Source organism: Mesorhizobium sp. ES1-6 (assembly GCF_020164775.1).
Taxonomy (GTDB): Bacteria; Pseudomonadota; Alphaproteobacteria; order Rhizobiales; family Rhizobiaceae; genus Mesorhizobium.
Window position 1 is genome coordinate 1 of sequence record NZ_JAIUGU010000018.1, and the last position, 56,361, is coordinate 56,361.

General features: G+C 63.8%; 52 protein-coding genes and 3 pseudogenes (1 of these 55 only partly in view). 23 read left to right on the forward strand and 32 right to left on the reverse strand.

Features of this window, described 5'->3' with window-relative positions; genetic code table 11:
* Window positions 1-394: 394 nt before the first annotated feature.
* Window positions 395-652 (forward strand): DUF2798 domain-containing protein, encoded by a 258-nt coding sequence (locus LB564_RS29475; protein ID WP_140709946.1) that lies wholly within the window; start codon window positions 395-397, stop codon window positions 650-652.
* A gap of 51 nt (window positions 653-703) precedes the next feature.
* On the opposite strand, the gene LB564_RS29480 is transcribed toward LB564_RS29475, so the two are convergent.
* The 3 genes from LB564_RS29480 to LB564_RS29490 all read right to left on the reverse strand — a co-directional run bounded on the left by LB564_RS29480 (window position 704) and on the right by LB564_RS29490 (window position 1,734).
* Window positions 704-1,072, reverse strand: coding sequence for a thiol-disulfide oxidoreductase DCC family protein (locus tag LB564_RS29480; protein ID WP_224542610.1), 369 nt, complete (start codon window positions 1,070-1,072; stop codon window positions 704-706).
* A 20-nt stretch (window positions 1,073-1,092) separates the two neighbouring features.
* Entirely contained in the window at window positions 1,093-1,356 is a 264-nt protein-coding gene (locus LB564_RS29485; RefSeq protein ID WP_140709942.1) for a DUF333 domain-containing protein, read from the reverse strand.
* Between the two features lie 84 nt (window positions 1,357-1,440).
* Entirely contained in the window at window positions 1,441-1,734 is a 294-nt protein-coding gene (locus tag LB564_RS29490) for a GYD domain-containing protein (protein ID WP_224542611.1), read from the reverse strand.
* Window positions 1,735-2,007: 273 nt separating this feature from the next.
* On the opposite strand from LB564_RS29490, the gene LB564_RS29495 reads away from it, so the two are divergent.
* On the forward strand, window positions 2,008-3,066 hold the full coding sequence (locus tag LB564_RS29495) for a TauD/TfdA family dioxygenase (RefSeq protein ID WP_224542612.1): 1,059 nt from the start codon (window positions 2,008-2,010) through the stop codon (window positions 3,064-3,066).
* 59 nt (window positions 3,067-3,125) lie between these two features.
* Here LB564_RS29495 and rpoD read toward each other — a convergent pair whose 3' ends face one another.
* From rpoD to LB564_RS29520, 5 genes are all read right to left on the reverse strand, one after another.
* Window positions 3,126-5,150: an RNA polymerase sigma factor RpoD gene (gene rpoD, locus LB564_RS29500; RefSeq protein ID WP_224542613.1), complete on the reverse strand. Its 2,025-nt coding sequence runs from the start codon at window positions 5,148-5,150 to the stop codon at window positions 3,126-3,128.
* A gap of 425 nt (window positions 5,151-5,575) precedes the next feature.
* Entirely contained in the window at window positions 5,576-7,510 is a 1,935-nt protein-coding gene (gene dnaG, locus LB564_RS29505; protein ID WP_140709934.1) for a DNA primase, read from the reverse strand.
* A gap of 126 nt (window positions 7,511-7,636) precedes the next feature.
* Window positions 7,637-7,924 carry a HigA family addiction module antitoxin gene (locus tag LB564_RS29510; RefSeq protein WP_224542693.1) on the reverse strand — a complete coding sequence of 96 codons (288 nt, stop codon included), beginning with the start codon at window positions 7,922-7,924 and terminating at the stop codon, window positions 7,637-7,639.
* Window positions 7,925-7,939: 15 nt separating this feature from the next.
* Window positions 7,940-8,218, reverse strand: a complete 279-nt coding sequence (locus LB564_RS29515; protein ID WP_224542694.1) for a type II toxin-antitoxin system RelE/ParE family toxin — start codon at window positions 8,216-8,218, stop codon at window positions 7,940-7,942.
* Between the two features lie 154 nt (window positions 8,219-8,372).
* Window positions 8,373-8,741 (reverse strand): RcnB family protein, encoded by a 369-nt coding sequence (locus tag LB564_RS29520; RefSeq protein WP_140709932.1) that lies wholly within the window; start codon window positions 8,739-8,741, stop codon window positions 8,373-8,375.
* A 371-nt stretch (window positions 8,742-9,112) separates the two neighbouring features.
* On the opposite strand from LB564_RS29520, the gene LB564_RS29525 reads away from it, so the two are divergent.
* Together LB564_RS29525 and LB564_RS29530 are read left to right on the forward strand one after the other, a co-directional pair.
* The gene (locus LB564_RS29525) at window positions 9,113-10,777 is read left to right on the forward strand and encodes a Na/Pi cotransporter family protein (protein ID WP_224542614.1); all 1,665 of its coding nucleotides are present in this window, start codon (window positions 9,113-9,115) and stop codon (window positions 10,775-10,777) included.
* Window positions 10,778-10,922: 145 nt separating this feature from the next.
* Window positions 10,923-12,107, forward strand: a complete 1,185-nt coding sequence (locus LB564_RS29530; protein WP_224542615.1) for an MFS transporter — start codon at window positions 10,923-10,925, stop codon at window positions 12,105-12,107.
* Between the two features lie 75 nt (window positions 12,108-12,182).
* On the opposite strand, the gene LB564_RS29535 is transcribed toward LB564_RS29530, so the two are convergent.
* Complete coding sequence (locus LB564_RS29535) at window positions 12,183-12,740, reverse strand: GNAT family N-acetyltransferase (protein ID WP_224542616.1); 558 nt, start codon at window positions 12,738-12,740, stop codon at window positions 12,183-12,185.
* Window positions 12,741-12,791: 51 nt separating this feature from the next.
* Window positions 12,792-13,501, reverse strand: a pseudogene (locus tag LB564_RS29540) (DNA helicase).
* Window positions 13,502-13,899: 398 nt separating this feature from the next.
* Between LB564_RS29540 and LB564_RS29545 the strand changes: the two are divergent.
* Window positions 13,900-14,883: a murein L,D-transpeptidase catalytic domain family protein gene (locus tag LB564_RS29545; RefSeq protein ID WP_224542617.1), complete on the forward strand. Its 984-nt coding sequence runs from the start codon at window positions 13,900-13,902 to the stop codon at window positions 14,881-14,883.
* Window positions 14,884-14,911: 28 nt separating this feature from the next.
* On the opposite strand, the gene LB564_RS29550 is transcribed toward LB564_RS29545, so the two are convergent.
* The gene (locus tag LB564_RS29550) at window positions 14,912-15,703 is read right to left on the reverse strand and encodes an alpha/beta fold hydrolase (RefSeq protein ID WP_224542618.1); all 792 of its coding nucleotides are present in this window, start codon (window positions 15,701-15,703) and stop codon (window positions 14,912-14,914) included.
* 99 nt (window positions 15,704-15,802) lie between these two features.
* On the opposite strand from LB564_RS29550, the gene LB564_RS29555 reads away from it, so the two are divergent.
* Window positions 15,803-16,729: a LysR family transcriptional regulator gene (locus tag LB564_RS29555; protein ID WP_224542619.1), complete on the forward strand. Its 927-nt coding sequence runs from the start codon at window positions 15,803-15,805 to the stop codon at window positions 16,727-16,729.
* Here the strand turns inward: LB564_RS29555 and LB564_RS29560 are convergent, their stop codons facing one another.
* Complete coding sequence (locus LB564_RS29560; protein WP_224542620.1) at window positions 16,730-17,434, reverse strand: DUF4336 domain-containing protein; 705 nt, start codon at window positions 17,432-17,434, stop codon at window positions 16,730-16,732.
* Between the two features lie 125 nt (window positions 17,435-17,559).
* On the opposite strand from LB564_RS29560, the gene LB564_RS29565 reads away from it, so the two are divergent.
* A complete protein-coding gene (locus LB564_RS29565; protein WP_224542621.1) occupies window positions 17,560-18,156 on the forward strand; it encodes a TetR/AcrR family transcriptional regulator in 597 nt (198 codons plus the stop codon).
* Between the two features lie 30 nt (window positions 18,157-18,186).
* Here LB564_RS29565 and LB564_RS29570 read toward each other — a convergent pair whose 3' ends face one another.
* A complete protein-coding gene (locus LB564_RS29570; RefSeq protein WP_224542622.1) occupies window positions 18,187-18,636 on the reverse strand; it encodes a GatB/YqeY domain-containing protein in 450 nt (149 codons plus the stop codon).
* A gap of 273 nt (window positions 18,637-18,909) precedes the next feature.
* Here LB564_RS29570 and carA point away from each other — a divergent pair, with 273 nt between their 5' ends.
* Together carA and LB564_RS29580 are read left to right on the forward strand one after the other, a co-directional pair.
* Window positions 18,910-20,115: a glutamine-hydrolyzing carbamoyl-phosphate synthase small subunit gene (gene carA / locus LB564_RS29575; RefSeq protein ID WP_224542623.1), complete on the forward strand. Its 1,206-nt coding sequence runs from the start codon at window positions 18,910-18,912 to the stop codon at window positions 20,113-20,115.
* 157 nt (window positions 20,116-20,272) lie between these two features.
* Window positions 20,273-20,611 carry a helix-turn-helix transcriptional regulator gene (locus LB564_RS29580; RefSeq protein WP_224542624.1) on the forward strand — a complete coding sequence of 113 codons (339 nt, stop codon included), beginning with the start codon at window positions 20,273-20,275 and terminating at the stop codon, window positions 20,609-20,611.
* 9 nt (window positions 20,612-20,620) lie between these two features.
* Here LB564_RS29580 and LB564_RS29585 read toward each other — a convergent pair whose 3' ends face one another.
* From LB564_RS29585 to LB564_RS29595, 3 genes are all read right to left on the reverse strand, one after another.
* Window positions 20,621-21,541, reverse strand: a complete 921-nt coding sequence (locus LB564_RS29585; RefSeq protein WP_224542625.1) for an aldo/keto reductase family oxidoreductase — start codon at window positions 21,539-21,541, stop codon at window positions 20,621-20,623.
* The gene (locus LB564_RS29590) at window positions 21,538-22,803 is read right to left on the reverse strand and encodes a TCR/Tet family MFS transporter (RefSeq protein WP_224542626.1); all 1,266 of its coding nucleotides are present in this window, start codon (window positions 22,801-22,803) and stop codon (window positions 21,538-21,540) included. The genes LB564_RS29585 and LB564_RS29590 overlap by 4 nt, the downstream gene beginning before the upstream one ends.
* A 154-nt stretch (window positions 22,804-22,957) precedes the next feature.
* The gene (locus tag LB564_RS29595) at window positions 22,958-23,884 is read right to left on the reverse strand and encodes a neutral zinc metallopeptidase (protein ID WP_140709912.1); all 927 of its coding nucleotides are present in this window, start codon (window positions 23,882-23,884) and stop codon (window positions 22,958-22,960) included.
* Between the two features lie 189 nt (window positions 23,885-24,073).
* On the opposite strand from LB564_RS29595, the gene LB564_RS29600 reads away from it, so the two are divergent.
* A complete protein-coding gene (locus tag LB564_RS29600; protein ID WP_224542627.1) occupies window positions 24,074-26,158 on the forward strand; it encodes a hypothetical protein in 2,085 nt (694 codons plus the stop codon).
* 92 nt (window positions 26,159-26,250) lie between these two features.
* A complete protein-coding gene (locus LB564_RS29605; RefSeq protein ID WP_224542628.1) occupies window positions 26,251-27,141 on the forward strand; it encodes a polysaccharide deacetylase family protein in 891 nt (296 codons plus the stop codon).
* 7 nt (window positions 27,142-27,148) lie between these two features.
* Here the strand turns inward: LB564_RS29605 and LB564_RS29610 are convergent, their stop codons facing one another.
* The gene (locus LB564_RS29610) at window positions 27,149-27,337 is read right to left on the reverse strand and encodes a hypothetical protein (protein ID WP_224542629.1); all 189 of its coding nucleotides are present in this window, start codon (window positions 27,335-27,337) and stop codon (window positions 27,149-27,151) included.
* 104 nt (window positions 27,338-27,441) lie between these two features.
* Window positions 27,442-27,891, reverse strand: coding sequence for a manganese-binding transcriptional regulator MntR (gene mntR / locus LB564_RS29615; protein WP_140709903.1), 450 nt, complete (start codon window positions 27,889-27,891; stop codon window positions 27,442-27,444).
* A 220-nt stretch (window positions 27,892-28,111) separates the two neighbouring features.
* On the opposite strand from mntR, the gene LB564_RS29620 reads away from it, so the two are divergent.
* From LB564_RS29620 to LB564_RS29630, 3 genes are all read left to right on the forward strand, one after another.
* Entirely contained in the window at window positions 28,112-29,476 is a 1,365-nt protein-coding gene (locus tag LB564_RS29620) for an Nramp family divalent metal transporter (RefSeq protein WP_224542630.1), read from the forward strand.
* A gap of 54 nt (window positions 29,477-29,530) precedes the next feature.
* Window positions 29,531-30,373 carry a protein-L-isoaspartate O-methyltransferase family protein gene (locus tag LB564_RS29625; RefSeq protein WP_224542631.1) on the forward strand — a complete coding sequence of 281 codons (843 nt, stop codon included), beginning with the start codon at window positions 29,531-29,533 and terminating at the stop codon, window positions 30,371-30,373.
* Between the two features lie 114 nt (window positions 30,374-30,487).
* Window positions 30,488-31,138 (forward strand): dihydrofolate reductase family protein, encoded by a 651-nt coding sequence (locus LB564_RS29630; RefSeq protein WP_224542632.1) that lies wholly within the window; start codon window positions 30,488-30,490, stop codon window positions 31,136-31,138.
* Between the two features lie 239 nt (window positions 31,139-31,377).
* Here LB564_RS29630 and LB564_RS29635 read toward each other — a convergent pair whose 3' ends face one another.
* On the reverse strand, window positions 31,378-32,247 hold the full coding sequence (locus LB564_RS29635) for a LysR family transcriptional regulator (RefSeq protein ID WP_224542633.1): 870 nt from the start codon (window positions 32,245-32,247) through the stop codon (window positions 31,378-31,380).
* A 91-nt stretch (window positions 32,248-32,338) separates the two neighbouring features.
* On the opposite strand from LB564_RS29635, the pseudogene LB564_RS29640 reads away from it, so the two are divergent.
* Window positions 32,339-32,939: pseudogene (locus LB564_RS29640) on the forward strand (LysE family translocator).
* 425 nt (window positions 32,940-33,364) lie between these two features.
* Here the strand turns inward: LB564_RS29640 and LB564_RS29645 are convergent.
* Window positions 33,365-34,159 carry an SDR family NAD(P)-dependent oxidoreductase gene (locus tag LB564_RS29645; protein ID WP_224542634.1) on the reverse strand — a complete coding sequence of 265 codons (795 nt, stop codon included), beginning with the start codon at window positions 34,157-34,159 and terminating at the stop codon, window positions 33,365-33,367.
* A 183-nt stretch (window positions 34,160-34,342) separates the two neighbouring features.
* On the opposite strand from LB564_RS29645, the gene LB564_RS29650 reads away from it, so the two are divergent.
* On the forward strand, window positions 34,343-34,807 hold the full coding sequence (locus tag LB564_RS29650; protein WP_224542635.1) for a MarR family winged helix-turn-helix transcriptional regulator: 465 nt from the start codon (window positions 34,343-34,345) through the stop codon (window positions 34,805-34,807).
* 47 nt (window positions 34,808-34,854) lie between these two features.
* Here LB564_RS29650 and LB564_RS29655 read toward each other — a convergent pair whose 3' ends face one another.
* On the reverse strand, window positions 34,855-36,033 hold the full coding sequence (locus LB564_RS29655) for an MFS transporter (protein WP_224542636.1): 1,179 nt from the start codon (window positions 36,031-36,033) through the stop codon (window positions 34,855-34,857).
* Window positions 36,034-36,228: 195 nt separating this feature from the next.
* Between LB564_RS29655 and LB564_RS29660 the strand changes: the two genes are divergently transcribed.
* The 5 genes from LB564_RS29660 to carB all read left to right on the forward strand — a co-directional run bounded on the left by LB564_RS29660 (window position 36,229) and on the right by carB (window position 46,453).
* Window positions 36,229-36,585, forward strand: a complete 357-nt coding sequence (locus LB564_RS29660) for an ArsR/SmtB family transcription factor (protein WP_140709885.1) — start codon at window positions 36,229-36,231, stop codon at window positions 36,583-36,585.
* Between the two features lie 116 nt (window positions 36,586-36,701).
* Window positions 36,702-40,502: a caspase domain-containing protein gene (locus tag LB564_RS29665; protein WP_224542637.1), complete on the forward strand. Its 3,801-nt coding sequence runs from the start codon at window positions 36,702-36,704 to the stop codon at window positions 40,500-40,502.
* 136 nt (window positions 40,503-40,638) lie between these two features.
* Window positions 40,639-41,397: a metallophosphoesterase family protein gene (locus tag LB564_RS29670; protein ID WP_224542638.1), complete on the forward strand. Its 759-nt coding sequence runs from the start codon at window positions 40,639-40,641 to the stop codon at window positions 41,395-41,397.
* 220 nt (window positions 41,398-41,617) lie between these two features.
* Complete coding sequence (locus LB564_RS29675) at window positions 41,618-42,754, forward strand: SH3 domain-containing protein (protein ID WP_224542639.1); 1,137 nt, start codon at window positions 41,618-41,620, stop codon at window positions 42,752-42,754.
* 207 nt (window positions 42,755-42,961) lie between these two features.
* Window positions 42,962-46,453, forward strand: coding sequence for a carbamoyl-phosphate synthase large subunit (gene carB / locus LB564_RS29680; RefSeq protein WP_224542640.1), 3,492 nt, complete (start codon window positions 42,962-42,964; stop codon window positions 46,451-46,453).
* Between the two features lie 95 nt (window positions 46,454-46,548).
* Here carB and LB564_RS29685 read toward each other — a convergent pair whose 3' ends face one another.
* The 7 genes from LB564_RS29685 to LB564_RS29715 form a co-directional block, all read right to left on the reverse strand.
* Window positions 46,549-48,249, reverse strand: coding sequence for an AAA family ATPase (locus LB564_RS29685; RefSeq protein ID WP_224542641.1), 1,701 nt, complete (start codon window positions 48,247-48,249; stop codon window positions 46,549-46,551).
* Between the two features lie 19 nt (window positions 48,250-48,268).
* Window positions 48,269-49,057 carry a type I restriction enzyme HsdR N-terminal domain-containing protein gene (locus LB564_RS29690; protein WP_224542642.1) on the reverse strand — a complete coding sequence of 263 codons (789 nt, stop codon included), beginning with the start codon at window positions 49,055-49,057 and terminating at the stop codon, window positions 48,269-48,271.
* Window positions 49,058-49,221: 164 nt separating this feature from the next.
* Window positions 49,222-49,614 (reverse strand): RidA family protein, encoded by a 393-nt coding sequence (locus LB564_RS29695; protein WP_224542643.1) that lies wholly within the window; start codon window positions 49,612-49,614, stop codon window positions 49,222-49,224.
* A gap of 273 nt (window positions 49,615-49,887) precedes the next feature.
* Window positions 49,888-50,352, reverse strand: coding sequence for a cupin domain-containing protein (locus LB564_RS29700; RefSeq protein ID WP_224542644.1), 465 nt, complete (start codon window positions 50,350-50,352; stop codon window positions 49,888-49,890).
* Between the two features lie 305 nt (window positions 50,353-50,657).
* On the reverse strand, window positions 50,658-51,203 hold the full coding sequence (locus tag LB564_RS29705; RefSeq protein WP_224542645.1) for a DUF4142 domain-containing protein: 546 nt from the start codon (window positions 51,201-51,203) through the stop codon (window positions 50,658-50,660).
* A gap of 82 nt (window positions 51,204-51,285) precedes the next feature.
* On the reverse strand, window positions 51,286-52,239 hold the full coding sequence (locus LB564_RS29710) for a YihY/virulence factor BrkB family protein (protein WP_411910221.1): 954 nt from the start codon (window positions 52,237-52,239) through the stop codon (window positions 51,286-51,288).
* 197 nt (window positions 52,240-52,436) lie between these two features.
* Window positions 52,437-52,859: a pyridoxamine 5'-phosphate oxidase family protein gene (locus LB564_RS29715; protein ID WP_224542647.1), complete on the reverse strand. Its 423-nt coding sequence runs from the start codon at window positions 52,857-52,859 to the stop codon at window positions 52,437-52,439.
* Between the two features lie 108 nt (window positions 52,860-52,967).
* On the opposite strand from LB564_RS29715, the gene LB564_RS29720 reads away from it, so the two are divergent.
* Entirely contained in the window at window positions 52,968-53,186 is a 219-nt protein-coding gene (locus LB564_RS29720; RefSeq protein ID WP_224542648.1) for a DUF2945 domain-containing protein, read from the forward strand.
* A gap of 10 nt (window positions 53,187-53,196) precedes the next feature.
* Here the strand turns inward: LB564_RS29720 and LB564_RS29725 are convergent, their stop codons facing one another.
* Entirely contained in the window at window positions 53,197-53,940 is a 744-nt protein-coding gene (locus LB564_RS29725) for a DUF899 family protein (RefSeq protein WP_224542649.1), read from the reverse strand.
* Window positions 53,941-54,095: 155 nt separating this feature from the next.
* On the opposite strand from LB564_RS29725, the gene LB564_RS29730 reads away from it, so the two are divergent.
* Window positions 54,096-54,434 carry a hypothetical protein gene (locus tag LB564_RS29730; RefSeq protein ID WP_224542650.1) on the forward strand — a complete coding sequence of 113 codons (339 nt, stop codon included), beginning with the start codon at window positions 54,096-54,098 and terminating at the stop codon, window positions 54,432-54,434.
* Window positions 54,435-54,442: 8 nt separating this feature from the next.
* Here the strand turns inward: LB564_RS29730 and LB564_RS29735 are convergent.
* The 3 genes and pseudogenes from LB564_RS29735 to LB564_RS29745 all read right to left on the reverse strand — a co-directional run.
* Window positions 54,443-55,239, reverse strand: a pseudogene (locus LB564_RS29735) (carbohydrate ABC transporter permease).
* 1 nt (window position 55,240) lies between these two features.
* Window positions 55,241-56,206, reverse strand: a complete 966-nt coding sequence (locus LB564_RS29740; protein WP_411910220.1) for a carbohydrate ABC transporter permease — start codon at window positions 56,204-56,206, stop codon at window positions 55,241-55,243.
* Window positions 56,203-56,361 carry the 3' portion of an ABC transporter substrate-binding protein gene (locus LB564_RS29745; protein ID WP_224542651.1) on the reverse strand. The gene runs 1,110 nt beyond the window's last position, so only the last 159 of its 1,269 coding nucleotides appear in the window; its start codon lies off the right edge, out of view — the gene reads right to left on this strand; the stop codon is at window positions 56,203-56,205. Before LB564_RS29745 ends, LB564_RS29740 begins: the two co-directional genes overlap by 4 nt.

Consider the following 56,361-nt stretch of genomic DNA (forward strand, 5'->3'; position numbering starts at 1 on the left):
CCCCCGAACGGACCGAAACCGCCGCCCCCCCTGCCGCCGAATTTACCGGCCATGTGCATGAACATGCGCTCGCCGAAATGATGATGGCCGGAATGATTGTGCCCAAAATTGTGCTTGTGCATTTGATTGCTCCTTGAGTTCTATCTTACGATATATCTTAATTAGGCGTACCCGATCGCCGAGTCAAGATATATCTTACGATGTATCTAAATGTCGCGCCAGAGGCTTGCTTTCGCCGGAACGCGCGGCTAGAAGGCGCTTGAGGGTCAATGACCGCTCCGTAAGCGTCTGACGTCAAGCAACGCATCCACTCCCGGTCCTCCGGGCAATTTCGCCGAAATCGGCGAACGGATGCCACATGCGAGAGACCGGATGCTTCAGGGAAACTCCACAAATGGCTGCAAGACCTCGGCGCGGGAAGCTGCCCGCGCGCTATGCCGCGATCCTCACCCCATTGGTGCTGTCGCTGCTGATGACCTTCATCGTCTCATTCATCTCGACGTTGAAAAGCCTTGGCTTCGACCCGGACCTGCCCTCCATCTGGATGACCGCCTGGGGCTTGTCCTGGCTGGTGGCGTTTCCGACGCTGATCTTGGTGCTGCCGATGGTGCGCCGCATCGTCGGGGTGCTGTGTGAGCCAGCGAGGCGATAGAACCAGCGACCAGAGGCCCGGAGATTTTCGCCGGGCCTTCCCATGTCACCGCTACCAGCGGCCCTTGCGCCGGTTCCAGCCGTAGAGAAGATCGGCGAAGCGATCATAGGCAAGGCGGGTCAGCGGCAGCATGAGCCGATTGCCGAACAGGCTAGCCAGCCAGCCCTCGCCCGGCGTGATCCGCCAGACGGCGATCGCGACATCGGCGCCCACGAGGAATTCACCCTTGGCATCGGTCGCATGCAGCCGGCGGCGGATGTTCTCGAGCGAGGCGCCGTGCAACGACAGCGCATCCGGCTCCAGGTTGATGTCGCGGAACTCGACCCGCCCGGCCTTGACCGCCGCGATCAGCCGCCGCTTCTGCCTGCCGATGCCGGCATCGCAGACCGGACAACGCGTGTTGTACCAGACGGTCAGCATTGGCCCTGCCCTGCCATCAATCACTTGCCGCGCATCGCGGCCTTTGGCCCGATGCATTTGTTGTCGCGAAACAGCGCCCACTCCTCGCACAAGCGTCCGTTGGGCAGGCGGCAAAACCCGTATTCGTTTCCGGCCTTGTCCCTCCTGACCACGAAGCGGCCGCCGATCGCACCGCAATGGACCGATGCCGGATTGGCCATGCCGAGCTGTTTTGGCGGACCGGCATCGGCCTGGGTCCAGGAGAACGCGGCGAGGCTGATGGCCAATATCGAGACATTTCTCATCGCGGTTCTCCCAGGGCAGGACGCCGATCCGTCTTGCGGCAAGATGCCATAAGCGGCAAGGTCCGGAAACGCCGCCGATTTGCATCATCCAAGTGAGGTGATGATCTCGCGGTAGGCGAATTCGGGGAAGGCCTTCATCGTCCGCGTCCTGATGTTGCCGGAAGCAGCGAGCATCAGTGAGAAACGTGCCAGCACCGCGTCGTCGGGCGCCTCGCCCACCGCCACCATGTCGTATTCACCCATGGTCAGGTAGAACGCCTTGAACGATCCGCCCATCTCGCCCAGTTGCTTCCTGGCGGCATCGAGCCGCTTGGGTGACTCGCGCACATTCTTGGCGCCCTGCTCCGTCCAGTTCATCAGCACGATGTAGCTTGTCATGGCACACCTCCCGCCGGGGCCACGGAGCACGGCGCTGAGGCCGCAGGTCTGTCGACACGGCCTCGACCGGGGCGGGGCTTCCGGGGTTGTCGCCCGAAAAATGCATCCGACATCGGATTATCCTCCCGCTGCCAACGTCCCGCAAGCACTACCGCGCCGGCACCATGAGGGAGCGGCCAGTTGAAACCGGTTTAAAACGCAGCTTGATTGCGGCAATCTCCGTCGTGGCCTCAGCCCGGCAAAACGTTCGAGGCCAGCCAGCCGGAGAACCTCATGCGCGAGACGACAGACCTGCCGCCGCAACAGATCGACATTCCCGCCGCCTGGACCGGCGAGGACATGGCCAGGCACCCTGAACGATGGCTTGTCGAACTGGAGCAGCAGGACGTGGCGGAGTTGGAAGCCGCCGCGGCCGGCTTTCTTGCCGGCTCGCGCGATATCGGCGGCCTGACCAAGGCGGATTTCCCCTTGCCCCGTCTGGCCGGCCATCTTGCCGCCCTTCGCGAAAAGCTGATCGCTGGCATCGGCTTCGAGGTTCTGCGCGGTCTGCCGGTCGAAAGATATTCCGCCGAGATGGCGGCAACCATCTTCTGCGGTGTGGGCGCCCATCTGGGAAGCGCGCGCTCGCAGAATGCCCAGGGCCACGTCCTCGGCCATGTCCGCGACATCGGCGCCAACGCCAGGGACGCCACCACCCGCATCTACCAGACGGCGGAGCGCCAGACGTTTCACACCGATTCCGCCGATGTCGTCGGCCTGCTCTGCCTGCAAGACGCCATGCAAGGCGGCGAGTCCCTGCTGGTCAGCACGGTGACGATCTACAATGAGATGCGCGAAAGCCGGCCGGATCTCGCCCGCCTGCTGTTTGATCCGATCGCCACCGACCGACGCGGCGAAATACCGGAGGGGCAAAAGCCCTATTTCGAAATCCCGGTGCTCAACTGGCATGCCGGGCTGCTGACCGGTATCTACCAGCGCCAATACATCGACAGCGCGCAACGCTTTCCCGATGCGATGCGCCTCACTCCAGCCCATGTGGAGGCACTGGACCTCTTCGACAGCCTTGCCAATGATCCCCGGCTGAACCTGTCGATGCGGCTGCGGCCGGGCGACATGCAGTTCGTCTACAATCATTCGCTGCTTCACGACCGTATGGGCTTTCGCGATTGGCCTGAAACGGCCAAGCGGCGTCATATGTTGCGCCTTTGGCTGTCGATCCCCGGCGACCGCCCGCTGCCGGACTGCTTCCGGCAGCGCTACGGCTCGATCGAGGTTGGCAACCGGGGCGGCATCATCGTCAAGGGGACGCGGCTGAACGTGCCGTTGCTTTGACGCCAGAAACGAAAAAGGGCGCCAACCGGCGCCCTTGACTCTTCGTCACAAAAACCAACTCAGCTGTCCAGGAAGCTGCGCAGCTTGCGGCTGCGGCTAGGATGCTTGAGCTTGCGCAGCGCCTTGGCTTCGATCTGGCGGATACGCTCGCGGGTGACCGAGAACTGCTGGCCGACTTCTTCCAGCGTGTGGTCGGTGTTCATGCCGATGCCGAAGCGCATGCGCAGCACACGCTCCTCGCGCGGCGTCAGCGAGGCCAGAACGCGCGTGGTCGTCTCGCGCAGATTGGCCTGGATCGCCGCGTCGATCGGCAGGATCGCCATCTTGTCTTCGATGAAATCACCGAGGTGCGAATCCTCCTCGTCGCCGACCGGCGTTTCGAGCGAGATCGGCTCCTTGGCGATCTTCAAGACCTTGCGCACTTTTTCGAGCGGCATGGCGAGCTTTTCGGCCAGTTCCTCCGGCGTCGGCTCGCGGCCGATCTCGTGCAGCATCTGGCGCGAGGTGCGCACGATCTTGTTGATCGTCTCGATCATGTGCACAGGGATGCGGATGGTGCGCGCCTGGTCGGCGATCGAACGCGTGATCGCCTGCCGGATCCACCATGTTGCGTAGGTCGAGAACTTGTAGCCGCGGCGGTATTCGAATTTGTCGACCGCCTTCATCAGGCCGATATTGCCTTCCTGGATCAGGTCGAGGAACTGCAGGCCGCGATTGGTGTATTTCTTGGCGATCGAGATGACGAGGCGCAGATTGGCCTCGACCATTTCCTTCTTGGCGATCGCGGCTTCGCGCTCGCCCTTCTGCACCTGGTTGACGATCTTGCGGAATTCCAGGATCGAGATCGCCGTTTCGGTGGCCAGGTGCTGGATCTCGGCGCGCAGATCCTTGATCGCATCCTTCTCGTTCTTGGTGAATTCCTTCCAGCCGCGCGAGGTCAGGTTGGCGATCGAGCGCGTCCAGTTCGGATCGAGCTCGGAGCCCTGATATTCCTTCAGGAACTCCTCACGACGCACGCCGTAGCTTTCGGCCAGCCGCAGGAGCTTGCCCTCGTTCTGCACCAGGCGCTTGTTGATGTCGTAGAGCTGCTCGACCAGCGCCTCGATGCGCGCGGTGTTGAGCGACAGCGACTTCACCGCCTTGATCAGCTGGTCCTTCAGCTCCTTCAGCCGGCGGTCCTGGCTGGGCGACAGCGTGCCGGCGGCGGCCAGACGGTTCTCGACCTGCTGGTCCTGCAGCTTGCGCAGCTTCTTGTAGGTGTCGGCGATGACGTCGAGCGTCTCCATCACCTGCGGGCGGAGTTCCGCTTCCATCGCCGCCAGCGACAGGCTCGCCTCGTCCTCGTCTTCCTCGTCGTCGTCGCCAATGCCGCGCGTATCGGCGCCGACATTGGTGATGTCGTCTTCATCGTCGCGTCCGCGACGCGGCTTTTCCTCGGCCTTGGGCGCTTCCTCGACGCGTTCGACCACCGGCGCCTGCTTGGCTTCGGGGCCGGCATAGGTGGCTTCGAGGTCGATGATCTCGCGCAGCAGGATCTTGGATTCGTTGAGCTCGTCGCGCCAGATGATGATGGCCTGGAAGGTCAGCGGGCTTTCGCACAGGCCCGCGATCATCGTCTCGCGGCCGGCCTCGATGCGCTTGGCGATGGCGATTTCGCCTTCGCGCGACAGAAGCTCGACCGAGCCCATTTCGCGCAGATACATGCGCACCGGATCGTCCGTGCGGTCGGTCGGCTCTTTCTTGGTGGTGGTGGCCGCGACGGCGGTGCCGGTCTGCTCGGCCAGCTCGTTGGCGTCTTCCTCGGCATCGGCGGCGGTGTCGCCGGCCTCGGTCTCTTCTCCCTGCTCGTCGTCCTCGACGACATTGATGCCCATGTCGGACAGCATCGCATTGATGTCTTCGATGCGGTCCGGATCCGTCTCTTCCGAGGGCAGCACCGCATTGAGCTCGTCGAGCGTGACATAGCCGCGCTTCTTGGCGGCCTTGATCATCTTCTTGACAGCATCATCGGAAAGGTCGAGCAGGGGCCCATCGGTGGCGCCTTCGCGTTCGGTCTCGACCTCTTCCTTTTCCTTTGTCGCCATAGTCTTTATCTTCTCCTAGCGGCCGGCCATCGGGGGCCGCTCAAGCTGTCGGACCAGTCAAATCGGATACGCCCGTTTTCTAAACGCGCTTCACCGGGCCTATGAACTGCATCCACTCTTTTGTTTGGTGCATGCCGTTGCCCCAAAACCGGTTCCACTCTTGGGCGGCATACATTAAGTCCAGATTAACCCTGATATCTGTGGCAGCCGGGCCGCCTGTCCAGTGATCAAGTCCCTTGCATCGCTTGTTTCCCGTCGACGCGGGTGCGGGTTAACGTTTCGAATCGTCCTGATTCCGCCATTCTGTCCGAAGGTCAAGCGCCACTGGCATGATTCGCATGAAAAAAGCGAATCAATTACCCGACTTAGCGCGCCTCGCCCCCAAGGGAAGCGTGGCGGCGCCTTCATTTCTGTACGCAGTTGCACTAGGCTCGCCCGGCCCTGCCCGACGATACGCCGAATCCTTCGATCAGCGCTTCCGTCGCTTGTACATCCTGAAATTGCGCCTGAATTTCGATCAGATGGCGGAAGTTTTCGTCCGAAGGATCCGCCTCGAGCGCCGCTTCCGCCTGTTTCAGCTCCTTATGTAAGGTGCGCGCGCTGCGCTGCAAGTGCAGCGCCTGGTTGAGCGCGTCGCGGGCATCCTCGAGCGCCGCGGTTTCCAGCGCCGGCCACTGCCGCGCCCGCTTGATCAGGCCGACGGCGCGCTCCCAGATTTCGGCGCAGCCGGCACGCTCGATCGTCGCCACCACCGCGTGCCGGTCATTGGCCATGTCGTGCGCCATCGCATCGAGGATGGCGGCGTGCAGCCGCGTCAGGTCGGAATTGGCGAGGTCGAGAAACTCGACATGGGCGAAATTCTCGTCGATCAGCGCCGGATGGTTGACCAATGCCACGATGATCGTCGCCTCGCGCACCGACATCCCCTCGCCGCGCCTGACCAGCGCCGATTGGCCGAGGCTTTCGGTGATCGCCATGCGGCCGCCGCCAGGCTTCGCGAATTGGCCCCCGGGTGCGGCTGCCTTGCCCTGCTGCCCCGGTTTCCAGTCCTGGCGCCCTTGCCGCGTATCGCGCTGCGAGCCGAAGAAGCTCTTTTCGCGTTCGCGCATTTCCTGCTGGTAGTGATAGCGCGTGCTTTCGTCGCGGATGCGGCTGGCGAGTTCGCGCAGCGTCTTTCCCAGTTCCGCCCGCCGTTCCGGCGTGTCGAAGACGCCGCCCGCCGTCTCGCGCATCCAGAGCAGATCGACCAGCGGCCGCGCGTCGGCCAGTACGGCGCGGAAGGCGTCCGGCCCCTCGGCCTTGACCAGGTCGTCGGGGTCCTTGCCTTCCGGCAGCAGCGCGAAGCGCGCCGAGCGTCCGGCCTGGACCGAAGGCAGTGCCAGGTCGGCTGCCCGCCATGCCGCCTTCAGCCCGGCCTTGTCGCCGTCGAAGCACAGCATCGGCTCCGGCGCCATGCGCCACAGAAGTTCGAGCTGGTTTTCGGTGAGCGCGGTGCCAAGCGGCGCCACGACGTTCTCGAAACCGGCCTGCGCCAGCGCGATCACGTCCATGTAGCCTTCGACCGCGATCACCGTGCCGCCTTTCGCCAGCGCCTTGCGGGCGCGGGCGAAATTGTAGAGCACATTGCCCTTGTGGAAGAGCTCGGTATCGGGCGAGTTCATGTATTTGGCGAGCGCATCCGGCGCCAGCGCGCGACCGCCGAAGGCGATGATCTTGCCGCGCGAATCCGGGATCGGGAACATGATGCGGTCGCGGAACCAGTCATAGGAGACCGGAATGTCGTCGCCATGGCGCACCAGGCCGCAGGCCTCGATATCGGCTTTCGGCACGCCCTTGGCCGCCAGATGCTCCTTCAGCGCATTGCGGCTGTCGGGCGCGAAGCCGAGCCGGAACGACTGCTGTGTCGCCGGCGTCAGCCCACGATCCCTGAGATAGGCGCGGGCCTTGGCGCCCTCGGGACCTTGCAGGCGTTCCTGGAAGAAGACGGTCGCCATCTCCATGACATCGGTCAGGCTGGCGCGTTCCTTCTCGCGCCGCTCCTCCTGGGCATCGCGGACCGGCATCGGCACGCCGGCCATGTCGGCGATCTTCTCGACCGCCTCGGGAAAGCTCAACCCCTCCAGTTCGGTGAGGAACTTGAAATGATCGCCCGAGACCGAGCAGCCGAAACAGTGGTAACGCCCCTTCTTGTCCTCGCAATGGAAGGACGGGCTCTTCTCGCCATGGAACGGACAGCAGGCCCAATAGTCGCCGCGCGACGCATTGGTCTTCTTGCGATCCCACGCGACGCGCTGGCCGATGACCGAGGAAATCGGCACACGGTCGCGTATCTCATCGAGGAAGGCGGGTGGAAAGCGCATATGGCAACTCGTTTCGCCACCATATAATCATGCCCGCGATTTCAGACGACCCCTAATGCGGACGATGCCCGGTTTCCACAGGGGCAACAAAAGCGGTCGCGGCCATATCTCAACAGAGGCGCGATCTTATGCGGCATCCTTGCGTAACGCGCGCACAGCCGGCTGTTCGTGTCTCATCGCCTGAGCCAGATCGTAATTGGTCTGCATCGACAGCCAGGCACGGGCGGTACTGACGCCTGCCATCTCCAATCGGACGGCGAGGTTCGGACTGATTGCCGCGCGACCATTGAGGACACGCGAAAGCGCCACGCGCGACATGCCAAGACGTTCGGCAGCGTCCTTCACCGACAGTTCCAACGGCGCAAGCACGTCTTCGCGGAGCAGTTCACCAGGGTGAGGAGGGTTCTTCATCATCATCATCTCTGTCCGTCAGTGGTAGTCCTGGTAGTCAACCAATTCGACATTGGCTCCCGCGAACCGAAAGGTTAAGCGCCAATTGCCGTTGACCCACATCGACCAATGTCCTTTCAACTCGCCTTTGAGCGGATGCAGTCTGAAGGCGGGTATGTTCAGGTCCTGAGGGCCGGCGGCCACGTCGAGCAGAGCAAGGATACGGCCGAGCTTGCCAGCATGCGCGGCCTGAATTCCTCGTGTCGAGCCCGTTTGGAAAAAGGCTTCGAGGCCCTTGTGCCGAAACCCGACAATCATGACCACCAATGTATCCCGTAACTATACAAGATACAACCCTTCGCGGCTCGATCGGTCAGGTTCCAGATTTGCGCCGACGTCACCAGCGCCAAGAAGGCGGCCTGCGAGCCGCCTCCTTATGAAAGGCCAGCGAGATGCCGGCGGTCGTCAGTGCTTACTGCGCGGCAAGCGCACCGAAGATGACGCCGGAGAGGATGCCGACCAGCACATAGTCATTGCCGACGCGAATCCATTCCTGGCCACGGCCGGGGCGGTGCAGGCCGTAGCGGCCATAGTCGCGGATCGGCTGGTGGCGCTTCCAGTTGGAATATTTCTGGCCATTGCGCCAATGGTTGCGCTTCACCACGACCTTCTTCTTGAAGACACGCTTCTTCACATCCCTGTGGTCGCCGGGCTTCTGCCAGTCGACCTTGGTGTAGTTCGACTGCGACGCGACCGGCGCATTCATCGGCGCGGCCTGGCCGGTGAGCGAGGTGGCGGCCAGCATCGAGAAAGCGAGAGCGGAAAGAACAATGCGTTTCATCGGAAGTCTCCTTGGTTGTCGATGCCCGAGGAATAGCCGCCAGCGGATGAACTGAAACTGAACATTCACATTACAATTGCGTAATTATTTCCGCTTCTTATTCCAGAGATTTGAACATCATCGCAAAGATGGCGCCGAAGCGCCGCGGACCGGGCCGATCGACCGCACAAGCCCTTGCAATCAGTTGCGGCCTGTCCATTTCCGACACTGGCCGTCGCCTTGCGGCTGCCCTTGAAATGGACAATTTTTTATTATCCGGCTAAAATATTCCGGCTATATTCCAAGGCTGCCATGACCATGATTCGTACCCTCGCTTTCGCCACCGGTCGCCACGCTGCCCGCGCGCGCCATGCCCGCATGCAGGCACCGCGATGAGTGGCTCCGTCGTCCTTCTGCATCTGGCCGGCGCGGTCGCGCTGATGCTGTTTGCCACCCGCATGGTCAAGACCGGCGTCGAGCGCGCCTATGGCGACGTGCTGCGTCATCGCCTGCGCGCCACCATGCGCAATCCCATCATGGCGGTGCTGGCCGGCACCGGTCTTGCGATCGCCCTGCAAAGCTCCACCGCCGTCACCTTGCTGGTCGGCTCCTTCGCCGGCTCCGGCATCGTCTCGGGCGCCGCCGGCCAGCTCGCCGTGCGTGGCGCCGAGATCGGCTCGGCTTTGGTGGTCAAGCTCCTGACCTTCGACCTCACGCTCCTGGTGCCGCTCTGCCTGATCACCGGCACGGTGATGTTCATGGCCACCGAGCGGCGCGACTGGCGCCAGACCGGCCGTATCCTGGTCGGCATCGGCCTTCTGATCCTGTCGCTGGAGATGATCGGCCAGGCGTCGGAGCCGCTGCGCAACAGCCAGCTCATGCCGGTCATCATCAATTATTTCTCCAGCGATTCCATCACCGCCTATCTGCTGGCGGCGCTGGTCACCTGGCTGTTCCAGTCGAGCATCGCGGCAGTCCTGCTGATGGCGACGCTGGCCGGCCGCGGCCTGATCAGCCCGGAACTCGGCGTCGTGCTCATCCTCGGCGTCAATCTCGGCTCCTCGATCATCGCGCCGATGCTGACCCGCTCGTCCGGGCCCGCCGTGCGCGTCGTGCCGATCGGCAATCTGCTGATGCGCGGGCTGGGCTCGCTGGTCATGCTGATCCTGTTCATGATCGTGCGGCCGCATGTCGGGTTCCTCGGCGCGACGGCTGCCGACCAGATCGTCAACGCCCACATCCTGTTCAACGTCATCATCCTGCTCGCCGGCCTGCCGCTGGCCGGTTTCGTCTACCGCGCCTCCGAAAGGATCGTGGCGCTCGGCACCAAGGCGGCGCCGGCCGCCACGCTCGACGTCGTCGAACTCTCCGCCCTCAACGAAAGCGCCCTCGACGTGCCAAGCCAGGCCTTGGCCAACGCCACGCGCGAAGTGGTGCGGGTCTGCGAGACGGTCGAGATCATGCTCAAGCGCATCATCGAACTCTACGAGAGCGCCGATACCGACAAGATCAAGGCACTGGCCGCCCTCGACGACCGTGTCGACCGCAGGCACGCGGCCATAAAACTCTACCTTGCCAAGGTCACCAAGAACCCGCTGACCGAAGACGAGGCGCTGCGCTGCCAGGAATTGATCGGCGCCTGCGTCAAGCTCGAGCAGGTCGGCGACATCATCGTGCGCAACATGCTGGTGCATGTGAAGAAGAAGCTCGAACACGGCCTGGAATTCACGCCCGAAGGCTGGCGTGAACTCTGTGCGTTCCACGCCTCGGTGCTGGCCAATGCCCGGCTTGCCTTCAACGTGCTGGTGTCGCGCGACCCCGAGACCGCCCGCCAGCTGGTGCTTGAAAAGGACCAGTTGCGCGACCGCGAGAAGGAAACCAGCGCCAGCCATTTCCTGCGGCTGCGCGAGGGCACCGCCAGGAGCGTCGAGACCAGCTCGATCCACCTCGACACCATCCGCGACCTGAAGCAGATCAACTCGCTGCTGGCGTCGATGGCCTACCCCGTGCTGGAAGAGCGCGGCCTGCTCTTCGGATCGCGGCTGAAGGCGAGCTGACAAGTAGCCGGTTTTTCCTTCTCCCCAGGGGGAAGGAAAAAACGCCCCGCATCCACTCAAGAAAACCTAAACCGGCGGCAAAAATTTCTGGATTGCCTGCCGCCCCCATCCATGGTTTGAGCCCATCATTCCGGGGGTCTTTTTCATGTCGTTGCCGCTCATCGCCCTGTTCATTGCCGCTTTCGCGTTCGGCACCACCGAATTCGTCATCGCCGGCGTGCTGCCGCAGGTGGCGCAAGGGCTCGGCGTTTCGGTTCCGACCTCCGGCTATCTCGTCTCCGGCTATGCCTGCGGCATCGCGATCGGCGGCCCGCTGCTGGCGCTCGCCACCAAGCGCCTGCCGCGCAAGACGTTGCTGCTCGGCCTCGCCGTCGCCTTCACCATCGGCCAGGCGGCCTGCGCGCTGGCGCCCGACTTCACCTCCATGCTGTTGCTGCGCATTGCCGTCGCGGTCGCGCATGGCGCCTATTTCGGCGTCGCCATGGTGGTCGCGGTCGGCCTGGTGCGCGAGGATCAGCGCGGCATGGCGGTCGCCGTCATCCTGTCGGGCCTCACCGTCTCCAACGTCATCGGCGTGCCGGCCGGCACCGCGATCGGCAACATCTGGGGCTGGCGCGCCACCTTCTGGGTGATGGGCGCGCTGGGCGTGGCGGCAACGCTTGCCATGGCCGCCCTGTTGCCGCGCGCCGCCGGATACCAGGCCAAATCGGCCAGCCTTGCCAGCGAGGTCCGCGTGCTGGCGCGCCAGCAGGTCTGGACCTCGCTGATCCTGATGCTGATGCTGATGCTCGGCCAGTTCTGCCTGTTCACCTACATCACCCCGACGCTGCTGGACGTCACGGGGCTCGACGAGAACCTGGTGCCCTGGGTACTGCTGCTCAACGGCGTCGGCGCCACGCTTGGCGTCTTCCTCGGCGGCAAACTGTCGGACTGGAAATTGATGCCGTCGCTGATCGCCATGCTGGCCCTGCAGGCGGTGACGCTGGCCGTCCTCTATGCCGTCAGCCCCTACCCCCTGCCGATGGTTGTCGCGATCATCGCCTGGGGCGGGCTCAACTTCGCCATCGGCACCCCGATCCAGACCCGCATCCTGGCCTGGACGGCCGACGCCTCCGGCCTCGCCGCCTCGCTCATCCCGTCCGGTTTCAATATCGGCATCGCGCTGGCCGCGTCGCTCGGCGCCGCAATGCTCAATGCGGGCTATGGTTACCGCAGTCTGCCGGTTGCTGGCGCCCTTGCCATGCTGGTCGCCGTCATCGTCGCCATTGCCTCGCATGTCTGGGAACGCCGTGCCGACGTGACACCACCCCTGCCGGCGGCCGCCGAATAGAAGGTCGCCCACGCGCCGGTGCGGCAGCCGCAATTCTCGCACTGGCTCTACGATCAGGTGCAAAGGCGATAGCGCCTACAGATCGATCCGGAACCGCAGGCTTTCCACTCCGCCATAGGCGGCATCCTCGAAGAAGCGTTCGACCAGCCTGCCGCCATTGGCCAGGATCACCTTGTGGGAGGCCGGATTGCCCGGCTTGGCAGTGATCTCGACATAGGGCAGGCCGATCGCCCTCGCCTCGTCCAGCATCAGCCGCAGCGCCTGCGTGGCATAGCCGCGTCCCCGCTTCCACGGCACCACGGCATAGCCGATATGGCCAAGCACGTGCGATGGCAGTTCGGCCGTTCCCTTCTGCCAGCGAAAGCCGATCGAGCCCGAGGCCTCGCCGTCCCAGATCCAGCGGCGGAATCCCGGCAGGCGCGGCGCCTGTGTTCCGTCCGGCAAGGCGATGGGCGATCCCTTGGCTTCGGTATCATCGAGGCTGGCCAGGAAGGCGGCCGGATCTTCCTCGATGGCCGCGAGTTGTTCGCGCGTCGCTTCCAGGAGCCGCACATTGTCCGGCGACCAGCCACGTTCGAGCGCCGCCTTGTAGGATGGCAGATGTTCAAGCGCCGGTTTGACGATCTCGACCATGGTCGATGCTTCCTGAAAACGAAGCAGGCATAGCCCTGGACGGCTGGGCACTCAAGCCGCGTGGAAGCGGATCTCGCCCTTGTTCAGGAAGCAGGCCTTGTTGAACAGCGACAGGTCGAGCGGGTTCGGCAGCCTGATGTCGCTGATATCGGGACCGGCTTGACCGCGGGATCGTAGGACCGGTCGATCTGCGAGATGAAGACCAGGACCACACCGCGGTCGCGTGCGAAAACCTTCAGCGTGCGGACCTGCTGCGCCAGGTCCGGATTCGCCCGCTTCTGGTCGAGCAGTTGCAGATAGTCGATGACCGCCAGCGTGCCGCGCGGCGCCGATGCCAACCGCGCGACGATGTAGTCGGCGCTGATGGTATCGGAATTGTCGAACTCGAACAGTCGGTCGAACCGGGCCGGCTCGACCCCGATCGCGCGGAACCTGTCGAGAATATCGGCATGCGTATATTCCAGCGTGAAGAACACGCTACGGTGGCCCGACTTCATCGCTTCCACCGCGAGTTCGAGGCTCATCAGCGTCTTGCCGTGCCCCGGACGCGCGCCGACCAGCACGAGGTCGCCGGGCGCCAGTCGGGCAAACAATCCGCCGGCGGGTCCCGCCTCGGCGGCCTTGGCCGCAAGCAGGCTCCAGCTCGCAAAACCTTCTTGCGCAGCGACGCGGTCAAGCGCCTGGTGGAGCGGTATCTTCGTCTCACGAGCCAATAGCCTGGCCTGGCGCTTCAGATGATAGACGGGGGCGGATAGCCTCATCGCGAAAACCTCCTGGTGCGAGCAGTTTTCGCAACCCCTCCTTATGCCATGCCAAACCGCACGGCGGTTTGGCAGATGTGCTCGAACAGTCGGTTCAATGATTGGATGGCCCCGCATGAACGATGCTTTCCCGGCGGAGGGAGGAGGCGCGGGCCGCGCCAGAATCAGATCATAGCGCAATCCCGGCGGATCGAAAATCGTGGATGGAGAGCCTTGCCGCAAGCCTTGAGCCAGCATGGCGGCCTATGACGGCCGCGCGTTGGCCTGGGCACTTCGCGCATACTTGCTCGTGCGCTAAACAAGATGTGTTTCGCCTGATGGCGCGCGGCATTTTATGATTGTCCCCAGGTGATTCACCGTGGGAATCACGAAACGGCTTCGACAGGAGAATGGGTCCGGTGCGGTTGAGATCTGTCCCCTTGGGTGTCGTTGCGCTCCTCGGTCTCCTCGTCGCCGTCATGGCCTTGACGGTATCGGCCCGGTCCTTTGCCGCGCCGTCGGCCGTTCCGGCCTGGCTTCAAGCCCATGTCGGCGACGGTGACGGCCAGATTTCGCAAGTGGTGCTGCAGCGGGCGCGCGCGCTTTACCTGAAGAAGGTGGCGCAGGGCGCCGTCAGGAACCCCTGCTACTTCGCCATGGACGCCACCCGTCCCGGCGATCTCGGCAATGGCGTGCTCGGGCGCCGCTACTATGTCGTGTGCGAAGCCAGCCAGTCGTTTCGCGCGATTTCGTCGGGCCATGGCGGCGGCCGAAACCTCAAGGGTACCGTCGATTTCTCGAACGGCAGGCGCTGCGCCAGGAATTTCGGCAATGCCATGGATTCGGAACTGACCGCTGGCGGCGCCTACATGACCCGTGAAGCGAAGACCTCGTTCAAGGGCTTCTATCGCACCGCCGCGAAACAGGACGTGGCTTTCCAACGCACCTTCATCCAGTTCGACGGCGAAGGCGAGGCCGCCAACGCAAGGCAGCGCGTGATCGGCGGCCACGCGGCGCAGGTGCTGCGCGGCATGTGCCTGCGCAAGAGCCCGAAAAGTTCCTACGCCGACCATGACGGCATGGTCCCGTTCGGCAAGCTGGTGGACTATGCCGGCGGCCGCAGCAATGGCTGCACCAGCTGGTCGCCGACCGATGCCGCGCAGCTCATCGCGATGGTCAAGGACAATCCGACGACGCTCTACATTTATCCGGAATCGCGCGACATCGCCGCCGTCGCGGGCGGCCATTCCTCATCGGGCACCTATTGGAACGCATCCTGCCTGAAGGAAATCGGCACGCCGAAATTCTGGCCGCGAAAGACCCTTGAGCCGGTCATTGCCCAGTACAAGAAGGATCATCCCGCACCACCCGCGCAGCCGCTGCCGATCTGCAAGGAACCGTAAGACATACCCACGGCCCCCCGGCTCCGGCTCAGCGCAGGAAATCGAGCACGGCCCGCCTGAACTCGGCGGGATATTCCACGTTCGACAGGTGGACCGCGGGCAGCACGACAAGCTTTGCGCCGGGCACCGTTGCCGCGATCAACTCGCTGTGGCTCGCCGCCGTCACCGTGTCGTGCTCGCCGGCGATCACCAGCGTCGGCCGGGAGATCAACGCCACCGTGCGGCGAAGGTCGGCATCGCGAACCGCCGCGAACAGACCGGCCAGGCCTTGCCGGTCGATCGCAAGCAGCATAGCGCGGAATTCCTCGATGACCGGTTCGTTGGCCGCCACCATCCGGGCGGGAAACCAGTTGTTGAGGAACACTTCGGCGGTTTCCGACATGTCCGGCGCCTGCCGCACGACGGCAATCCGCTCGTCGAAGTAACTTGCCGGCGCCAGATGCGACGAAGTGTTGCTCAGGATCAGCCGGTCGATCCGCTCGGGTGCGTGGATGCCGAGCCACTGGCCGACGAAGCCGCCCAGCGACAGGCCGAGGAAATGCACGCGTTCAAGGCCGAGCCCATCGATGAGTTCGATTACGTCGCGGCCAAGCCGGTCGAGCGAATAGGCGCCGACTGGCACGCTCGATCCGCCATGGCCGCGAAAATCGTAGCGCAGAACGCGGAAATGCCTGGACAACTCGCCGACCTGCCCATCCCACATGTGCAGCGTGGTGGCGATGGAGTTGGACAGCACCAACACCGGTTTTCCGGCGTCGCCGTCGAAGCGGTAGGCGATGCGCGCGCCGTCGCCTGTTGTCACGAAATTCAGCTCACTCATGATGATGTCCTCTTGGAACGTTGAATGAGGCAAAGCGTAGCTGTGGCCGGTTTTTGGTGATATTACAAAGATAGGACAATCTCTGTAACCAAAGTTGACATGGCCGAATTCACCTTGCACGACCTCCAGTGCTTCGACGCCGTCATCCGTACCGGCGGCTTTCAGCCGGCGGCTGCCATGCTGCATCGCTCGCATCCGGCGGTGTTCGCCGCCGTCGCCAAGCTCGAACGACAGCTCGACCTCGTCCTTTTGGATCGCAGCGGCTATCGGGTGCGTGCGACCGAGGCGGGGCTGTCGTTCCAGCGGCGCGCGCGGCTGCTGCTGCGCGAACTGGACGGCCTGCGCGTCCATGCCGCCCAGCTTTCGATGGGCGAGGAAAGCGAAATCCATGTCGTGGTCGGCGACCTCTGCCCGCGCCCGCAGGTGCTGGGCATGCTCGGACGCTTCTTCGCCCAATGCCCCGGCACCCGTCTGCATCTCCATTTCGAAGCCGTCGGCGGCCCATGGGAGCGTCTTTTCGACGACAAAGCCGATCTGATCCTGCACTGGATCGACAAGGGCGACGCACGGATCGAATGGATCGACCTCAGCAAGGTGCCGTTCATTCCCGTGGTGGCGCCGGGCTTTTTGCCCGCGCGCATCGAACGACCGATCACATTGGAGAAGATGCAGGCATTCACCCAATGCGTGATGCGCGACACCGCCTTGCATTCGCCACGACAGGACTACTTCGTGGTCGAGGGCGCGCCGCAATGTCTGGTCCCCGATCAAGCCATGAAGAAGGAAATCATCCTGCAAGGCCTCGGCTGGGGCCACCTGCCCCACTTCCTGATCGCGGAAGAGCTGCGCGACGGACAGCTATTATCCATTGCCGCCAGTCATTTGCCGGGCCGCACCGACGAATTGGTCGTGGCGCGCCGCCGCGACCGGCCGCATGGGCCGATCGCCAACCGTCTGTGGGATCACATCCAGCATGAGGCACCGGCTTTGCGCCGCGCGCTGGAGTTTCGGACGGCTGCCTCCTAGTTAAGAATCCACCAGCCAGCGGAAGGCGCGGCGGATGAAGGCCTGACCGCCTTCGGTGACCGGTTCGCCATGCGCCATCAGCACCTTTTCGGCCGGCCAGGCCAGGACGCGCGCGATGGCGGCGCGCGCGGCGGGCCGATCGGTGAAGGCAGCGCGGAATTTGCGCGGCACCGAGGGTTCGGCGGCCACCATCAGGTCCAGCCGGGCGACCAGCGCCCGCCAGCCCATGAACCATCCAGGGCGGAAGTGCTGGATAAGATCGGTGAACAGAACAGTCCTGCTTGCACGATGGAAAAAGACGATCTCGGTCGTGATCCGGCTGCCGTGCATGGCGACCTGGTCGAGATCGCCGGCCCATTCGGCGGCCGGCCTGTCGCCGAGATCCCCGTCGAAACGAATGTCGCGGCGTTTCTCACGCAAGCCGGGCGATGCGTAGACCCTGGCCTCGGGATAGCCGCGCTGCCAGTCGGCGAGGAAGACGTGATGGAGCGAATTGGGCGCGATCAGGAAACGCACCTCGCCCAGCGCGTCCACCTCGCTGCGAACCGCGTCGGTCAATTCGGTCGGCGACCAGACGAAGAGGCCACCGCTCGACATCCGAATAACGGCCATGCGTGTCGGATAGCGGAAGCCGGCCGCCGCCGTCACATCGGGGCCGTCCGCGATCCAGATGCCGGGGCCGAATTCGCTCAGAATGCCAACCATGTGCACAACCCTTCCAGGGGAGCCGCTTGAACTCCGGCGCGCCACATCGGACCGTTGCCGGTGAGTCCGGCCGTGTTTGCGAGCCTAAATTTTACATATGTGTAAATTTACACTAAGGTATAAAAATGACAACCTCGAAGCGAACTGAACGGTCGCGAAATCTCATCCTCGACGCCGCCGATCGGGCGTTCCGGGATCTCGGCTTCGCCAACACGTCGGTGGAGGAAATCGCGACGCGCGCGGGGCTGACCCGCAAGACGGTCTACAATCTGTTCAATTCGAAAGAGGAGATCGCGCTGCACCTGATCGCCCGCGTCGAGGCGGAGGACGCCGCCTATCGCGCCCGCATGGCTGCGAACGAGGACGTCTTCAAATTGCTGGAGATCGTCTTTCTCGACAGTGCGCGCTGGTGCCTGGCCAATCCTTCACTCGCTAGGCTGGCCCTGGCCCCGGCCGAGCGCCCGTCCCTGCAACCGCCGCCCGACCGCCCGTCCTTTCAGGGCCTCGTGCGGGACCTTCTCGTGCTGGGCCAGCGGCAAGGCGTCGTCCGTGGCGACGACGACGCCAATTTCATGGCGCTGGTCCTGCTCGGCATATACGGCCAGGCAATGCTTTCGGCACTCTCGGCAGGTTCCTTCAGCGAGGCGGAGATCAGGCACATCATCCGCATTGTCGTCGAAGGCATCGGCGAACGCGCGCCGGACCGGATCGGCGAAAGCTGAAAGATTCGAACGAACGACAGCCAGGGAGCCCTACTGCAACAACCCCTTGACGATGCCGCTGGCCTTGCCGAAATCCATCTGGCCGGCGTATTTCTGCTTCAGCGCGGCGATCACCTTGCCCATGTCCTTCTGGCTGGCCGCGCCGGTCTCGGCGATCGCCTCGCGCGCTGCGGCGATGATCGCCGCATCGTCCAGCTGCGTCGGCAGGAAGCCGCGGATGATCTCCATCTCGCCACGCTCCTGCGCCGCCAGTTCCGGGCGCTTGCCGTCTTCGAATGCCTTCGCCGATTCCTCGCGCTGCTTCACCATCTTGGCCAGGATCTGCAGGATTTCCTCGTCGCTGGCGGGCTCCTTGCCGGCACCGCGATTGGCGATGTCGCGGTCGTGGATGGCGGCCTGGATCAGCCGCAATGTCGGCAGCCGGTGCTTGTCCTGCGCCTTCATCGCGGCCTTCAGGGATTCGGCGATTTTTGCGCGCATTGGTCTCTCTCCTTCGGTCGGCGCGGACAATAGCGCCGGGGGCAGGCCAACGCAAACCCTCAAATGCCACGGCAAGCCTCTGATTTTGCTTGATGAAATAAATCAAAGCCGCATTTCGCATGATCATTGACCGGCCTGCCCCCTTCCCCTATGTACTGGGCCTTGCATGAACTGAAGCTTGAGTGCGTGGAGCCGCGAATTCGCCGCTTCGCGCCGTTTGCCGCGCGGATGGCCCACCGGGCCGGTTGCAACGTGCCCGATAGGAGTGCCGCCATGGCCGAAATGACGCCTGCCTGGACCACCGAAAAGCCGACCGCCCTTCTGGTATTGGCGGACGGCACCGTCATCGAGGGGCGCGGCCTTGGCGCCACCGGCTCGGCCGTGGCCGAAGTCTGCTTCAACACGGCACTCACCGGCTATCAGGAGATCCTCACCGACCCGTCCTATGCCGGCCAGATCGTCACCTTCACTTTCCCGCATATCGGCAATGTCGGCACCAATGGCGAGGACATCGAAGACCTCAACCCCGCCTCTCGCGCCGGCGCCGTCGGCGCCGTGTTCAAGGCCGATGTCACCAACCCGTCCAATTATCGCGCAGCCGGCGATCTCGACCAGTGGCTGAAGAAGCGCGGCATCGTCGCGCTCTCGGGCATCGACACCCGCGCGCTGACCGCGCTGATCCGCGAAAAGGGCATGCCCAACGCCGTCATCGCGCATGCGCCCGACGGCGTCTTCGACCTCGCCGACCTGAAGAGCCGCGCCGCGGCATGGTCGGGCCTGATCGGGCTCGACCTCGCCAAGGAGGTCACCTCGGGCCAGTCCTCGGTCTGGCGCGAGACGCCCTGGGTGTGGAACGAAGGCTTTGGCGAACAGGGCGACCCCTCCTTGCACGTCGTGGCGATCGACTACGGCGTCAAGCGCAACATATTGCGCCTGCTTGCCGGCCTCGGCGCCAAGGTGACGGTGGTTCCGGCCAGCACCGGTTCGGAAGAGATCCTTGCCATGCAACCCGACGGCATTTTCCTCTCCAACGGCCCCGGCGACCCGGAAGCCACCGGCGATTATGCCGTGCCGGTGATCAGGGATTTGCTCAAGACCGACATCCCCGTGTTCGGCATTTGCCTCGGCCACCAGATGCTGGCGCTGGCGCTGGGCGGCAGGACCGCCAAGATGCATCAGGGCCATCACGGCGCCAACCACCCCGTCAAGGATCACACCACGGGCAAGGTCGAGATCGTCTCCATGAACCACGGCTTTGCCGTCGATGCCGACTCGCTGCCCGAGGGCGTGGAGGAGACCCATGTCTCGCTGTTCGACGGCTCGAACTGCGGCATCGCGCTCACCGGCCGTCCGGTGTTCTCGGTCCAGCATCACCCCGAGGCCTCCCCCGGCCCGCAGGATTCGCACTACCTGTTCCGCCGCTTCGTCAACCTGATCCGGCAAAAGCGCGGCGAGGAATTGCTGGCCGAGCGGGCTTGATCCCGCAGAATCGGCGACTGCGATAATATCGCTTAACAGGAAGCGATAGATCCTTGCGATCTATATCGGCAAGCGTGAAACGACGACCTACAGCAGGCCATAGGACGTGAAGTCATGAACGCCCGCAGATCATAAAACCTCAACCGGCGAAGAACTGGTGGTAATCCCGAAGGCCGATTACGAGGCATTGCTGCATGCGGCCGAAGAAGCCTGGGAAGACGCCGCGGATGTGGCGATCTACGATGAGCGGAAGTCTGAGTTCAAAGCTGAAAAGGCCCTGCCCGCCGAGGTGACCATGGGTATTTTGCGAGGTTCCAGCCGCCTCAAGGCGCTTCGCAACTGGCGCAAGCTGACGCAAGCCGACCTGGCGCGGACCATTGGGGTCAGTCAGGGTTTCCTGTCGGACATTGAATCCAATTGCCGCAAACCCTTCGCGCAAACCAGCACGATGCTGGCAAAGGCGTTGGATGTCCCTGGCGAATGGATTGAAGCCTGATCCCCAACCTCACGCCACCGGCCGGCCTTCGCTGGCTTCCAGGATAGTGAACCATTGCTGGCGGTCGAGCACGATATTCAGCGCCTTGGCCATGGAAGCCAGACGTCCCGGCTTCATCGAACCGAGCACCGGCACCAGCCGGGCTGGATGACGCAGTAGCCAGGCAATGGCAACCGTGGCGAGATCGCCGGCGCCGGTCTCGGCCGCGACAGTCGCCAGCGCCGCGCGCACGCGCGCCTCGCGCTGCTCCTTGCCGGTGAACAGCGAACCGCCGCCGAGCGGCGACCAGATCATCGGCGCATAGGACAGGCGCTGCGCATGGTCGAGGCTGCCATCGGTCAGCGCCGATGTCCTGAGCACCGACATCTCGATCTGGTTGGTGGCCAAGGGGAACGGCAGCCGCGACGCCAGCAGATCGAACTGCGAGGGGGTGAAATTGGAAACGCCGACCGCCCTCACCTTTCCGGCCCGGACCAAGCCGGCAAGGGCCGCCGCTGTCTCATCGGCATCCATCAGCGGGTCGGGCCGATGCAGCAGCAACAGGTCGAGATAGTCGGTGCCGAGATTGGCGAGCGAACGGTCGACCGAGGCGGTTATGTGAGCGGCACTGGTGTCATAATGCTTCAGCCGGTTTCGCGGCCGGTTGGTCGAGGCCAGCATGATGTCGCATTTGGAGATCAGCTCGATCTCGTCACGCTTTCCCTTCCAGTGCGCCAGCCCGGCGCCGAAGGCCGCCTCCACCTCGTAATTCCCGTAGATGTCGGCATGGTCGAAACTGGTCAGGCCGAGATCGACGGCTGTACCGATCAGCCGTGCGATCTGATCGGCGTCCGGGCGCACGCCACCATCCAGCAGGCGCCACGCGCCAAAGACCAGGCGCGACAGCGACAGCCCGTCCTTGGTCAGTGCGATGCGGCTGTCATGGCTCATGCCTGTGCTCCATCTTCAGCGACGTCGGTGGTGACGTTTGTGACCGCCGCCGGCCTCGCCACCTTGGTGACGAAGACGATGACCGCCAGCACCAGGAAGCAAGCGCCGACCAGATAGGGGGCGCCGCCGAAGGTGACGGGCGCGCTGGGTCCGGTGAACCAGGAAAAGATCGCGGTATAGAGCAGCGGCGTGATGATCGAGGTGATCGAGAAGATCGAGGTCATCGCCCCCTGCAGCTCACCCTGGGCCGAGGGCGGCACCTTGGCGGCGGCGAGGCTTCTGAGCGGCGGATCGGCCAGCGCCTCCAGGCAGCCGACAACGATCACCGCATAGACCATCCAGCCTTGCGAGGCGAAGGCGTAGCCGAAGGCGCTGGCCGCCGTGAAGGTCAGACCGATGACCGCCGTTCTCCACTCGCCGAGCCTGGGAATGACGCGCGGCAGCACCGCGCCCATGATGATCGCGCCGCACAGGCCGAAAGCGCCGAGCGAGAAGCCGATCTGCTGCTCGCTCCAGCCATAGCGGTAGTTGGAGACGAACGACCACACCGCTGGATACATCATGTGGCCGAGCGTCATCAGGAAGAAGACGAGCCCGATCCAGCCAATGCCCTGATACTGGCGCATCTGCAGGAGCGTGCCGACCGGATTGGCGCGTTTCCACTCGAAGCGGCGGCGGTGCTTTTCTTCGAGCGTTTCGGGCAGGAAGAACATCGCGATCAGGAAATTCACGAAGGCGAGCCCGGCGGCGAAGAAGAACGGCACGCGCGGCCCGAACGTGCCGAGCAGGCCGCCCAGCACCGGCCCGATGACGAAGCCGACGCCGAAGGCGATGCCGAGCAGGCCGAAATTCTTCGCCCGGTTCTCGTCGTTCGAAATGTCGGCGATGAAGGCCGACGTCGTCGAATAGCTGGCGCCCGAAATGCCGGCCAGCACGCGCCCGATGAACAGCATCGGATAGGACCAGGCGATGGCGCAGATGAGGTTGTCGATGGAGAAGGTCAGCACCGAGGCGAGCAGGATCGGCCGCCGCCCGAACCGGTCGCTCAAGCCGCCCATGATGGGCGCGAAAAAGAACTGCATGGCCGCATAGACGAAGAACAGCCAGCCGCCCTCGATCGCCGCTTCGGAGATGCCGACGCCGGTCAATTCCCTGAGAAAGGCCGGCAGCACCGGCATGATCATGCCGAAGCCGATAATGTCGAGCAGCAGCGTGGTGAAAACCAGCGCAAGGCCCCGCTTGGCGGTTTTGGGGTCGATCATGACGGGTCAAATTCCTCCAGCCGCCCAAAGGCGCGGGCGGACGCACCTTATAGGCGAGCCCGCAAAAAGGAACAATGCGGGAACGGTCAGGAACCCTCGATCCTGACACCCCCTGACGACGACTTTCCGTCAGGATGTCGCCGAAAACGACTGCTTAGATCGGCCCGCTCATCGTGTTGCAGTCCGACAGCTTGCCGCTCTTATAGCCGCGCGTCAGCCAGGTCTGCCGCTGCTGCGAGGTTCCGTGGTTGAAGCTTTCCGGCACGACATAGCCCTGCATCTTCTTCTGCAGCGTGTCGTCGCCGATCTGCTTGGCCGCGTTCAGGGCGCTTTCAAAGTCGCCCTGCTCCAATATGCCCTTCTGCGCGGTGTAGTGCGCCCACACGCCGGCGAAGCAGTCGGCCTGAAGCTCGATGCGCACCGACAGCTGGTTGGCATCGGCCTCGCTCATGCCTTGCCGCATCTGGTTGAACTTGCCCATGATGCCGGTGAGGTTCTGCACGTGGTGGCCGACCTCATGCGCGACGACATAGGCACGGGCGAACTCGCCGGAAGCGCCGAACTGCTGGTCGAGCTGCTGGAAGAAGGTCATGTCGAGATAGACCTTGTGATCGCCCGGACAATAGAACGGTCCGGCCGCGGCGGAAGCAAAGCCGCAGGCGGAGCGGACCTGGCCGGAAAACAGCACCAGCTTGGGGTCCTCGTAAGTCAGGCCCTGCGACTTGAAGATGCCGGTCCAGGTGTCTTCGGTCTCGGCCAGAACGGTGGCCACGAACTGCTTCATCTCGTCATTGGCGGGTGTACCCGCGCCGCTATCCTGGCCGCCGCCGCTGTTGTCGGTAATCTGGCCACCGCCGCCCGGCAGCAGGCCGCCGTCGCCACCACCCAGGATCGCCGAGGGATCGAAGCCGAAATACCAGCCGGCCAGCACCACCAGGATGACGAGGAAGATGCTGCCGCCGCCACCGGTACGGCCGCCGATGGGGAGCCGGAACTGGCCGCCACCGCCGCCTATCCCGCCGCCGCCGTCGCTGCGGTCGTCCTCGATATTGTCACTCTGACGACGACCTCTCCAGAGCATGGCAACTCCTCGCGCTCCAAACTTCCCCATTGCTCCGGCCAGGCCGGCTCAATCCAACAAACAATTATCGTAATGGTTGCGCCAAGTCACAGCATTTTTCGACGGGGGCGGCAGTGCTGGCAGGGCGTTCACCGCACTGGCCGGCAACGCGCAAGGCCTGTAGCATCGCGGCAATGGAGGGGGCGAGGCTTGAGGACGATTGCGGGTTTCCTGTCGCTGCTGGTCGCATTGCCGTGGCTTGGGTTGGCAAACGCCGGTGCGGTGACGCTCGATTCAAGCGTCGCCGTCACCGACCCCGCCACCTTGCAGGCGCTGGAGCGCGGTGGCCTGTCGATCAGCCGCCTGCTCGGCCCCGCCCTTGGCCTGACCCGCGACGTCGACAATCGCGGCCTGTTTTCGGTACCGGCGCTGGCCAGCGTGCGCGACACCGTCAAGCGCGAAATATCGGACGAGCCGAAGACCAGCCCCGACCCCTATGTCGCGGCCATGGCCAGATCCAACGACACCAGCCAGAAATTCAATCCGAAATACATCGACGACGACGGCTCGACGCTGGACCTGACAGGCGTCGTCAACCGCATGGATCGCGGCTATCTCGGCCATACTCAATGCGGCGAGATCCGGCTGATCTACCGCTTCCACTATTCGGTCGAGGAGATGCCGGCCAAGGGCAAGCCAGTCGGGGGGAAGACTGCGCAGCGCATTTCCTCGCGCCTGCCGCTGACCATGAGCCTGGTGTTCAACGCCAGGCCCGGCAAGGCCGAGGCGCGCGGCTCGAAAGACCTGCCCAGCGCCACCGACGCCTCCTGCGCCGAAATCGCCCGGCGCTGGCTCGCCGCCGGCAGAAAAGACCTGCCGCCCGAGCAATTGGCCGCCTGGCTGCGTTCCGATGAAGGCCCGCTGTCGGGTGCCATGCTCAATGCCTCGCAGATCATGCGGCTCGAACTCAACATGCAGGTGCTCAGGCTGTCGGCCTCGACACGGCGCGACTTCGGCGGCCATGCCGAATATCTGTTGAAGATCTTCAAATGGGACCCGGCCACTTCGAGCTTTTACGAAGCGAGGATGGAAAACCAGATCGATCGGCCAACGGTGCTGGCCGACGTCAAGGCCTTCGCCAAATGGCTGCTCACCGACCGAAACATCTACGATCTCGACCACGGCCGGCTGGTGATCGACGAAAAATTCCTGGCCAAGAGCGCCGTCTCCGTCGCGCCCGGTGGCCTCAGCCGCTCGCAAAACAACATCGCCTACGGGCTGATCGACGACACCGACATCGACAAGGCACTGAAGGACTATGTCGCCAGGGGCAACACGCTCGCCACCATCAAGTCCGTCGCCGGCTTCAATCTGCGCCTCAATGAGATGAGCTGCACCGGCTGCCATCAGACGCATGGCGTTGCCGGCTTCCACTACACCGGCGCCGATCCGGCGAGCGAGCCGCGCCGCAACGCCGTCTTCGTGCCGGGCTCGGCGGTGTTCTTCGCCGACCTGCCACGCCGCCGCGCCATCGTCGAGGAGTTCGCGGCCGACGGCCATCCCGATTTCACCAGGGGCTTCGCCGCCCGTCCGGACCAGAAATACGCCGAGGCACTGAAAGGCACCGACCTCTACAATGGCTGGGGCTCGATCTGCTATCGCGGAACGGATGAGAGCTTCAAGGACTGGACTTGCGGCGCCGGCCTGCGCTGCGCCGGCGTGCATGAAAGCGCCATCCATCCCGGCTTCGGCACCTGCGTCAGCGAAAAAGGCACAGCCGTGGGCGACCCCGTCGAGTTCGGCGAGATCAGGATGTCGGCCTGGGGCAACGACAAATATTGCCGACTGTCACCCGCCACCGCCAAGGATTGCGCCATCGATCCGGCGCGCGACAAGAAACCGGTGGTCAAGCTCGCCGGCTATGGCGCGGCACGCCAGCGCTACGACAATCCCGAGCAGAAGACCGGCGGCTTTCCCGGCGGCATGCTGCGCAAGGCGAGCTGCGACAAGCTTCCCGACGAAGCGAGCTGCGGCCGTCTCGCCAAGACCGGCTTCAACGACTGCATCGCGTCGGGCAAGGACCACAAATTCTGCACCCGGGAATTCACCAAGACCGCCGGCCTGCGCGCCTGCGACAAGGCGCATCCCTGCCGCGAGGACTATATCTGCACCGCCGGCTATGACGACCTGCCTCAGGCCAAGCCAGGCGAAGGCACCTGCATCCCGCCCTATTTCATCTTCCAGTTCCGCGTCGACGGCCACCCCAGAAGCTGGGTGCAGGATGTCCGTGAGTGAGCCATCCAGGGTTTGCAGAACGGCCCTCGAAGTAAGCCTTCATTAACCATACCAGGACTAAAAGCGTAGGCGATTCAAGGGGATCTTCCGCCATGGCTTTTGTGTCCGGGCGCCGTCTGGCGCAGCTGCTGGGTATTGTCGCCCTGGGCGCTTTGGCTGCCGGCTGCTCGACGACGAAACCCGCGACCGACGCCAAGGGTGGCAAACTTGCCTATGCGGCCGAGCCGAAGGAGGCCGACACCAGTGGCTTCTTCTCCTCGCATTCCTTCGGCGGGCTCGCCGGCCGCAGCGTTACCATCAACAGCATCGCCGATCTCAGACTGCGCAACCACGAAGTGGTGCTGACCTTCGATGACGGCCCGATGCCCGGCCGCACCCAAAACATCCTGAAAGTGCTCGACAATGCCGGCGTCAAGGCGACCTTCATGATGGTCGGCCAGATGGCTCGCTCCTACCCTGCCCTGGTGCGCGAGGTCGCCGCGCACGGCCACACGATCGGCACCCATACGCAGAGCCATGCCAATCTCACGCATATGAGCGCCGCGGGCGCACAGGCGCAGATCGACGGCGGCATCAAAAGCGTCTCGGCCGCGCTGGTGCCGTCCATGCACGGCGTCGCGCCGTTCTTCCGCTTCCCCTATCTCGCCTCGACGGCGACGTTGCGCCGACAACTCGCCGCGCGCGGCATCGTCGTCATCGACGCCGACATCGATTCCAAGGATTACTTCCCGTCGAGCCCGGACCAGGTGCGCAAGCGCACCATGGCCCGCATCGAGCAGCGCGGCTCCGGCATCATCCTGATGCACGACATCCACCCGCGCACCGCCCAGATGCTGCCGCAACTCTTAGCCGACCTCAAAGCCAAGGGCTACAAGGTGGTGCGGCTGGTGCCAGGCCATCGCAGCCGCGAATTGCTGGTGTCATCCCTGACGACAGGCACGGCGACGACTGTCCAGCAGACGGCCCTGGCCTATAGCCGCTAGGCGACGCCTACTCTTTCTGCTTGGCGCCGGCGCTCTTGCCGTCGGAACTTTTCGAGCGTTCCTCGAAACGGTCGGCGCCCTTCTTCAGGGGATGGCCCATTTCGGCCTCGGTCTTGCGTTCATCCGTGGCGGCCGCCTGCTTCAGTCCTGTGGCTGCCTGCTTGCCTTTCGCGGTCGGTGCCTGGTCGACGCCCATTGCTTCTCTCCTTGGCGCGCAACAAGCGCGCGATGAGAAGCAACGCGCATAAGCGGTGGCGGTTCCAGCGGCTAATACGGTTCGCGACCCCGACAAGCCGCCGCTCAACGCGCCGTCATCGCCTTGCGGAACGCGTCCAGCGTCTCGGCGCTGACATGGTGCTCGATGCCTTCGGCGTCGATGCGCGCCGTCTCGGCGCTGACGCCGAGCGAGCGCAGGAAGGCTTCCACCGTCTGGTGGCGAATGCGGCTTTCCTCGGCGACCTTGCGCCCGGCTTCGGTCAGGAACACGCCGCGATAGGGTTTTCGCGACACCAGCCCGTCGGCGCACAGACGCGTCAGCATCTTGGCCACGGTCGGCTGTGCGACGCCGAGCCGCGCGGCGATGTCGACCTGGCGCGCCTCGTTGCCGTCCTCGATCAGATCGGCGATCAACTCGACATAATCCTCGACCAGCGCGCTGCGGCGCGCCTGGCGCTGCTGCCGGAACCCTTCCGAATGGACATCGGCATCGAGCAACGGTTCCCGCGGGACCGGTCTGTTCTTCAGCGCCAATGCGCGCTCCTCCTCGGGAGTTTGGCCGTCGCTGCTTTTATAGCACGGGCTCTGATTCTTCAGGCCGTTTATTTGCATTCCGCGAGAGGCGCAACCGGCGTCTCCGGTTGCAAGCTTCCGGTGCCGGTGAAAAGCACCGACAATGAAATATAGCCTATTGCATAATGTTGAGCCATGGCATAGCTTATGGATATCTCGCGAAGTCCCGGAAAGCCTTTCCATGTCAGAAGCCGAAGCCACAGCCCCTCGATCCTCATGGCGGTTCGCCAGGAAGGAAGAGGACGACCAGCCCAGCCTGCGCGAGGTCAATTCCACCATCGCGGTGCCGAGTTCGGGCGTCTGGTTCCGGCGCCTGTTCGCCTTCATGGGCCCCGGCTACATGGTCTCGGTCGGCTATATGGACCCGGGCAATTGGGCCACCGACCTCGCTGGCGGCGCCCAGTTCGGCTACACGCTTTTATTCATCATCATGCTGTCCAACCTGATGGCGATCCTGCTGCAGGCGCTGGCCGCCCGCCTTGGCATCGCCACCGGCCGCGATCTCGCCCAGGCCTGCCGCGCCTATTATCCGCGTCCGGTCAATTTCGTGCTGTGGATCGCCTGCGAACTCGCCATCATCGCCTGCGACCTCGCCGAGGTGATCGGCACCGCGATCGCGCTGCAGCTCCTGTTCGGCATTCCGCTCATCGGCGGCGCCATGCTGACCGCGCTCGACGCTTTCCTCGTGCTGCTGTTGATGAACAAGGGGTTCCGCTACCTCGAAGCCTTCGTCATCGCGCTTTTGATCATCATCTTCAGCTGCTTTGCCATCCAGATCTTCGTTGCCGCCCCGCCGGCCGGCACGATCCTGCATGCGATGTTCGTGCCGTCCTCCGAAATCGTCACCAATCCGGCGATGCTCTACATCGCCATCGGCATCATCGGCGCCACGGTCATGCCGCACAATCTCTACCTGCATTCCTCGATCGTGCAGACCCGCGCCTATGAGCGCACGGAGGCCGGAAAACGCGATGCCATCAAATGGGCGACGACGGACTCGACCATCGCCCTGATGCTGGCGCTGTTCGTCAACGCCGCCATCCTGATCGTCGCGGCCGTCGCTTTCCACGAAACCGGCCACCAGGATGTCGCCGAGATCGACCAGGCCTTCAAGCTCCTGTCGCCGCTGCTGGGTCTCGGCATCGCCTCGATCCTGTTCGCCGTGGCACTGCTGGCGTCAGGCCTGAATTCGACGGTGACGGCAACGCTCGCCGGCCAGATTATCATGGAAGGTTTTCTGCGCCTGCGCATCCCCAACTGGGCTCGGCGCCTTTTGACGCGTGGTCTCGCCATCATCCCGGTGGTGGTCGTCACTGCCCTCTATGGCGAGAAGGGCACCGGCCAACTGCTGGTCTTCAGCCAGGTGGTGCTGTCCATGCAGCTGCCTTTCGCCGTAATCCCGCTGGTGCAGTTCGTCTCCGACAAGAAGAAGATGGGCAATCTCGCCATCCCGCGCGGCGTCGCGGCATTGGCCTGGGTGGTCGCGGCCATCATCCTGGTGCTCAATTTCAAGCTGCTCTACGACACCATGTTCGGGGTTGGTTGAAGTTCCGGTTAATCCCGGGACAAATCGCCGGATCGTGCTACCTTTGCCGATGCCATGAGCAACATCGAAGACATCAGGACATTCTACGCGCGGCTGATGGCGGCCAACGCCGACTCGTTGGACCCGCGCCTGGAAGAGGTGTTCGCCAGCGTGCCGCGCGAAGCCTTCCTCGGTCCCGGGCCATGGACGGTCATCGCCGGCAACGTCAGGCTTATGACACCAAGCGCCGATCCGGCCCATATCTGCCAGAATGTGCTGGTGGCGCTCGATGCCGACAAGGGCATCAACAATGGCGAGCCCTTCCTGCATGCCATGTGGATCGGCAAGCTGGCACCCAGGCCGGGTGAAACCGTTACTCATATCGGCGCCGGCACCGGCTACTACACCGCTTTGCTCTCTAAACTCGTCTCGCCGGGCGGCAGCGTCACCGCTTTCGAGCTGGACAAGAACCTCGCCGATCTGGCGCGCGAAAATCTCGAAGCCTACCGCAATACGACCGTCGTCCATGGCGATGCCGTGACCACGTCCCTGCCGCCATCCGACATCGTCTATGTCAACGCCGGCGTCGTGGCGCCTCCTGCGGGCTGGCTGAAAGCATTGCGGCCGGGCAGCCGCATGATCTTCCCTTGGCGCCCGGCCGAGCGCGTCCCGCTGGCGATGCTGGTGACCCGCACCGAAAAGGGCTTTGCCTGCGATCCGTTCATGCGTGCCTGGTTCATCCCATGCTTCGGCGCCTCGCTTGCAGATCTTGCAGCGAAGATCCCGACACGCGAGCAGGCCACGCGCAGCCGCTCGATCTGGCTGACGAGCGACAAGGCGCCGGACCGCACCGCCACCGCGATCTTCGGCGACGTCTGGTTCTCCTCGGAAGCTCTTGACGCCAAAACCGGCAGCTGACGCGCGATAGCCGGGCTCGCTCAAATTTGCGACCCTGTCGGAATCGTCGCGGGACGGCCGTCCTTGGACCATGTTCCAGCCGCGATGGCATGGACGGTGCAAAGGGAGAGTAGAATGAGAAAGATCATCGCCGCGACCTTCGTCAGCCTCGATGGCGTCATGCAGGCGCCGGGCGGGCCGGAAGAAGACCCGGTCGGCGGCTTCGAATTCGGCGGCTGGACCTTCCACTACTTTGACGAGGTCGGAGGCGCGGCAATGGAAGAACTATTCTCCAAACCATTCGCCTTGCTGCTCGGACGCAGAACCTACGACATCTTCGCCGCGTACTGGCCTTATCAGAAAGATCCGATCGCCGATGCGTTCAACCCCGCGACCAAATATGTGGCGACGCATCGGCCTGACACGCTCACCTGGCAGAACACGCACTCGCTTGGGCCTGATATCGTCGCGGCCTTGCATCGCCTCAAGCAGGAGGACGGACCCGACCTGCTCATCCAGGGATCTGGCAATCTGATCCAGACCTTGCTCGCCAACGGGCTGATCGACGAGATCCGGCTGATGATCTTCCCGCTGTTGCTGGGCAAGGGCAAGCGGCTGTTCGACGATGCCGCGATGCCGGCTGCCTTCAAGCTTGTCAAGTCGCAGACATCCAGCACCGGCGTCATCATGGCGACCTATGAGCGCGCGGGCGAAATCGAGGTCGGCTCCTTTGTCACGGGCGAGCCATCCGAGGCCGAACTCGAGCGGCGTAGGAACTGGAAATAGCAGACCCGGTCTTGGCACCTTTCCTCTCCCTCCGGAGGGGGGAGAGGTGGCGCTGCGAAGCAGCGACGGAGTGGGGGAAGCCATTCGCCAAACGCACCGCCGTAAGACAGGCAGAAAAGGCGGCAAGAAGACTGAGACCAGCGATAATCTGGCGGGAAAAAGATCGACCCCCACTCCGTCGAGCTTCGCTCGACACCTCTCCCCCGATCGACGGGGGAGAGGAACCAAGTTCTGCTTGCTCAGGCCGCCTGCGCCCGCCTTGCCAGCCCCTCACGGATATGCCGCGCGAACTCCTGCGCCGCCGTACTCACGCCATGCCTCGGCAGATGCAGGTTGATGGCGAAATTCGGCAGCGGCGGCAGGCCAAGATCGGGTGGCAAGATGTCGAGATCCGAGGGCACGGTGGAAGCGAGCCATGTGGTGACGGCGAGATCCGAGCGCACTGTCGCCGTCGTGGCATCGATGTTGCCGTTCTCGAACACGCTGCGCCATTCCAACCCATGCGCGTTGAGCGCGGCCAACACCACCGGCCGGAAGGCGCAGGTGTCGGCGACGATCGAGACCGGCAATGGCCGCTTGGCCCGGGCCGCCCCGCCCCTTGCGCCGACCCAGACCAGCCGGTCGATGGCAAGGCACTCGCCCGATGTCGGACCGACACGCTCCTCGATCACCGCGAGGTCGATGGTTCCCGCCGCCAGTGCCGCCGCCAATTCCGGCGAGGAGGCGCAGAGCAGCGATATCTCGACCCGCGGACAGGCTTCGGCATAGGCTTTCAGGACGGGCGCCAGCAAGGTGCCGACAAGGTCATAGGGCACGCCGAGCCGCACCTGTCCGGCCACCGCGTTTCCCGCCATCTCGGTCCAGATCTCGTCATTGAGGCTGAGCAGGCGCCTTGCCTTGTCGAACAGACGCTCACCGGAACGCGTCAGGCGCAGACCGCGCCGGTCGCGCTCGAACAGGCTGCAGCCGAGCGTCTCCTCCAGCCGCCTGACCTGCTGGCTGACCGCGCCCTGGGTCAGGTGCAGCGCGTTGGCGGCCGCCGTCATACTGGCCTTGTCGGCGACGGTGACGAAAGTACGAACCAGCGCCGTATCGAGATTGCGGATCATATCAGCATTATATCTGCTAATGCAGACCATCGCAAACATTGCATTTACTGATGCAAGCTGGCGTCTACCATGGAGCCTCAAAGGACGCCCCATGATCGAACCCATCCTTCCGCTGATCCTGTTTGCCTTCGTGGCCACCGCCACGCCGGGCATCGCCACCACCCTGTCCACCGCGTCGGGCGCGCGGTTCGGCTTCCGAAGGTCGCTGCCGCTGATGATTGGCAGCGCCGCCGGCCTCGCGACCGTGACAGGGGCTGCCGCCGCCGGGCTCGCGGGTCTCCTGCTTGCCATGCCGTCGCTGCAGCTTGCCATGAAGATCGCTGGCTCGCTCTACCTCCTCTGGCTGGCGATCAAGATCGGCCGCGCCCGGGCCGCCCAATCTCGATGTAACGATGGCCAGGCCGAACAGCTTCTTCGGCGGCGCCGGCATCCAGTGGATGAACCCGAAAGGCTGGGCGATGGGCCTTGGCGCGGCGGCTTCCTTCGCCGCCCTCGCCGACGGCCCTGGACAACTCGCCTTGCTTCTCGGCTCGACCTTCGGCCTCGCCGCCGCCATCTCATTGTCCATCTGGTGCGTGGCCGGCATGGTGCTGGCACGGCTGCTCAAGACCGAATGGCAATGGCGCGCGCTCAACATCGTGCTGGCGCTGGTGCTCGCCGCCTCGATCATCCCGATGTGGCGGACGCATTAGAAGCGTCGGCGTTGCAGAACCAGGGTTTCTTGCCGCCGCTACAGCGCTACGGTACGCACACATTTCTAGGCAGCTGATCTTTGGCGATAGCGTGCATGGCAGCTTGGTGCATGCATTGTCTAATGCTGCGCTGGTCGACCCCACTCCGTCTCGGCTTCGCCGAGCCACCTTGCCGGGGCGAGCCACGGGTCTCGCCCGTCCTTCGGACCCCGCGATCGACGGGGTAGAGGAAAGGCGCCAGGCTTCTTGCCATCAACGCTCGTCCAGCAACGCCCCTTCCTTTCCCTCCGGAGGGGGAAAGGTGGCGCTGCGAAGCAGCGACGGATTGGGGGAACCACTTGGCAATCAAGCCTCAGGCCGATCAGCCACGCCGGTCACGGAAGATGTGCGCGTAGCATAGCGCCAGAGCGGCGCCAGAGGTGGCCTCAGGCCGCGTAGCGCGCCGCCGGCTTGTCGGCGTGCAGGCTGCCATAGAAGGCCTGCCGGGCGCCGAGGAACGTGTCCAGCTTTCCCGTGTCGGCAAGCGCCGGCACGGTGACGGCTTCGCCTCGCGCCAGGCCGACAAGAGCGGCATCGACCATATCGTCGGCGGTCATGATGATCTCCTTCGGAAGTGTATCGATATCGCCACCGGAAAGCTCCCAGAAGTCGGTCCGGGTCGCGCCGGGCAGCACCACCTGCACCTTCACCCCGGTGCCCGCGACCTCGCGATGCAGCGCTTCGGTGAAGTTGACGACATAGGCCTTGGTGCCGCTGTAGATGCCGCCGAACGAGGTGTCGAAAGCCAGTACCGAGGCGATGTTGACGATCCCGCCATGGTTGCGCGCCAGCAATCCCGGCAGCACGGCACGCGTCAGCCGGGTCAGCGCCACGACATTGACCTTGATCATGCGCTCGGCGGCATCCGCGTCGGCCGTTGCCACCACCACCTGTCCGCCAAGGCCGGCATTGTTGACCAGCAGCGTCACGCTATCGTCGGCCGATATCGCCTTTTCGACGCGGCGCACATCGTCGTCGTCTGACAGGTCGGCCGCGATCACGCTGACCTTGCGGCTGTAGGCATGGCGCAATTTCTCGGCCAATTTCTCGAGCCGGTCGGCGCGCCGCGCCACCAGCACCAGATCATAGCCCTGCCCCGCCAGCCGGTCCGCATAGACGGCGCCGATGCCCGAGGAGGCGCCGGTGACGACTGCCGTGCCCTTGTTGTCATTTCTGCTCATTGTCACGTTCCTTGTGTTCGTTGTCTTCGCCTCCGGCGGACACGCTGGCAGCGGAAGTTGTCATTCAATTAGTGGCATATGCCACTTTTGGCCAAATAGGTATATGCCACTATCTTGTCAACGGCAGCGGCGAAAACTATTTCTGCGGCAGGCTGGCGCATTCCTCGCCGGCGAGGAGTTGACATGACCGACCTTCAGCAGCCTGGATTCAGCCAGTGCAACAATGCCACCTTGCGGCGCACCGCGCGTCGGCTCGGCCGCTTCTACGACGAAGCGCTGGCGCCTTCCGGATTGAAGGGCACGCAATTTGGCCTGCTATTCCAGATCAGTGTCGGCAGCGAGCCGGCGATGGGGGCCATTGCCGAGGCGCTGATCATGGATCTCTCGGCGCTCGGCCACACGCTGAAGCCGCTGGTCCGCGACGGCTATGTCGAAACCTTCCCCGACAAGGACGATCGCCGCGTCAAGCGCGTGCGGCTGACGCCATCAGGCCAGGCCAAGCTTGACGAGGCGATCAAGCTGTGGAGCGTCGCCCAGCGGCAATTCGAGGCCATGATCGGCGCGGAGCAGGCCGCGAAGCTGCGCGCCACGCTCGATGAAGTGGCTGCGTTGAACCTGGAACTGCCCGCGGCCGCTTCTTCCGGTTGAAGAAGCGGCCGCGTAAGCAAACAGGGGTATGAGCCTCGGAGCCGTTCTTATTCCGCCGGCATGGCGACGGGCCGGGCAAACATCCGCCCCGCCAGAACGATGCCGAGCCCGATGACCGGGAAGGCCGCTGCAATCAGGCCGAGATCGGCCGGCGCGCCGTAGCGCAGCACCGCGCCGCCGACCACCGCGCCCAGCGCCACGCCGAGATAGAGCGCCGAGGCGTTGAGCGACAGCACGATCGGGGCCGCGTCCGGCGCGAGCTTGATGATGCGGCTCGCCTGCGCCGGCGGGAAAGCCCAGCCGACGATGCCCCACGGCACCATCATGCCCATCAGCGCCGGTCCGGCGAGATCATGCGGCAGGAACGCCGGGATCAGCGAGAAGGTGACGAGCATGGCGGCGGAGAGCGCCAGCGACCATCCGACGGTGCGCGTCGCGCCGAAACGGTCGGCGGCCTGGCCGCCGGCAATGTTGCCGATGACGGCGCCGGCGCCGAAGGCGAGCAGCATGCCCGGCAGCGCGATCGGCGACAGCCCGGCGCCTTCGATGGCCAGCGGCGCGATGAAGCTGAACACGGTGAACGCGCCGATGAGGGCAACCGCCGTCGTCACCAGGATCGGCATCACGCCGGGGCGCATGGCCGCCGCAAGCCGGCGCTTCAAGGGCAGCTTCGTGCCGATGATGCCGCGCGGCAGCCGGTACCACAGGATGGCGCCGGACAGCGCGCCAAGGCCGGCAATGGCGTAGAAGGTGCCGCGCCAGCCGGCGATGGCCGCGACAAGCGCGCCAAGCGGCGCCCCGACCGCGACGGCCACCGTGGTGCCGCCGACGACGACGGCGATGGCGCGGGCCCGGTGATGGTCATCGACCAGCGCCACCGCCGTGCCTTGCGCGGTGGCGGCGAACAGGCCCGACGACAGCGCCATGATGATGCGCGCGGCGAGCAGCACCTCGAAGGAGGAACTCAGGGCCGCGACGACATTGCCGATGACGAAGAACACCAGCGTCCACAGGATGACGCGGCGCCGGTCCCATTCGCCGGTCAGCGTCGCCAGGATGGGCGTGCCGATCGCATAGGCGAGCGCGAAGGCGGTGATCAGCGAACCGGCGAGCGGCACGGAGATGCCGGCATCCCTGGCGATGTCGGGCAGAAGGCTGGAGATGACGAAGCCTTCGGTCGAGATCGCGAACGATCCGAGCGCCAGCCAGAAGATTCTCTTGTCCATGGGAATGCGTCCTTAGTTCAAAGGTTATTGAACAATTGGACATAACAGGCCATGATGTCAATGAAGCCAGGGCAAAATAGCTGAACCATGCTGACAGCCCTGTGTCAGGACGGTCACGAGAAGGAGAAACAGTGTGCATGGGCCGAGCAGGATCGACGCGTTGAAATCGGCCCGAACTGTGCTTAGGTTCCTGCCATGACGCTCCCTCACCCCAATATGGACCAGATCAGCCTGCCCATCGTGCTCGGCGTGCTCGGCGACCCGACGCGGCTCGCCATCGTGCGCTATCTCGCCAGCAAGGAAGGCGTGCCGCTGAACTGCAGCCGCTTCCTCGACCTCGGCTCCAAGACCAATCTCAGCTACCACCTGGCCAAACTGCGCGAGGCCGGCGTCACCCGCGCCGAAGTGGTCGGCACCAACCGCATGATCACGCTGCGCCGCGCCGATCTTGACGCCCGCTTCCCCGGCCTGCTCGACAGTGTCATCGCCGCCGCGGTGGACGATCCCGCATTGCCGGCCGTCGGCGGCCACGATCTGGAAGTGCCTGCCTGACGCAATTTCCGGCCTCGGCGCCTTTTGCGGCGCCGAAGGCACCTTGTTCCGTCACACAACGCCCTTATGCTGCCCAAATCCGGGAAAACAATTCGCCAGGGTTTGGGAATTGCGGAATGACGTGGCGGCTTTCCGATCGATCTTGGCTTCATCCGTGTCTCGCTGCCGTCCTGGCCTGCGGCTTCTGGCTTGCCGTGGCCTCGGCCGCCGACGCTGCCGCACAGCTGCGCGGCGTGGCGCTGGTCATCGGCAACAGCGCCTATGAGCATCTTGCGCGATTGCCCAATCCGCAAAACGATGCCCGCTCCGTCGAGACGATGCTCGACAGCCTCGGCTTCGATACAGAGATCAGCACCGACCGCGATGCGAGGCGCCTTGCCCGCGACCTCGACCGCTTCGCCGAGGACGCCAGGGATGCCGATGTCGCCATCCTCTATTATTCCGGCCATGGCATCGAAGCCGGCGGTGAGAATTACCTGGTGCCGGTCGATGCCGACTTTTCCGCACTCGACGCGGCCCGCGAACGTCTGGTGCCGGTGTCGGCGCTCATCGCCAAATTGCAGGCGAGCGTGCCGCTGACCATCGTCATGCTGGATGCCTGCCGCGACAGCCCGTTTCCGCCCGGTTCGCTCGTCCGCCCGGCGCCCGGCGTTCAGCCCGCTCCAATCGGCCCCGCCGGATTGAGCGAGGCCCGTGGCGCGACGCCTCTCAAGCCGCCGTCGGATGCCGCCGCGGCTCCGAGCGTCGGCACGGTGATTGCCTTCGCCGCCGAGCCCGGTCACGCCGCGCTCGATGGAAGCCCCGGCGGCGACAGCCCCTATGCGGCGGCCCTGACCAAGCATCTTTCGGCCATGAGCGGCGAGGAATTCGGCACCGTCATGCGCATGGTGGCCCAAGAGGTCTATCTCAAGACCAATGGCCGCCAGCGGCCATGGATCAACGAAAGCCTGCGCCGCCTGCTCTATTTCGGCAAGGCGCCGACTGAGCCGACCGGCGACGACGGCGACATCCTCAAGGAGCGCCGCCAGCTTCTGCTCACCATCGCCGCCCTGCCCGACGCCGACCGCAAGCAGGTGGAAACGACGGCCGCCGATCGTGGCGTGCCGATGGACGCGCTCTACGGCATGCTGAAGACGCTGGGCGCCGGCACGCCGAAGGATCCGGCCGAACTCGACAAGCTGCTGCGCGACCAGGCCGACCGGCTGAAGAGCATCATGGCGGAGCGCGCGGCGCTGCGGAGCGCCGATCCGGAGATCGTGCGGCTGTCTGGCCTGTCGCAGGCCGCCATCGGCGAGGGCGCGCTGTCCACGGCCATTTCGCTGAACGAACGTGCCAAATCCCGGCTGAAGATGCTGGTCTCGACCCTCGATGAAACAGAAGCCAATCTCAAGCAGCGGCGTATGGAAGCCGCCGACGTGTATGCCAGAAGCGCCCAGGCCTATGGCCTCAACTCCGACTATCTCGAGGCCGCCAGCGACTATGAACAGGCATTCGGTCAGGTCGAGCGCTGGGACGACACGCTGGCCCTGCAGTACAAGGGCGGCGAGGTGCTCTCGCTCACGGATCATGGCCGGTACAAGGGCGACAACGATGCGCTTCTCGGTGCGATTTCCGCCGGCAAGGATCTCGTCGGCATCGCAAGCCGTCTCAAGGACCAGGGCAGCCTGGCCAAGGCGCGGCTCAATCTCGGCAATGCTTACCAGACGTTGGGCAAGCGAAAAGGCGATGCGGGGCAATTGCGGCTAGCCGTCGCCGCCTACCGGACGGCGCTGGAGGGACTTCCACGCGAACAGAGTTCCCAAGACTGGGCTCTTGCCCAGAACAATCTTGGCGCGACACTGTCGAATCTGGGCGAACTCGAAACCGGCACCGCGACCTTGCAGGAGGCGGTCACGGCTTTCCGCGCCGCGCTGGAAGTGCGGACCCGCGAGACTGCCCCGCTTGACTGGGCCATGACGCAGACCAATCTTGGCAATGCGCTTGCGGAATTCGGCGAGCGCGAGGCGGGCACGGACCATCTGGAGCAGGCCGCCGCCGCTTTTCGGGCGGCCGGCGAAGAGCTGACCCGCGATCGGGCGCCGCTTTATTGGGCGCAGGTGCAAACCAATCTTGGCATCACGCTCTACGCACTCGGTGAGCGCGAGACCGGGACAGCGCACCTGGAAGAATCGGCCGCCGTCCTGCTCGCGGCGCTTGAAGAGCGCACCCGCGACCGCGTGCCGCTCGAATGGGCCAAGACGCAGATGAGTCTCGCCCTCGCCTGGACGGAACTGGGGCACCGCAAGCGCGATGCGAACCAACTGCGGGCGGCAGTCGCGGCCTATCGCGCCGCACTCGAGGAATACAGCGCCGATCGAGCGCCGATCGATTGGGCGACCACGCAGGCCGGTCTTGGAAACGCCTTCCGTTACCTTGATCAGGAACAACCGAACGCCGAGGCGGCCGGCACGGCGATGCTGGAACAGGCCCTGACGGCCTATCGTGCCGCCCTCGGCACGTTGACCCGCGAACATACGCCGCTCGATTGGGCGACGGTCGAGATCAATCTCGCCGTCGTGCTGTCGGATATCGGCAAACGCCGCGGCGACGCCGACCAGATCAAGGAAGCCATTGCCACCTTCCGCGCGGCGCTGGAGGAAGCCACCCGCGAACGCATGCCGCTGCTTTGGGCCAGCGCGCAGGGCAATCTGGGGCATGCGCTGGCATGGCTGGGAGAACGCCAGGGCGATACGGCATTGCTTGGGCAAGCCGTCGCCGCCTACAACGCGGCACTCGAGGAAACGACCCGCGCACGGGCGCCGCTAGACTGGGCAGCGATCCAGATCGACATTGGCACGGCGTCGAGAATCCTGGGGACGGCGTTGCCGCGAACCGGCCAATTCGACGAAGGCGCCCGGCAATTGGAGGCCGCCGAATCGGCCTTCCAATCCGCGCTGCTCGAATATGACAGTCAGCGTACGCCGAACGAATGGGCCGCCGCGCAAAGCAATCTGGGGGCGGTCCTGATCACCATCGGGCTTTCCCGGGGCGAACCGGGGCGGCTGCAGGATGCTGTCGCTGCTTTCAATGCGGCGCTTACGCAATACACCCGCGAAAAGGCGCCGCTCGACTGGGCCGCCACGCAAAACAATCTTGGCACCGCGCTGCGCTATCTCGGCCAGCAGCAAGGCGATTCGGCAAAGCTTGAGGCCGCCATTGCCGCCTATCGCGCGGCGCTCGAAGTCCGCACCAGATTGAACGGTCCGCTCGACTGGGCGCAGACGCAGGCCAATCTGGGCAACACGCTGGTGATCCTGGGCGACGTGCTGGCGTCCGCCGGCCAGCCGAATCTGGGGTTGGCGCGGTTGCAGGACGCCGTCACTACTCTTCGCCAGGCGCTGCAGGAATACATTCGCGAAAAGGCGCCGAAACCAGGGGCGGCGACGCAGGTCGACCTTGCGCGAGCCGAGACCAAGCTGGGATTGGCAATGGCCGGTTTCGGCGCTGTCGACAATGGCGTGGCATGGATGCAGGACGCGGTCGCCATCTACCGGCAAGCGCTGCTGCAATACACGCGCGAGACGACGCCCACCGACTGGTCCGACACCCAGAACGAACTGGGCTCCACGCTAATCAAGCTTGCGGGCACAACCATGGACCCGCAATTCGCCAGGGACGCCATCGTCGCCTACCGCGCCGCGCTCGAGATCCGTACCCGCGAACAATACCCGCAATATTGGGCGCAGACCCAAACCAATCTGGGACTGGCGCTTGTCGGCCTGGGCTCCCTCACCCGGTCGCGCGAGGCGATCCTGCTCGGCAAGGAGGCAATCCAGTCCGTATGGGACATGTACCGGGCGGCCGGCTACAGCCAGTACGACAATTATTACGCGTCCGCCCTCAGTGATGCCGACAATGAACTCGCCAGGTTGAACTGATCGCGGCGAAGCCGAAGCGGACCTTGACGCTCTCCAGTCGTTCAAGGAAGTTGCAGCGTTTTCCGACGCTTCTCGCCGAGACCTTGCGGCTTCGCGAGGCAAGGAAACGCTGCCTCACTGCTGGAGCTTCCCAAAAATGCGCATAGCCGTCCTCGCCGATATCCACGGCAACGTCCTCGCTTTCGATGCCGTGCTCGACGATCTGGCGCGGCGCGGCGGTGTCGATCTTACCGTCAATCTCGGTGACAGCGTTTCGGGGCCGCTCTGGCCGCGCGAAACCATGGAACGGCTGGAAGCGCTCAACCTGCCGACGGTGCGCGGCAACCATGACCGCCGCGTCGCCGTCGATCCCCCTGACGAGACCATGTGGGCGTCCGACGTTTATGCGCAGGAGCGGCTGACGCAGGCGCAGCGCGAGGCGCTGTTCGGGCAGCCGCTGACCCTGGAGATCGCGCCCGGCGTCATCGCCTTCCACGCCCGGCCCGATCACGACGAAAAATATCTGCTCGACGCGGTCGTCGAGGGCCGGCTGGTGCGCGCGCCGCTGGCCACGATCCGGCGCCGGCTGGGCGGGTTCGACCCGAAATGCCGCATTGCGCTCTGCGGTCACAGCCACCGGGCGGAGTTGATCCGCATTCCCGACGGTCCCGTCATCTTCAATCCGGGCAGCATCGGCTGCCCCGCCTATGACGACGACACGCCGCCGGCGCATGTTTCCGAACAGGGCTCGCCGCACGCCCGCTACGGCATCGTCACCCTGGGCGGCGCCGGGCAGCCGGACCGCTTCGAGATGATCGCGGTCGACTACGACCATGAGGCGGCGGCGCGTCAGGCCGAACAGGCGGGACGCCCGGAATGGGCGCACGGGCTAAGGACGGGGTTCATGCCAGGCTAAAGCCTAGGCTTCATGCCAGGCTGAACCCCTTGGTCATGCCGGGCTGAAGCGGTGGCTTCATGCCCGGGCTGAACGCCATCACATGGGTCGGCAGGTCCGGCCATCTCGGTTGTAGACACGGCGCCGCACCCTCGCTTATAAAACCGGCTTCGCGCGCGGCAGCATTTTTTTGGGTCTGGCGGTGCCTTTGGTAATGCAATCTATCGCCTACGGCCAAGTGATGAGGCGCCGAATTCCGTTCCGCAAAGCGCTCTACGCACTCATTGCCGCGCCGTCGCTGCTGACGGCGCTGGCGGCGCATGCCGAAGAGGCACCATTCATCTCCGTCGTCACCGGGCTTGCCCCCGACGACCTGCTCAATGTCCGCGCCAAGCCATCGCCGATCGGCAAGACCGAGGCGCGCCTGGCTGCCGGCGCGAGCGTCAGGAACCTCGGCTGCAACGACATTGACGGCCACCCCTGGTGCAAGGTCGAGTCGGACAATCCCAAGGCAACCGGCTGGGCCCCGGCGCGCTATCTCGTTCCCGTCAATCCGGCGACGATACCCGACCAGGCCGTCGATGCGCCCGCTGCCATTGCCGCAGCGCCTCCCGTCGACGGAGCGGCGCCGGCCGCCCAGCCCGCGCAACCTGTCGAGGCGCCCGCGACCCCTCAGTCACCTCCAACCGAGGCACCGCCAGCCGATGCACCCCCGCCCGACCTGACAGAGCGGCTGGGCGGCATCGTCCATCATCCGGTCACTCCCGAGGCGCCTGTCAAATCCGCCGCCGCCACGGCCATGCAGGATGCCTATGGCCTGGCGCTGGCTGCCACGGAAACGCCGACGACCGCGGAGAGCACGCCACCCACCGCCACGGTGGAACCACAAGCCCAGGACGACGCCAAGGCATCGCCAGACGCCGCCGCCCAAGGCGATGCCGGCACGGCGGCGGCCGGGGACAATGCCTCGGCGGGGTCGATCCCAGTGCCCACGCCGCGCCCTGTACCGGCAGGTGCTGGCCCAGGACCGGCAGGAGCCGCGCCGCCCGCCGTCGACACGCAGACCGTCGCGGAACTGCCGCCGCCGCCCACGGCCCTTGCCGCCGGCGACCCCGTCGAAATCCCCTGCGCCCGCTATGTCGGCCAGCCGATGACGCGCTGCGCGGCGACCATCGTGCACAAGGGCACGGACAAGGCCGACATCACCGTGACCTGGCCCGATGGCGGCACGCGCATCATCTCCTTCCAGGCCGGCATGCCCGCCGGCTCCAACGCCCGCGGCGATTTCCGCTTCACTAGGGAAGGCAGCCTCAACATGATCCGGGTTGGTGTGTCGGAGCGGTTCGAGATCACCGATACGGTGGCGTTCGGGGATTAGGGGAATAAGGCAGTAGGGCAGTAAGGCAGTAAGTGAGGCCGGGACGCGCTCCCCTACTCCCCTACTCCCTTCATTTTCGGGGTTACATCCGCCAAAACTCTTCCCTATAAGGCCCTCCTAGCCTGATACCAGAATCGCGAGCACAACCGGCCGGGTCTTCCCGTCCCGGTTTTTTGTGCAAGCCGCCCGCCGAACGGAATTGTCGCCATGCCAAGACGCACTGACATCAAGTCGATCCTGATCATCGGGGCCGGCCCCATCGTCATCGGCCAGGCCTGCGAGTTCGATTATTCCGGCACCCAGGCCTGCAAGGCGCTGAAGGAGGAAGGCTTCCGCGTCATCCTCGTCAATTCCAACCCGGCCACCATCATGACCGACCCGGAACTGGCCGACGCCACCTATATCGAGCCGATCACCCCCGAAGTCGTGGCCAAGATCATCGCCAAGGAGCGGCCCGACGCGCTGCTGCCGACCATGGGCGGCCAGACGGCGCTCAACACCGCTTTGTCGCTGCGCCGCATGGGCGTGCTCGAGCGCTACAATGTCGAGATGATCGGCGCCGACGCGCAGGCCATCGACAAGGCCGAGGACCGGGCGCTGTTTCGCGAGGCGATGAAGACGATCGGGCTCGAAACGCCGAAGTCGATGCTGGCCAACGCCACCGACGTCAAGAACGCCGACCGCAAGACGCATGAGGCCGAGCGCGCCGCGCTGAAGGCGGAGAAGCCCGACAATCTCGACGCCGCGCTCGATGCGCTGGAAACCCGCTGGAACCTCGGCGAAGGCGACCGCAAGCAGCGCTATATCAGCCATGGCATGGCGATCGCCGCCCAGGCGCTCGACCATGTCGGCCTGCCCGCCATCATCCGCCCGTCCTTCACCATGGGCGGCACCGGCGGCGGCATCGCCTACAACAGGGCCGAATTCTACGACATCGTCCAGTCCGGCCTTGACGCCTCGCCGACCACCGAAGTGCTGATCGAGGAAAGCGTGCTCGGCTGGAAGGAGTATGAGATGGAGGTCGTCCGCGACAAGGCGGACAATTGCATCATCGTCTGCTCGATCGAGAACATTGACCCGATGGGCGTGCACACGGGCGATAGCATCACCGTCGCCCCTGCCCTGACGCTGACGGACAAAGAATACCAGATGATGCGCAACGCCTCGATCGCGGTGCTGCGCGAGATCGGCGTCGAGACCGGCGGCTCCAACGTGCAGTTCGCCGTCAACCCGGCCGATGGCCGCCTCGTCGTCATCGAGATGAACCCGCGCGTCTCGCGCTCCTCGGCGCTGGCCTCCAAGGCGACCGGTTTCCCGATCGCCAAGATCGCCGCCAAGCTCGCCGTCGGCTACACGCTGGACGAGCTGGAGAACGACATCACCGGCGGCGCCACGCCCGCCTCGTTCGAGCCGTCGATCGATTATGTGGTGACCAAGATCCCGCGCTTTGCCTTCGAAAAATTCCCCGGCGCCGAGCCGGTGCTGACGACAGCCATGAAGTCGGTCGGCGAAGTCATGGCCATCGGCCGCACTTTTCAGGAATCGCTGCAGAAGGCTTTGCGCGGGCTCGAGACCGGCCTGACCGGCCTCGACGAGATCGAAATCCCCGGCCTCGGCGCCACAAACAGCGCCGACGACCGCAACGCCATCCGCGCCGCGCTCGGCACCCCGACGCCGGACCGGCTGCGCATGGTGGCGCAGGCGATCCGCATGGGCACCTCACTGGAAGACGTGCACGCCATGTGCAAGATCGACCCGTGGTTCCTCGAACAGATCGCGGGCATTCTCGCCATGGAAGCCCGCATCCGCGAGCACGGCATTCCCCAGGACGCCGTCAACCTGCGCATGCTGAAGGCCATGGGCTTCTCCGACGCCCGCCTCGCCTCGCTGACGAAGACCGACGCCGAAGTGATTCAAAGGATTCGCGAAAAGCTCGACGTTCATCCAGTTTATAAGCGCATCGACACTTGCGCCGCCGAGTTCGCCTCGCCGACAGCCTACATGTACTCGACCTACGAAGTGCCCTTCGCAGGCAGCCTCGCCAACGAGGCGCAGGTTTCGTCGCGCAAGAAGGTCGTCATCCTCGGCGGCGGCCCTAACCGCATCGGCCAGGGCATCGAGTTCGACTATTGCTGCTGCCACGCGGCGTTTGCGCTGCGCGACGCCGGCTATGAAGCGATCATGATCAACTGCAACCCGGAGACGGTTTCGACCGACTACGACACCTCGGACCGGCTCTATTTCGAGCCGCTGACGGCGGAGGACGTGCTGGAGATCCTGCGCGCCGAGCAGGGCTCGGGCGAGCTGGTTGGCGTCATCGTCCAGTTCGGCGGCCAGACGCCGCTGAAGCTCGCCGACGCGCTGGAGAAGGCCGGCATACCGATCCTCGGCACCTCGCCCGACATGATCGATCTCGCAGAAGACCGCGACCGCTTCCAGAAGCTCCTGCACAAGCTCAACCTCAGCCAGCCGAAGAACGGCATCGCCTATTCGGTCGAGCAGGCCCGCCTCGTTGCCGGCGAGCTCGGCTTCCCGCTGGTGGTGCGCCCCTCCTATGTGCTCGGCGGCCGCGCCATGCAGATCATCCATGACGAGGGCATGCTGCAGAGCTATCTGCTCGACACCGTGCCCGGCCTGGTGCCGGAGGACATCAAGCAGAAATACCCCAACGACAAGACCGGCCAGATCAACACGCTCTTGGGCAAGAACCCGCTGCTGTTCGACACCTATCTCTCAGGCGCCATCGAGGTCGATGTCGACTGCCTCTGCGACGGCAAGGCCACCTTCGTCTCCGGCATTCTCGAACACATCGAGGAAGCCGGCATCCATTCGGGCGACAGCGCCTGCTCGCTGCCGGTGCACTCGCTGCCTTCGGAACTGGTCGACGAACTGGAGCGCCAGACGGCGGCCCTTGCCCGCGCGCTCAATGTCGGCGGCCTGATGAACGTGCAGTACGCGATCAAGGACGGCACGGTCTATGTGCTGGAGGTCAACCCGCGCGCGTCCCGCACCGTGCCCTTCGTCGCCAAGACCATCGGTCGTCCCATCGCCAAAATCGCCGCCCGCATCATGGCCGGCGAGACGCTGGAAGACGCCTTCGCCCATTACGGCGCCATGCCCGACCCCAGGAACCCCGGCCACATCGCGGTCAAGGAAGCCGTCTTCCCCTTCGCCCGTTTCCCCGGCGTCGACATATTGCTCGGCCCGGAAATGCGCTCGACCGGCGAGGTCATGGGCCTCGACCGCGATTTCGCGCTCGCCTTCGCCAAGAGCCAGCTCGGCGCCGGCGTCGACCTGCCCCGCTCGGGCACCCTGTTCGTCTCGGTGCGCGACGAGGACAAGGCCGGCATCCTGCCCGCGGTCAAGCGCCTCGCCGGCCTCGGCTTCAAGGTGCTGGCCACCTCAGGCACCGCCCGCTTCCTCGCCGAAAACGGCGTCGACGCGCAGAAGATAAACAAGGTGCTGGAAGGCCGCCCCCACATCGAGGACGCCATCCGCAACCGCCAGGTCCAGATCGTGTTCAACACCACGGATGGCCAGAAGGCGGTGTCGGACTCGAAGTCGCTGCGCAGGGCCACGCTGATGCAGAAGGTGCCGTATTACACGACGCTGTCGGGGGCTGCGGCCGTGGCGGAAGCGATCGCGGCGCTGAAGGCGGGGAGCCTGGAGGTACGGCCACTGCAGGAGTATTTTGCTTAGGTGATTAGCTCTCTTCTCCCGTTCACGGGGAGAAGGTGCCGGCAGGCGGATGAGGGGGCAGCGCCCCGCAGATAGCACGCCTACGGGTGCCACCATCACTGATTATCTCTGCGACGCGGAAATACCCTATTCGCTATTGCGGATAAGCTATCATCACGTATCAACTCAGAACCAGTACCTACGGCCAGGTTTGCACCAACACGCTGGCGATAAATATCTCGAATCTTCTTAAGCAATTTCTTTCCCGACATATTGGCACGAGGGTCATCATTCACTCTTTGCCTCATGTCTCGTGCTGGGGCCCCAACATTTACCCGTCCGTTGCCCTGTTTGCGTTCCCAATCTAATCGGGAATTGAGTGCGTGCTCGTATGCATCCTCGCGTATCTCCTCGATCGCTTCATTAAGAATTTCCGTAAACTGAGCCTCGTTCTGTAAATTGTTTAAAACGGAAAGATAGCGAGGGTTTAGTAGGTGGGATTCGATATCGACGCCGGTTGTCACAAATGGATCACACTGCATTTCCCGGATCGAAGTTTTCCACGCCTCGACTTCCATCGGGTCAAGGAAGTCGCGATCTCGGTGAATCACAAGCCGCGCGCCTGATATACGTCGGGTATGATCGGCTATAGTTCTAAGATTGTGTAACTCCGTTACACCACGATATGGAAGAATAAGAGTTCGTTCCATATCAAAGCCGCTAGAATTTAGGAGCGTAACAATGTTTCTGGTTATTTCGTCCTCTGTGAGCAATATGGCATCGTAATTCTTGGTTCCAATGCGCTCCTTCAAATCGAGGGCGCCCAGGTCCATCAAAATATCAATCTGATCATCGCGAGAAGCCGGGGCAGCAGCGCCGGATTGAACCCAAATATATTGAGCTACACCAGATAGTGCATCAACTATGTGCCGAGAGTGGGTCGTGATGACGATCTGCGTTCCCAAATCCTCAGTGATTCTAGATAGCAGGTTAGAAATTATCCTCTGATTATTCGGATGAAGATGCGAGTCTGGCTCATCGAGAACAATCAAGCTCGGTCGGAATCTGTGAAGATAGCACAGTATCTGAACTGCCTGCAGGAATCCGGTTCCGCAAAGTTCAATAGGGATACTCGTTCCATCCCTCTTAACGTAGACATATATATATTCATCAATCTTCTGCTCAAAAATAACGTCTATCTCAACTCCCGGAAATATCTCGGCGAGATCAACGAGGAAGCTATTTCTGTTGTCTTCGTTTGGCCAAAGCCTAAGAAGCATATTGCGAAGAATTACGTTCGCGTCGCCTCGAGCAAGAGCCCGCAATAAAACTCCATCAGAAACAAACACCTCACTCTTAGCGACGCCCGCTAGCCCTGGCGAAAATATGCTAAATGGATCATCCAAACTCGCCAACCCCACCGCCACTTCCGGATTTACAATTCGGGCTTGAACATTGTTGTTCTTGCCTTTCGCAACCTCCAAGGAAAAAGTACGGCCATCTTCCAAAGTCAAATCAAACAAAATCGACCTATTCTCGCCTTCGACCAATTTTCCGCCTTGACCTAAAGCGTAAGGGTTGGACGCAGGAGAGTATATGATCTCATCAGGTCCTAGCGTGGCTATCAAAGGGCTTTTACGCGTCCATTTTTTTGCTAGCGCTATAGATTGCAATATCGAAATGCAAAAATGAAGAGCCTGAATAATACTGCTTTTACCAGAATTATTTGATCCAACAATTATGTTCAGATCAGATAGGCCCACACTGGCATCTTCGATGACCTTGAACCGACGTATCCTGAAATTTTGGATTTTCATTTCTTGGCTCCAAAGAATCTCATTTTGGCGTTTCTACCTCAATGAGCTTTGTAGCTTTGGCCTTCGCTCTTTCCAGCTTGTTCATAGCCTTTCTCATTCTAGCTACAGCTTCCTTTGCTTTATCTCCTTCGATCGTGTCTCGCTTGATCACTTCATTTTCGACTAACAGTGAAAGGTTCTCGTTGCCGACCTTTATGTCTGGAAAAAGCTTCCGAATTTCCCTGCGCACCACCGAGATCACTGGTTCTGATCGGATAATCGCGGAAACCGTAAACTTGTTGAACAGCTGAGCCTGCTGATGAAACGCATCCATAGCATCGGTCGTCAGCCCTTCCTTGGCGTACAGGAAAAGGCACTGCAGATGATCCTCGTTCTTCGGATTCACGTCCGCGAGTACTATACGGCAAACCTCTTCATGGCTGATCTGGTTTGCCACATAGATACGGACCAGCCGCCATTCGACGGCATTGGTCAGGATCACCCAGTGAATGCCTTGGTGCGCGCCATAATCGATAACCTGCCTTAGGTGATTATCGGCCAAGCTGCTGCCCGCTGATTTCACTTCGACAAGCAATCGCAGTTTTCCTGCGATCTTGATCGCGAGATCACAATATGTGGCCTTGATCTGATGCTCCGACGTCAGTTCGTCGTATTTATCGTAGCCGAAAACATCAGCCAGAATGTCCTTGACCAACGTAACGGTGTCAGCCTCCGCGACATCGGATTTTTGCTGAGCCACCGTAATCCGCTGATACTTCTTGAGATTCGACGCAACCCGCTCGATGAATTTTTTCGGTAACTTGTTCAATGACTCACCCTCCCTATCCCAGACGGGAGTTGAGGGCGAGTTTACTTGAAAGACAAGTAAAAACTTACACTAGAGATTGCCGGCCCTTCGCAGGCTCAGGGCGTTCGAAGCTCGACAAGCCAAGCAATTGGCTTTTCGTCCGCTGCGCGGACCGCCTCTCACCCTCACCCCACCGCCACGCACTCAATCTCGATATCAAACTCCATCGGCCACGACGCCACCGGCACGAAACTGCGCGCCGGCGGGTTGGTCGAAAAGTACCGGGCATAGACCCTGTTTATCGCGTTGTAGAAGCCGGAATTGACGGCATAGATGCGCACCATCACCACATTTTCCAGCGAGGTGCCGGCCGCTTCCAGGCAATGTTTCAGCGCCTTCAGCGACGCCTCTGTCTGCGTTTCGATGTCGCCGCGCACCATCTCGCCGGTCACCATGTCGACCGGCGGCGTCGCCGAGATGAACACGAACCCGTTGGCCCGCACCGCCGTCGAACAGGGCAAGCCGAGTGAGCGCACCTTGTCCGACATGACGGGCACTTCGATGACTTCTTTTTTCATGGTGGTGCTCCTTGGGGTTGGCAAGGTTAGCGCCAGGCCCCCTCACCCAGCCTCCGCTTCGCTCGGCTGACCGTTCGGGGCGAGCCGCGTGTCTCGCCCGTCCTTCGGACCCCCGAGGGGAGAGGAGATTACGAGCGCCAACGCCAGTCTCTTCTCCCCTCGGGGAGAAGGTGGACGCGAAGCGGCCGGATGAGGGGGCTGACGCCAACCTCTAATTGCCGGGAGCTTATCCCGACGCTGGCGAAACACCAGCGCCGAACCATGATCCAGCCCTCACCCCTGCCCCGGATACGGCGTGCCGTCCTTGTGCAGGAACCGCCCGTCCCTGCTCGGGCTCATCATGTCGATGTCGGAGCAGGTGATCACATCGTCCTGAGAGCGCGAGCCGACTTCCAGGTAGCGCGCGGTCGCCCCCGAGCGGTTGATCATGTGGTGGCCGTTGCCGCTATTCTTGGCGAAGGCAGCGCTATCGCCGGCCTTGAGCAGCGTCTCGCCGCCATCCTCGACCAGCACCAGTTCGCCTTCCAGCACATGGACGAGTTCGTCCTCATGGCTGTGCCAGTGGCGCTGGCTCGACCAGCCGCCGGGCGGCAAGGTCATCAGGTTGACGCCGAAATCGGTGAGCCCGCCGGCGTCGCCGAGACGCCGGCGCGTGCGGGTGGCGCACGGGGCGTCGAAGGGCGCGGGATAGCCGGAGCCCTGGCGGACGGGAATGGCTGCGAGGTCGATCTTGGGCATGGGTGGCTCCCGAGGGTGATGGGGGGCAGTGTAGATGATGGCGAAGGCACAGGGCCAGGTTGGGTTTTGCCAGGGAGCGAGAGATATCGGACGTAACGCCCTACGGCGCCCCCCTCTGTCCTGCCGAACATCTCCCCCTCTTGGGGGGAGATTGGCTGTCATTGCGGCCTTCGCCAATTCTCAACGCTGCAGGAAAAGAGCCGGCGCCCAGGCTGCCAATCTCCCCACTTGAGGGGGAGATGTCCGGCAGGACAGAGGGGGGCGCCGTAGGGCGCTATCCTTGATCCGTCCTGACTGTCGAATCCCTAATGCACCGCCGCCACATCCCTGAGATGCATCTCGTGCATCTTCAGCGTCTCCAGCGTCTTCTTGGCGAACTCCTTCAGCGCCGGGTCGTCGCCGGAGCGGGCGTAGGTGGAAAACATCGCCACCGCCTGCTTGTGCGCCTGCGTCTGCAAGGTGATGTATTTGGCCTGGAAGGCCTCGCCATCCAGCGCCTCGAGCTGGTCGAGCATTGCCTGGTCCTTGGGCAGCAGCGGCGGGCCTTCGGGCTTGATGGATGCCGTGGTCTGGCTCTTTTCCAGCGCCGCCTTGAAATCCTGGCCGGCCTTGGTGTGGTCCTTGACCATCAGCTCGGCGAAATCTCCAACATCGGCGGCGACGCCCTTCTTCAGCGCCAGCTTGCTGCTTTCGATCTCGAAGCGGTTGGCACTGACCAGCGTCTTGGTGAAGGTGTCGGTGTCGACCTTGTTCTCCGAGACAGCCGGCAAGGTGCTGGCCGCCTGCTGGGCAAAGGCTGAAGGCGTTCCGGCCAGAAGGGCCAGCATGGCAATGGCGAGATGCGGTTTCATCGAAACGCTCCGTGAAGGTGGTCCTCGCAGACCCAACGCGGCAGATGCGGTGAGGTTGCCAGCCGCGTCCCTTCTCCTCTCCCTACGGGCGACGAGGCCCCAGCAGAAAGGCTGTCATCACTGCGCTGACGCACGCCACCGCCAACAACGCCACGGAGCCCGAAGAGCTGGGTCTTTGGCGGATTGGAACGAGGTTTTCCGGCGCCGGAGCATTTTGAACCAACCCGTCCAGGTCGGATCGGCTCCCCCGTCTAACGGAATAGGCGCGGGTCAGCTCCGCACCGAGCAGAAAGATTTCCGATGAATAATAGACCCAGAGCAGTATGACGAGCAGCCCCCCGGCCGCGCCGTAGGATGACGCGATCGCGCTGGTGCCGATATACCAACCGATAAGCGATTTCCCCAATGTGAACAGGGCGGCGGTCACGACGGCGCCAATTCCGACATCCCGCCATTGCAAGGCACGGTCCGGCAGCACCTTGTAGATCGCGGCGAACATCACCGAGATCAGGCAAAAGGAAATCAGGGTGTTGATCGCGCTCAGAACGAATGCGCCGAACGGCAGATGAGCGCTGATCACGGTGCCCAAAGCAGAGATCGCCGCGCTCGCCACCAGGGATACCAGCAGCATAAAGCCGAGGGCGGCGACCAGGCCGAGACTGGCCGCACGCGCGCGCAAGAGACGCGACAGCGAACTTCCCTTGGCTTCAACCTTCCATATTGCATTCAGGGCCTGCTGCATCTCGCCAAACACCGCGGAGGCGGTGACGAGCAAAGTGGCGACGCCGATGAGCGCCGCCAGGGTCCCCGATGATCTGCTGGACGCCCCTTGGAGCGCCGTCTGAAGGAGCGCAGCGCTTTCCGAACCCATCAACCCCGATATCTGGGCGGACAAAGCCAACTGCGCCGCGTCGTGACCAAAGGCGATGCCGGCGATCGCCACGACGATGATCAGAACCGGGGCCAGCGACGTGGCGGCATAGAACGCCATTGCCGCGCCATGACTAAGGGCATTGTCGTTGACAAAGCCAACCACGCTTTCTCGCACCAGGTCCCATAGGTCTTTAAGTGTGGGTCGCACTTCGAATCCGTGAAAGGGGTCGCAACCGTCTCCTATCAATGCGGCCGATCATCCGATGTTCCGGCCGACTTGAGCGGCTTCAGCAGCCACTTGAAGCGCGGATCAAGGACACTGAAGCCAGCGGGGATGCGGCGAGGTTGCCTGCCGGCGTGTCAAGACGACAGGGTCACCTCGCCCTCGTCCTCACCATCCCAGTAATGGGCGCGAACCGCTTCGATCTTGATCATGGCCAGCCCGGGCGTATCGGTGCCCTGTTCGAACCACTCGTCGATATCGTCGGTCCAGTGTTCCTCGAAGGCAGCCTTGTCGCGGATGATCTCGGCCTTGCCCTCAACCGCAACCCAGAAACCATCGTCGCCCTTGAAGGCCAGCGACACATTAGCGTCGCGTTCGATATCCTCCACCACCTGCGACTTGTCCCAGGTGAAGTAGAAGGAGGAGCCGTCATATTCGACGTCCTGGTTGTTACTCATCGGCCGGCCGGCAATGGCACCGCCTTGCGTGTGGGTGGACAGCATGGCGACATCGATATCGCGCATCTTCTCGGCAATTTCGGCGAGGCTTTTGTCGGTCATGGGGCGCTCCTGTGATGGGGGTGAATGGACAAGGCCAACGTCCGGTCCGGCCTTTGGTTCTCAGGAACCGTTAGCGGCGCGAAACATTCCCCCGCCGGAGGTGCCGACATGCAGAAGCTGCGCAAGGGAGCACGCGTGACCTGGAAGTGGGGCGCGCATACCGCCGACGGCAAGGTAAGCAGGAGCTTCACCAGGGAGGTAAAGCGCACGACCAAGGGCGTGGAAGTGGTGCGCGAGGCCAGCCCGGGAGAACCCGCCTACCTGATCGAACAGGCCGACGGCGACCATGTACTGAAAAGCCATTCCGAACTAAAGCAGAAGGGCTGAACGCCTTGCGTCAGCGACAGCAGGCCTCGCTATATTGCAGCTGCTCGCGCCAGTCCGGCCGGCCCTGCGGCGTGAAATCCATCAGGTTCCACAGGATCTCGCAGGTGCCGATGGCGCGCGGGTCCTGGCCGGCATCGGTCGGCGCGAAGCCGAGCTCCGACGACCAGAAATGCCTGATGCCGTCGCTATCCCTGTGAAACACCGACAGCAGCGGGATCTGCGCGCCGTCGGCCGACTCGGCATTGTAGTCGCGCTTGAAGCTGTTGTTGGCCGAAGACACCAGCCGCATGTTGCGCCAGCCCTTGTCGCGGCCGAGCGTGACCAGGTTTTCCAGCGCCGTCTTGGCCACGACGGCGAAGTTGAAGCCGGCGGCCTCGAGATGGCCGACCGCGCCGTCGAACTGGTCGAGTAGCGCCGTGCAGGACGGGCATGGCTGGTCGGACCGCGCGAGCTTCGCCGTGCCGCCGCTGGTCGCCACGTCGCGCGTCTCCTGCGGGTGGCGCGGAAACATCATGTTGTAGAGGATCAGCGTGTCCTTGCCGGGCGCGAACAGCTCCGACAGTTTTATCCTCGCGGCCTTGCCGGCGATATCCAGCCTCTCGAACTCATAATCCTTCGGCACCAGCCCGCCCGGCGGCAGCGCCCGGCGCGCCTCGGCCACGGCTTCCATGGCGCGGCGCAGCTCGGCTTCCTTATTCAAGAGCTTTTCGCGCTGGGTGCGGTATTTGGCGGATTCGTTGGGAAAGGTGATCATGATCGGCTCCTTCAAGTCGTCGCCGGCGTCCCGGCAGGGTGCTCTACTCCCCAAGGACGCGACGCGCCGGCCGGTTCCTACATTCGCGCATCGGAACCGGCCCGGCTTTGCGGCATTCCCTTCATCGGCTACAGCTTCCGGCACAGGGGGACGACATGAAAGAGATCGACGAGATCGACCTGCGCTGTCCGCGAGTGGTGGCCGACAATGCCGCCAAGGGTTTGCGGCTGCGCAAACAATTCGGCCGTGGCGGCACCGAGATCGGCGTCGCGCGGGCCACCGAACTGAAGAACCGCGAGAAGCTGGCGCCGTCCACCATCCGCCGCATGGTCAGCTACTTTGCCCGCCACGAGGTCGACAAGCGCGGCAAGAACTACGGCAATGAGGACAATCCCTCGGCCGGATACATCGCCTGGTTGCTGTGGGGCGGCGACGAGGGCCGCGCCTGGGCGCTGGAACTCAAGCAGAAGATCGGCAACGCGCCCGATATCTGAGCGCCCCCTCAACCCTTCACCCCGCCGGCGGTGAGGCCGGAAACGATCTTGCGCTGGAAGATCAGCACCAGCGCTACCAGCGGCACCGTGACGATCACCGAGGCGGCCATGATGTTGCCCCAGGGCGCGATCGCAACCGGCACGGTCCGCCGCGCATCGTTGGAGGTGAAAGTCAGCGCGAACAGGAACTCGTTCCAGGCGCGCCGATGAAGGCCAGCAGTCCGGTGGTCGCCAGCGCCGGCCACATCAGCGGCAGGAAGATGCGCGTGATGATGATCAACGGCGTCGCGCCGTCGAGGATCGCCGCCTCCTCGACCTCGACCGGCAGGTCGCGGACAAAGGCGGTGAGCACCCAGACGGTGAACGGCAAGGTGAAGATCATGTAGGAGAAGATCAGTGCGACGAGCGAATTGTAGAGGCCGAACAGCCGCACCAGTTCGAACAACCCGGCCAGCACCGCCACCTGCGGGAACATCGAGACCGACAGGATGGCGAACAGCAATGCCGAGCGGCCGCGAAAACGGATACGCGCCAGTGCGTAGGCGGCAGTGACGCCGAGGAACAGCGAGAGCGCCACCACCGCGCCCGAGACGATCAGCGAGTTCAGGAGGTTGCGCAGGAAGGCGCCCTCGGCCAGCACATTGCGATAATTGTCGAGGCTTGGCGCTTTCGGCCATGGACCGGCCTGGAACAGCTCGGTCCCCGATTTCAGGCTGGTGACGATGGCGTAGTAGAACGGGAACACCGCGATGAGCACGATCGCCCCGACCAAAAGATAGAACGCCGTGCGCTTCAGGAGCCACATCTCAGCGGCCTCCTTCCAGGCTTATCCGACCGATGCGGATGGTTAGGATGGTGAGCAGAGCAAGGATGAGGAAGAGCAGCGTCGAGGCGGCCGAGCCATAGGCGAACTTGTCGAACTCGAACAGGTTCTCGCGGGCGAACACCGACATCGACTTGGTGTGCGCATTGTTGGGCGTCAGCACATAGATCAGGTCGAAGATACGCAGCGCGTCGAGCGCCCGGAAGATCAACGCCACCATCACCGCCGGGCGGATCAGCGGCAAGGTCACCCGCCAGAAGATCTGCCAGGGATTGGCGCCGTCCAGCCTGGCGACCTCGATGATTTCGCGCGGCAGCATCTGCAGCGCGGCCAGGATGAGCAGCGCCATGAAGGGCGTCGTCTTCCAGATGTCGACGATCAGCACCGCCATCATCGCCGTGTCGGCGCTGGCGGTCCAGGCGATCTTGGTGTCGATCAGCCCGAGATTGATCAGCACGACATTGATGATGCCGAACTGGTCGTTGAGCATCCACTGCCACATCTTCGCCGAGACGATGGTCGGGATCGCCCAGGGGACGAGGATCGCCGCCCTGACGATGCCGCGGCCGGGGAATTCGGCGTTGAGCACCAGCGCGACGACCATGCCGAGGATCGTCTCGCAGGTCACCGAAACCACCGTGAAGCGCAGCGTGTTCCACACGGCGCCCCACCAGGCCGGGTCGAGAAGCAGCCCGTCGTAAACGACCCTGCCGCTTGGCATGCGCAGAACCGAGACATAATTGGCGAGGCCGACCCATTGGCGGGCGTCGAGATCGGACAGGGAGGCGTCGGTGAAGCTGAAATAAACCGTGCGCGCAAGCGGCCAGCCGGCAGCCGCGGCGAGCACCAGAAGCATCGGTGCCAGGAACAGCCATGCCGAGCGCACACGCTGGCGCGTCAGCCGCGAGCCTTGGCGCCGGTCGGCGGCACCGGCCGGTTGCGCGCTCACCAGCCCTTGCCTTTCAGCCGGGTCAGCGTCGCCTCGAGGTCACCCAGATTGTCGGCGGCGCTGCCTTCGCCGGACAAGGTCTTGTGGACGGCGTTCCAGAACTGGCTCGACGCCTCATTGTACTTGTTCCTGGTCACCGCAGAGGGCCGCGGCCC

What these genes read in the sequence shown, in the direction of transcription:
- LB564_RS29565 (WP_224542621.1), top strand. Translation starts at nt 17,560, where the DNA reads ATGACAACCTCGAAGCGAACTGAACGGTCGCGAAATCTCATCCTCGAC.
- LB564_RS29480 (WP_224542610.1), bottom strand. Translation starts at nt 1,072, where the DNA reads ATGCTGACCGTCTGGTACAACACGCGTTGTCCGGTCTGCGATGCCGGC.
- LB564_RS29555 (WP_224542619.1), top strand. Translation starts at nt 15,803, where the DNA reads ATGGCCGAATTCACCTTGCACGACCTCCAGTGCTTCGACGCCGTCATC.
- dnaG (WP_140709934.1), bottom strand. Translation starts at nt 7,510, where the DNA reads ATGCGCTTTCCACCCGCCTTCCTCGATGAGATACGCGACCGTGTGCCG.
- LB564_RS29560 (WP_224542620.1), bottom strand. Translation starts at nt 17,434, where the DNA reads ATGGTTGGCATTCTGAGCGAATTCGGCCCCGGCATCTGGATCGCGGAC.
- LB564_RS29530 (WP_224542615.1), top strand. Translation starts at nt 10,923, where the DNA reads ATGTCGTTGCCGCTCATCGCCCTGTTCATTGCCGCTTTCGCGTTCGGC.
- LB564_RS29620 (WP_224542630.1), top strand. Translation starts at nt 28,112, where the DNA reads ATGTCAGAAGCCGAAGCCACAGCCCCTCGATCCTCATGGCGGTTCGCC.
- LB564_RS29650 (WP_224542635.1), top strand. Translation starts at nt 34,343, where the DNA reads ATGACCGACCTTCAGCAGCCTGGATTCAGCCAGTGCAACAATGCCACC.
- LB564_RS29535 (WP_224542616.1), bottom strand. Translation starts at nt 12,740, where the DNA reads ATGGTCGAGATCGTCAAACCGGCGCTTGAACATCTGCCATCCTACAAG.
- LB564_RS29515 (WP_224542694.1), bottom strand. Translation starts at nt 8,218, where the DNA reads ATGATTGTCGGGTTTCGGCACAAGGGCCTCGAAGCCTTTTTCCAAACG.
- LB564_RS29490 (WP_224542611.1), bottom strand. Translation starts at nt 1,734, where the DNA reads ATGACAAGCTACATCGTGCTGATGAACTGGACGGAGCAGGGCGCCAAG.
- LB564_RS29675 (WP_224542639.1), top strand. Translation starts at nt 41,618, where the DNA reads ATGAGGCGCCGAATTCCGTTCCGCAAAGCGCTCTACGCACTCATTGCC.
- LB564_RS29730 (WP_224542650.1), top strand. Translation starts at nt 54,096, where the DNA reads ATGAAAGAGATCGACGAGATCGACCTGCGCTGTCCGCGAGTGGTGGCC.
- carA (WP_224542623.1), top strand. Translation starts at nt 18,910, where the DNA reads ATGGCCGAAATGACGCCTGCCTGGACCACCGAAAAGCCGACCGCCCTT.
- LB564_RS29720 (WP_224542648.1), top strand. Translation starts at nt 52,968, where the DNA reads ATGCAGAAGCTGCGCAAGGGAGCACGCGTGACCTGGAAGTGGGGCGCG.
- LB564_RS29590 (WP_224542626.1), bottom strand. Translation starts at nt 22,803, where the DNA reads ATGATCGACCCCAAAACCGCCAAGCGGGGCCTTGCGCTGGTTTTCACC.
- rpoD (WP_224542613.1), bottom strand. Translation starts at nt 5,150, where the DNA reads ATGGCGACAAAGGAAAAGGAAGAGGTCGAGACCGAACGCGAAGGCGCC.
- LB564_RS29495 (WP_224542612.1), top strand. Translation starts at nt 2,008, where the DNA reads ATGCGCGAGACGACAGACCTGCCGCCGCAACAGATCGACATTCCCGCC.
- LB564_RS29635 (WP_224542633.1), bottom strand. Translation starts at nt 32,247, where the DNA reads ATGATCCGCAATCTCGATACGGCGCTGGTTCGTACTTTCGTCACCGTC.
- LB564_RS29510 (WP_224542693.1), bottom strand. Translation starts at nt 7,924, where the DNA reads ATGATGAAGAACCCTCCTCACCCTGGTGAACTGCTCCGCGAAGACGTG.
- LB564_RS29595 (WP_140709912.1), bottom strand. Translation starts at nt 23,884, where the DNA reads ATGCTCTGGAGAGGTCGTCGTCAGAGTGACAATATCGAGGACGACCGC.
- LB564_RS29570 (WP_224542622.1), bottom strand. Translation starts at nt 18,636, where the DNA reads ATGCGCGCAAAAATCGCCGAATCCCTGAAGGCCGCGATGAAGGCGCAG.
- LB564_RS29660 (WP_140709885.1), top strand. Translation starts at nt 36,229, where the DNA reads ATGACGCTCCCTCACCCCAATATGGACCAGATCAGCCTGCCCATCGTG.
- LB564_RS29670 (WP_224542638.1), top strand. Translation starts at nt 40,639, where the DNA reads ATGCGCATAGCCGTCCTCGCCGATATCCACGGCAACGTCCTCGCTTTC.
- LB564_RS29610 (WP_224542629.1), bottom strand. Translation starts at nt 27,337, where the DNA reads ATGGGCGTCGACCAGGCACCGACCGCGAAAGGCAAGCAGGCAGCCACA.
- LB564_RS29585 (WP_224542625.1), bottom strand. Translation starts at nt 21,541, where the DNA reads ATGAGCCATGACAGCCGCATCGCACTGACCAAGGACGGGCTGTCGCTG.
- LB564_RS29665 (WP_224542637.1), top strand. Translation starts at nt 36,702, where the DNA reads ATGACGTGGCGGCTTTCCGATCGATCTTGGCTTCATCCGTGTCTCGCT.
- LB564_RS29520 (WP_140709932.1), bottom strand. Translation starts at nt 8,741, where the DNA reads ATGAAACGCATTGTTCTTTCCGCTCTCGCTTTCTCGATGCTGGCCGCC.
- LB564_RS29725 (WP_224542649.1), bottom strand. Translation starts at nt 53,940, where the DNA reads ATGATCACCTTTCCCAACGAATCCGCCAAATACCGCACCCAGCGCGAA.
- LB564_RS29645 (WP_224542634.1), bottom strand. Translation starts at nt 34,159, where the DNA reads ATGAGCAGAAATGACAACAAGGGCACGGCAGTCGTCACCGGCGCCTCC.
- LB564_RS29685 (WP_224542641.1), bottom strand. Translation starts at nt 48,249, where the DNA reads ATGAAAATCCAAAATTTCAGGATACGTCGGTTCAAGGTCATCGAAGAT.
- LB564_RS29625 (WP_224542631.1), top strand. Translation starts at nt 29,531, where the DNA reads ATGAGCAACATCGAAGACATCAGGACATTCTACGCGCGGCTGATGGCG.
- LB564_RS29695 (WP_224542643.1), bottom strand. Translation starts at nt 49,614, where the DNA reads ATGAAAAAAGAAGTCATCGAAGTGCCCGTCATGTCGGACAAGGTGCGC.
- LB564_RS29475 (WP_140709946.1), top strand. Translation starts at nt 395, where the DNA reads ATGGCTGCAAGACCTCGGCGCGGGAAGCTGCCCGCGCGCTATGCCGCG.
- LB564_RS29705 (WP_224542645.1), bottom strand. Translation starts at nt 51,203, where the DNA reads ATGAAACCGCATCTCGCCATTGCCATGCTGGCCCTTCTGGCCGGAACG.
- LB564_RS29630 (WP_224542632.1), top strand. Translation starts at nt 30,488, where the DNA reads ATGAGAAAGATCATCGCCGCGACCTTCGTCAGCCTCGATGGCGTCATG.
- LB564_RS29700 (WP_224542644.1), bottom strand. Translation starts at nt 50,352, where the DNA reads ATGCCCAAGATCGACCTCGCAGCCATTCCCGTCCGCCAGGGCTCCGGC.
- LB564_RS29715 (WP_224542647.1), bottom strand. Translation starts at nt 52,859, where the DNA reads ATGACCGACAAAAGCCTCGCCGAAATTGCCGAGAAGATGCGCGATATC.
- LB564_RS29485 (WP_140709942.1), bottom strand. Translation starts at nt 1,356, where the DNA reads ATGAGAAATGTCTCGATATTGGCCATCAGCCTCGCCGCGTTCTCCTGG.
- carB (WP_224542640.1), top strand. Translation starts at nt 42,962, where the DNA reads ATGCCAAGACGCACTGACATCAAGTCGATCCTGATCATCGGGGCCGGC.
- LB564_RS29655 (WP_224542636.1), bottom strand. Translation starts at nt 36,033, where the DNA reads ATGGACAAGAGAATCTTCTGGCTGGCGCTCGGATCGTTCGCGATCTCG.
- LB564_RS29605 (WP_224542628.1), top strand. Translation starts at nt 26,251, where the DNA reads ATGGCTTTTGTGTCCGGGCGCCGTCTGGCGCAGCTGCTGGGTATTGTC.
- LB564_RS29550 (WP_224542618.1), bottom strand. Translation starts at nt 15,703, where the DNA reads ATGAGTGAGCTGAATTTCGTGACAACAGGCGACGGCGCGCGCATCGCC.
- LB564_RS29525 (WP_224542614.1), top strand. Translation starts at nt 9,113, where the DNA reads ATGAGTGGCTCCGTCGTCCTTCTGCATCTGGCCGGCGCGGTCGCGCTG.